This is a genomic window from Paucisalibacillus algeriensis (assembly GCF_000577245.1).
Taxonomy (GTDB): Bacteria; Bacillota; Bacilli; order Bacillales; family Amphibacillaceae; genus Ornithinibacillus.
On sequence record NZ_CBYO010000007.1, the window covers coordinates 115,344 to 173,014 of the forward strand.

50 protein-coding genes (2 of these 50 cut by a window edge) are annotated in these 57,671 nt (G+C 34.8%); 11 read left to right on the forward strand and 39 right to left on the reverse strand.

The annotated features are described in order from the left end of the window. The 16 genes from TY11_RS05200 to TY11_RS05270 all read right to left on the reverse strand — a co-directional run. Positions 1-616, reverse strand: the start of a protein-coding gene (locus TY11_RS05200) for a glycerol-3-phosphate dehydrogenase/oxidase (protein ID WP_042143634.1). Its footprint begins 1,073 nt before the window's first position; only the first 616 of its 1,689 coding nucleotides appear in the window; the start codon lies at positions 614-616; the stop codon falls past the left edge of the window. Between the two features lie 512 nt (positions 617-1,128). Next, positions 1,129-1,575 carry a hypothetical protein gene (locus tag TY11_RS05205; RefSeq protein ID WP_042143636.1) on the reverse strand — a complete coding sequence of 149 codons (447 nt, stop codon included), beginning with the start codon at positions 1,573-1,575 and terminating at the stop codon, positions 1,129-1,131. Positions 1,576-1,634: 59 nt separating this feature from the next. After that, positions 1,635-3,161 carry an ABC transporter substrate-binding protein gene (locus TY11_RS05210; protein WP_042143638.1) on the reverse strand — a complete coding sequence of 509 codons (1,527 nt, stop codon included), beginning with the start codon at positions 3,159-3,161 and terminating at the stop codon, positions 1,635-1,637. Positions 3,162-3,299: 138 nt separating this feature from the next. Continuing rightward, positions 3,300-4,133 (reverse strand): ABC transporter ATP-binding protein, encoded by an 834-nt coding sequence (locus TY11_RS19795; RefSeq protein WP_052345744.1) that lies wholly within the window; start codon positions 4,131-4,133, stop codon positions 3,300-3,302. After that, a complete protein-coding gene (locus TY11_RS05220; protein WP_052345745.1) occupies positions 4,123-4,959 on the reverse strand; it encodes an ABC transporter ATP-binding protein in 837 nt (278 codons plus the stop codon). The genes TY11_RS19795 and TY11_RS05220 overlap by 11 nt, the downstream gene beginning before the upstream one ends. Continuing rightward, positions 4,952-5,854, reverse strand: a complete 903-nt coding sequence (locus TY11_RS05225; RefSeq protein ID WP_231495782.1) for an ABC transporter permease — start codon at positions 5,852-5,854, stop codon at positions 4,952-4,954. The genes TY11_RS05220 and TY11_RS05225 overlap by 8 nt, the downstream gene beginning before the upstream one ends. Positions 5,855-5,883: 29 nt before the next feature. Beyond that, the gene (locus tag TY11_RS05230) at positions 5,884-6,798 is read right to left on the reverse strand and encodes an ABC transporter permease (RefSeq protein ID WP_042143640.1); all 915 of its coding nucleotides are present in this window, start codon (positions 6,796-6,798) and stop codon (positions 5,884-5,886) included. Positions 6,799-7,320: 522 nt separating this feature from the next. Beyond that, positions 7,321-7,449, reverse strand: coding sequence for a hypothetical protein (locus tag TY11_RS20960; protein ID WP_255342652.1), 129 nt, complete (start codon positions 7,447-7,449; stop codon positions 7,321-7,323). 234 nt (positions 7,450-7,683) lie between these two features. Further along, the gene (locus TY11_RS05235; protein WP_042143642.1) at positions 7,684-8,496 is read right to left on the reverse strand and encodes an endonuclease/exonuclease/phosphatase family protein; all 813 of its coding nucleotides are present in this window, start codon (positions 8,494-8,496) and stop codon (positions 7,684-7,686) included. 211 nt (positions 8,497-8,707) lie between these two features. Further along, positions 8,708-9,541 (reverse strand): hypothetical protein, encoded by an 834-nt coding sequence (locus TY11_RS05240; RefSeq protein ID WP_042143643.1) that lies wholly within the window; start codon positions 9,539-9,541, stop codon positions 8,708-8,710. 12 nt (positions 9,542-9,553) lie between these two features. After that, the gene (locus TY11_RS05245; protein WP_042143646.1) at positions 9,554-10,186 is read right to left on the reverse strand and encodes an NUDIX hydrolase; all 633 of its coding nucleotides are present in this window, start codon (positions 10,184-10,186) and stop codon (positions 9,554-9,556) included. An 11-nt stretch (positions 10,187-10,197) separates the two neighbouring features. Further along, positions 10,198-11,361 (reverse strand): extracellular solute-binding protein, encoded by a 1,164-nt coding sequence (locus TY11_RS05250; protein WP_042143649.1) that lies wholly within the window; start codon positions 11,359-11,361, stop codon positions 10,198-10,200. 25 nt (positions 11,362-11,386) lie between these two features. Beyond that, positions 11,387-12,820: a phosphoglucomutase/phosphomannomutase family protein gene (locus tag TY11_RS05255; protein ID WP_042143651.1), complete on the reverse strand. Its 1,434-nt coding sequence runs from the start codon at positions 12,818-12,820 to the stop codon at positions 11,387-11,389. A 247-nt stretch (positions 12,821-13,067) separates the two neighbouring features. Further along, positions 13,068-14,738, reverse strand: a complete 1,671-nt coding sequence (locus TY11_RS05260) for an ABC transporter permease (protein WP_042143652.1) — start codon at positions 14,736-14,738, stop codon at positions 13,068-13,070. Continuing rightward, positions 14,701-15,825, reverse strand: a complete 1,125-nt coding sequence (locus tag TY11_RS05265; RefSeq protein ID WP_042143654.1) for an ABC transporter ATP-binding protein — start codon at positions 15,823-15,825, stop codon at positions 14,701-14,703. Before TY11_RS05265 ends, TY11_RS05260 begins: the two co-directional genes overlap by 38 nt. Before the next feature lie 61 nt (positions 15,826-15,886). Beyond that, a complete protein-coding gene (locus TY11_RS05270) occupies positions 15,887-16,903 on the reverse strand; it encodes an ABC transporter substrate-binding protein (protein ID WP_042143656.1) in 1,017 nt (338 codons plus the stop codon). A gap of 123 nt (positions 16,904-17,026) precedes the next feature. On the opposite strand from TY11_RS05270, the gene TY11_RS05275 reads away from it, so the two are divergent. Together TY11_RS05275 and TY11_RS05280 are read left to right on the forward strand one after the other, a co-directional pair. After that, positions 17,027-18,799, forward strand: a complete 1,773-nt coding sequence (locus TY11_RS05275; RefSeq protein WP_042143659.1) for a cache domain-containing sensor histidine kinase — start codon at positions 17,027-17,029, stop codon at positions 18,797-18,799. 4 nt (positions 18,800-18,803) lie between these two features. Then, on the forward strand, positions 18,804-19,940 hold the full coding sequence (locus TY11_RS05280; protein ID WP_042143660.1) for a response regulator transcription factor: 1,137 nt from the start codon (positions 18,804-18,806) through the stop codon (positions 19,938-19,940). A gap of 398 nt (positions 19,941-20,338) precedes the next feature. Here TY11_RS05280 and TY11_RS05285 read toward each other — a convergent pair whose 3' ends face one another. The 4 genes from TY11_RS05285 to TY11_RS05300 are packed head-to-tail and all read right to left on the reverse strand — an operon-like array spanning position 20,339 to position 24,234. Then, entirely contained in the window at positions 20,339-21,499 is a 1,161-nt protein-coding gene (locus tag TY11_RS05285; RefSeq protein ID WP_197025059.1) for a CDP-glycerol glycerophosphotransferase family protein, read from the reverse strand. After that, positions 21,499-22,791, reverse strand: a complete 1,293-nt coding sequence (locus TY11_RS05290) for a CDP-glycerol glycerophosphotransferase family protein (protein WP_042143662.1) — start codon at positions 22,789-22,791, stop codon at positions 21,499-21,501. Before TY11_RS05290 ends, TY11_RS05285 begins: the two co-directional genes overlap by 1 nt. Positions 22,792-22,807: 16 nt before the next feature. Beyond that, complete coding sequence (locus TY11_RS05295) at positions 22,808-23,545, reverse strand: SDR family oxidoreductase (RefSeq protein WP_042143664.1); 738 nt, start codon at positions 23,543-23,545, stop codon at positions 22,808-22,810. Further along, on the reverse strand, positions 23,545-24,234 hold the full coding sequence (locus TY11_RS05300) for an IspD/TarI family cytidylyltransferase (RefSeq protein ID WP_042143665.1): 690 nt from the start codon (positions 24,232-24,234) through the stop codon (positions 23,545-23,547). The genes TY11_RS05295 and TY11_RS05300 overlap by 1 nt, the downstream gene beginning before the upstream one ends. Before the next feature lie 195 nt (positions 24,235-24,429). On the opposite strand from TY11_RS05300, the gene TY11_RS05305 reads away from it, so the two are divergent. Beyond that, complete coding sequence (locus TY11_RS05305; protein WP_052345747.1) at positions 24,430-25,497, forward strand: LCP family protein; 1,068 nt, start codon at positions 24,430-24,432, stop codon at positions 25,495-25,497. 9 nt (positions 25,498-25,506) lie between these two features. On the opposite strand, the gene TY11_RS05310 is transcribed toward TY11_RS05305, so the two are convergent. The 3 genes from TY11_RS05310 to TY11_RS05320 all read right to left on the reverse strand — a co-directional run bounded on the left by TY11_RS05310 (position 25,507) and on the right by TY11_RS05320 (position 28,056). Continuing rightward, positions 25,507-26,274 (reverse strand): WecB/TagA/CpsF family glycosyltransferase, encoded by a 768-nt coding sequence (locus TY11_RS05310; protein ID WP_042143668.1) that lies wholly within the window; start codon positions 26,272-26,274, stop codon positions 25,507-25,509. 161 nt (positions 26,275-26,435) lie between these two features. Next, positions 26,436-27,230: a teichoic acids export ABC transporter ATP-binding subunit TagH gene (gene tagH / locus TY11_RS05315; RefSeq protein WP_042143670.1), complete on the reverse strand. Its 795-nt coding sequence runs from the start codon at positions 27,228-27,230 to the stop codon at positions 26,436-26,438. 19 nt (positions 27,231-27,249) lie between these two features. Continuing rightward, a complete protein-coding gene (locus TY11_RS05320; protein WP_042143673.1) occupies positions 27,250-28,056 on the reverse strand; it encodes an ABC transporter permease in 807 nt (268 codons plus the stop codon). Positions 28,057-28,224: 168 nt separating this feature from the next. Between TY11_RS05320 and tagD the strand changes: the two genes are divergently transcribed. Together tagD and TY11_RS05330 are read left to right on the forward strand one after the other, a co-directional pair. Continuing rightward, the gene (gene tagD / locus TY11_RS05325; protein WP_042143675.1) at positions 28,225-28,623 is read left to right on the forward strand and encodes a glycerol-3-phosphate cytidylyltransferase; all 399 of its coding nucleotides are present in this window, start codon (positions 28,225-28,227) and stop codon (positions 28,621-28,623) included. Next, a complete protein-coding gene (locus TY11_RS05330) occupies positions 28,616-29,794 on the forward strand; it encodes a CDP-glycerol glycerophosphotransferase family protein (protein ID WP_042143677.1) in 1,179 nt (392 codons plus the stop codon). The genes tagD and TY11_RS05330 overlap by 8 nt, the downstream gene beginning before the upstream one ends. Positions 29,795-29,961: 167 nt before the next feature. Here the strand turns inward: TY11_RS05330 and TY11_RS20050 are convergent, their stop codons facing one another. From TY11_RS20050 to TY11_RS19800, 4 genes are all read right to left on the reverse strand, one after another. Continuing rightward, positions 29,962-30,096 (reverse strand): YvrJ family protein, encoded by a 135-nt coding sequence (locus TY11_RS20050; RefSeq protein ID WP_081755836.1) that lies wholly within the window; start codon positions 30,094-30,096, stop codon positions 29,962-29,964. Positions 30,097-30,173: 77 nt separating this feature from the next. Continuing rightward, positions 30,174-30,389 (reverse strand): DUF2922 domain-containing protein, encoded by a 216-nt coding sequence (locus TY11_RS05335; protein ID WP_042143678.1) that lies wholly within the window; start codon positions 30,387-30,389, stop codon positions 30,174-30,176. A 36-nt stretch (positions 30,390-30,425) separates the two neighbouring features. Next, positions 30,426-30,653 (reverse strand): DUF1659 domain-containing protein, encoded by a 228-nt coding sequence (locus TY11_RS05340; RefSeq protein WP_042143681.1) that lies wholly within the window; start codon positions 30,651-30,653, stop codon positions 30,426-30,428. A 230-nt stretch (positions 30,654-30,883) separates the two neighbouring features. Next, the gene (locus TY11_RS19800; RefSeq protein ID WP_052345748.1) at positions 30,884-31,579 is read right to left on the reverse strand and encodes a hypothetical protein; all 696 of its coding nucleotides are present in this window, start codon (positions 31,577-31,579) and stop codon (positions 30,884-30,886) included. 487 nt (positions 31,580-32,066) lie between these two features. On the opposite strand from TY11_RS19800, the gene TY11_RS19805 reads away from it, so the two are divergent. From TY11_RS19805 to panD, 4 genes are all read left to right on the forward strand, one after another. Continuing rightward, positions 32,067-34,946: a peptidoglycan-binding protein gene (locus TY11_RS19805; protein ID WP_052345749.1), complete on the forward strand. Its 2,880-nt coding sequence runs from the start codon at positions 32,067-32,069 to the stop codon at positions 34,944-34,946. A gap of 177 nt (positions 34,947-35,123) precedes the next feature. Beyond that, the gene (locus TY11_RS05355; protein WP_231495783.1) at positions 35,124-36,533 is read left to right on the forward strand and encodes a sodium/glutamate symporter; all 1,410 of its coding nucleotides are present in this window, start codon (positions 35,124-35,126) and stop codon (positions 36,531-36,533) included. Between the two features lie 29 nt (positions 36,534-36,562). Beyond that, positions 36,563-38,194: an amidohydrolase gene (locus TY11_RS05360; protein WP_042143682.1), complete on the forward strand. Its 1,632-nt coding sequence runs from the start codon at positions 36,563-36,565 to the stop codon at positions 38,192-38,194. A 262-nt stretch (positions 38,195-38,456) separates the two neighbouring features. Continuing rightward, positions 38,457-38,849, forward strand: coding sequence for an aspartate 1-decarboxylase (gene panD / locus TY11_RS05365; protein WP_042143684.1), 393 nt, complete (start codon positions 38,457-38,459; stop codon positions 38,847-38,849). Positions 38,850-38,939: 90 nt separating this feature from the next. Here panD and TY11_RS05370 read toward each other — a convergent pair whose 3' ends face one another. Together TY11_RS05370 and TY11_RS20965 are read right to left on the reverse strand one after the other, a co-directional pair. Continuing rightward, a complete protein-coding gene (locus TY11_RS05370) occupies positions 38,940-40,295 on the reverse strand; it encodes a sodium/glutamate symporter (protein ID WP_042143686.1) in 1,356 nt (451 codons plus the stop codon). Positions 40,296-40,795: 500 nt separating this feature from the next. After that, positions 40,796-40,918 carry a hypothetical protein gene (locus tag TY11_RS20965; protein WP_255342653.1) on the reverse strand — a complete coding sequence of 41 codons (123 nt, stop codon included), beginning with the start codon at positions 40,916-40,918 and terminating at the stop codon, positions 40,796-40,798. A 131-nt stretch (positions 40,919-41,049) separates the two neighbouring features. Between TY11_RS20965 and TY11_RS05375 the strand changes: the two genes are divergently transcribed. Further along, positions 41,050-41,808, forward strand: coding sequence for an alpha/beta fold hydrolase (locus TY11_RS05375; protein WP_042143688.1), 759 nt, complete (start codon positions 41,050-41,052; stop codon positions 41,806-41,808). Between the two features lies 1 nt (position 41,809). Continuing rightward, the gene (locus TY11_RS05380; protein ID WP_042143690.1) at positions 41,810-42,406 is read left to right on the forward strand and encodes a TetR/AcrR family transcriptional regulator; all 597 of its coding nucleotides are present in this window, start codon (positions 41,810-41,812) and stop codon (positions 42,404-42,406) included. A gap of 111 nt (positions 42,407-42,517) precedes the next feature. On the opposite strand, the gene TY11_RS05385 is transcribed toward TY11_RS05380, so the two are convergent. The 10 genes from TY11_RS05385 to TY11_RS05430 form a co-directional block, all read right to left on the reverse strand. Beyond that, complete coding sequence (locus TY11_RS05385; RefSeq protein WP_042143692.1) at positions 42,518-42,793, reverse strand: amphi-Trp domain-containing protein; 276 nt, start codon at positions 42,791-42,793, stop codon at positions 42,518-42,520. 433 nt (positions 42,794-43,226) lie between these two features. Beyond that, a complete protein-coding gene (locus tag TY11_RS05390; protein ID WP_042143694.1) occupies positions 43,227-44,687 on the reverse strand; it encodes an APC family permease in 1,461 nt (486 codons plus the stop codon). A 144-nt stretch (positions 44,688-44,831) separates the two neighbouring features. Next, positions 44,832-45,689, reverse strand: coding sequence for a protein phosphatase 2C domain-containing protein (locus tag TY11_RS05395; RefSeq protein WP_042143696.1), 858 nt, complete (start codon positions 45,687-45,689; stop codon positions 44,832-44,834). 238 nt (positions 45,690-45,927) lie between these two features. Further along, positions 45,928-47,094, reverse strand: a complete 1,167-nt coding sequence (locus TY11_RS05400; RefSeq protein ID WP_042143699.1) for a nucleotide sugar dehydrogenase — start codon at positions 47,092-47,094, stop codon at positions 45,928-45,930. A gap of 609 nt (positions 47,095-47,703) precedes the next feature. Next, positions 47,704-48,819 (reverse strand): non-hydrolyzing UDP-N-acetylglucosamine 2-epimerase, encoded by a 1,116-nt coding sequence (gene wecB, locus TY11_RS05405; RefSeq protein WP_042143700.1) that lies wholly within the window; start codon positions 48,817-48,819, stop codon positions 47,704-47,706. A gap of 21 nt (positions 48,820-48,840) precedes the next feature. Next, positions 48,841-50,463: an ATP-binding cassette domain-containing protein gene (locus tag TY11_RS05410; RefSeq protein ID WP_052345750.1), complete on the reverse strand. Its 1,623-nt coding sequence runs from the start codon at positions 50,461-50,463 to the stop codon at positions 48,841-48,843. 14 nt (positions 50,464-50,477) lie between these two features. Then, a complete protein-coding gene (locus TY11_RS05415) occupies positions 50,478-51,281 on the reverse strand; it encodes an ABC transporter permease (protein WP_042143703.1) in 804 nt (267 codons plus the stop codon). Then, the gene (locus TY11_RS05420; RefSeq protein WP_042143705.1) at positions 51,278-52,555 is read right to left on the reverse strand and encodes a nucleotide sugar dehydrogenase; all 1,278 of its coding nucleotides are present in this window, start codon (positions 52,553-52,555) and stop codon (positions 51,278-51,280) included. Before TY11_RS05420 ends, TY11_RS05415 begins: the two co-directional genes overlap by 4 nt. A gap of 21 nt (positions 52,556-52,576) precedes the next feature. After that, on the reverse strand, positions 52,577-56,278 hold the full coding sequence (locus TY11_RS19810) for a heparinase II/III domain-containing protein (protein ID WP_052345751.1): 3,702 nt from the start codon (positions 56,276-56,278) through the stop codon (positions 52,577-52,579). 37 nt (positions 56,279-56,315) lie between these two features. Continuing rightward, a protein-coding gene (locus TY11_RS05430; RefSeq protein ID WP_052345752.1) for a glycosyltransferase crosses the window boundary here: on the reverse strand, positions 56,316-57,671 show its 3' portion. 789 nt of this gene lie beyond the right edge of the window; only the last 1,356 of its 2,145 coding nucleotides appear in the window; its start codon lies beyond the right edge, outside the window; the stop codon is at positions 56,316-56,318.

Genomic DNA, 57,671 nt, shown 5'->3' on the forward strand with positions numbered 1-57,671 from the left:
CAATCACTTTTCCATCGTTATAAAGCAGGCCATCTACTTTTGAATAATTAAGGGCATACGCTCCTTTATCCACAGCCGCCTTTACAACCTCCATGGTTAGCCTTGAGTCATCCGTACGGTACTCAACGTACATACCGCCACCTTTTAAGCCCTCCTTTTTAACAAGCGGTGCTTTTTCGAGGGTTTGTTCTGATGATAGCATATACCGTCTTTCACTTTTCTTTACCCCAGCTAAAAAATCATACATCCGTAATCCAATGGATGTCATAAATTTTCCAAACGTCCCACCTGTATGAAAAGGAAGAAGCATCCATTCTGGAGTAGTGACATGTGGTCCATTCTCATAAACTATCGCTCTTTCTTTCCCCACCTCAGCAACTTGTTTAACGTGAAATTGCTTTAAATAACGAAGCCCACCATGTACGAGTTTCGTAGAACGACTGGAAGTTCCAGCAGCAAAGTCCTGCATTTCTACCAAAGCAATTTTCATTCCTCGGGTTGCAGCATCTAACGCAATACCGGCACCGGTTATTCCCCCACCAATTACAAGAACATCAAAATGGTTGTTTTTTAATGACTGGGTCAACTGTTGACGATTTTTATTTGAAAAGTTCATCACGTACTCTCCCTTTCTACATTTAAGAATGTTAAATCAAGGTATTTATACGCAAAAAAAGAGACCACAACAACATAGTCGAATTCATATTCGACATGTATTGCGGTCTCCAAGTCTCTACCGTGATATTAACTTGAGATAATTATAACATAGAGCTTTGAAATTGTATAGAGTCAGGCAGGTCTGTTTGCGTCATTCTATAACCATTCAGAGGTAATGTTCGATTATATAGAAAAGGAAACATTTTAATAGTTGTTGCTTCAGCTTTGAGTAAATCCTTCCTTTTCATATATAAAATAAGCCTTCTAGATTTTTAACATTTCTAGAAGACTTTACCTGATAAACCCTTATAAATATTTTGCACTAAAGATACAATTAGGGTACTTTATTAACAAATTTTACGTTCGCTTTTTGAGAGTTGACTAAAGCCACAAGGACACACCTAAGTCACCAACGTTATTTATCGACAAAATATGCCAAATTTCGGATAGACTGGCATCACAATCTAACTCTTATTTAGATATTTCTGTCTTATGAACGATATCAACTTGTATTAGATCCTGGTTGATAGTTTTTCTATTCACTAATCTCCATTGATGTATAAGCATAGTTTCTAATGTTTTCACTTGTCCACTAGGTAATGATACACCATAGAATTTGGTATCTTCCATTTGATAATCTTGCCCTTCATGAAGTCCAAACTTCAATCCAAGTAAATTTTTAATTCCATACACAGACACATATTTAATCGTATAGTCTGATGTAATCGCTTGTTCCAAATTGGAAAAATCCTTTTTACTAGCGCTAATTAATTCGGTGTAATCATAGGAATCATCAAGCTCATTTAATCCCTTACTATCTTCATTTTTCAAATGCTCTAGAAGATTCGCAGAAGACATCCCCTTAGAACGAAGGGTTTCGATTAGGTAAGTTTCCCATAATGAAATAGAAGCTGTCATGTTTTTTCACCTCCATTATTTGGGGGATCCCACTCCGTAGGGCAGGAATCCCCTATTAATTATTCACTTAATGTAATTTCATCTACATAGTACAGTTCATCTAATCTTGGAGCGTAGTTAATTCGGTCATTTACGCCATAACGGCCTTCTAGTTGGAATAGATAAACAACAGCACGGTCTTCTGCTAGAATTTGTTGAACTTGCTTATATTGATCAGCTCGTTCTTCTTCATCCATATTATAAGCCGCTTCTTCAAGTAGTGCATCTACTTCCGGATTGGAGTAGCTTGTGACATTATCCGATTTGAATAGTTCTAATACACTACCATCAAACATGTCATTCCCCCATCCAACGAAGACTCCTTCATCGAGATCTTCACCAAAGAGACGATTCGCAAATTGACTTTGCTCGATAAGTTCGATATCTGCTGTTATTCCGACTTCAGCAAGCATTCCAACAACTACTTCCGCCATTTCCGTATAATAGTTGTTTACGGAAATTTCTACTGTAACACCATCTTCATAGCCGGCTTCAGCTAAAAGTTCTTTAGCACGTTCCGGATCATAAAGATAGGTATCATAAAGAGATTCATCTGCTCCAAAGTTACCTGGTGCAACATGGGTTCTAGTTGGTGTTGCGGAACCTAATAATATTTCATCGATAATTACTTGATTGTCAATGGCAAGCTCAATCGCTTCTCTTACTTTAGGATCAGCTGTTGGTTCTCCTTCTTCCGTGGAAAGCCATAATTGAATCACACGTTGTATTGGTGCAAGCGCAACATGTGTACCATCATTTTCATCAATACGTTCCATGTCTGCAGTTGGAATATTAAAGGCAATATCAATTCCACCAGTTAAAAGTTCAGATACGCGTGTAGAATCTTCTGGTACTACAGAGAAGTGAACCGTTTCCCACTTTGGTTCCCCTGCAAAGTAATCAGCAAACTTCACTAATTCCACTTGGTCATCACGTTCCCATGCACTATATTTATAAGGGCCTGTACCAACTGGATTTGCAAAAAACTCTTCTGCACCCACTTCTTCAAAATGTGCAGCAGGGAAAATACTTGCTGCTGGAGTTGCTAGGCGACTTAACAGCTGTGGATCTGGTTCTCCAGTAATAATTTGAACAGTTGTATCATCTAGTACATTAACACTTTCAATTTGTCTAAACGTCGAATTTTGTTGTAAGGTTGTATCCTTTGCCACACGTTCTAAGGAGAACTTTACATCCTCAGCAGTGAATGCGTCCCCGTTATGGAAGGTTACATCTGGATTAAGTTTAAATTCCCATGTTGTATCATCTACTTTTTCCCATTCCGTTGCTAATTCTGGAATGAATTCACCATTTTCATCACGTGCTACTAATCGATTATAAATATTAACAAGTACAGCAGATGTCGTAATAACATTATTATTATGTGGATCCAACGTAGTTATATCTGCCGGGTTAGCAATGGTTAAAAGCTCATAGCCATTTGTTTCGCCTTCCTTATCGGAAGTAGAATCAGGGTCTGAAAACCCACAGGCTGATATAATAATGGCAAAAATCATCAGGATACTAATAACTTTAATTTTCTTCATGAATATTTTCCTCCTTAGGATTGGATGATGATGCTTGTACTGGAGAATAACAAGCAGTTATGGATTATTCGTATATTGCATTCTAGTGCCGATTGTAAAAAGCATGGTTGCTTTCTCATTCTTCATTTCAACCACACTCTAGTCTTCCCTTACCATCCTATCTTTTCGATATTTAGGATGGCTTGGAGGAATGGCATCAATTAACTTCTTAGTATAAGTATGCTTTGGTGCATCGAATATTTCATCACTGCTTGCCATCTCCACAATCTTTCCTTTATACATAATTGCGATACGATCACTAATCTGCTTCACAGCTGGCAACCCATGAGCAATAAAAATAAACGCAATACCATAAGTCTTTTGGAGCTGTTTTAATAAATCTAATATCTGCGCCTGAATCGAAACGTCTAATGCGGACACTGCCTCATCACAGACAATAAGGTCGGGCTTTAAGCTAAGAGCACGTGCGATACTTAAGCGTTGTCTCTGTCCACCACTAAATTGGTGTGGATAGCGATTGAGATGCTGTTTGCCAAGTCCGACTTCTTCAAGTAGCTCTAATGCCTTATTATCCACTTCTTTTTTGGCTATCTTTTTGTGGATAATCAGGGCTTCCGTTACAATTTCTTTCGCAGTCATCCGCGGATTAAGGGATGAATAGGGATCCTGGAAAACCATCTGGACCTGCTTTTTGGTCTCTATCCGTTCTTTTCTCGATTCTTTGAATATATCATTTCCATGAAATAATATTTGTCCTTCATCCGGTTCGAGTAATTGCATGACTAGTTTTGCAACCGTTGATTTTCCAGAACCTGATTCGCCAACAATCCCCAGTATTTCGCCTTTATGAACATTAAAGCTTACACTGTCCACTGCTTTTACAACAGCTTTCTCCTGTTGATTTCGATGTTTTGCTACTGGAAAATGCTTTACCAAATCCTTGACTTCAAGTAGGACATCGTTAGTTGGCATGAGAATCACCTGCCTTTTTTTCAATCGTAGGCATTGCACGCATTAATTTCTTCGTATAGGCATGTTGTGGATGATCAAATAATTGAAAGACATCTGCTTCCTCCACAATTTTCCCCTGATACATCACAACAACCCGGTCAGCTATATCGGCTACTACGCTTAAGTCATGGGTAATAAAAATAACTCCCGTACCTCTTCGTTTATTTAAGTCTTTAATTAATGCTAATATCTGTGCTTGTGTTGTTACATCTAATGCGGTTGTCGGTTCATCTGCAATAAGTAATTTCGGTTCGCAGGCAAGTGCAATGGCAATCATGACGCGCTGTCGCATTCCGCCAGATAATTGATGGGGAAACCGATTGGCAACCCGCTCTGCATCAGGTATTTCTACTTGTTTCAGTAAATCGATCACTTTTTCTTGTACTTGCTTCTTACTTTTCGCCGGCTGGTGAATGTTGATGGCCTCCGCAATTTGACTCTTAATCCGTAACATTGGATTAAGAGAGGACATTGGTTCCTGGAAAATCATCGACATTTCTTTTCCACGCACCTGACGTCTTTCTTTTTTTGAAAGCTTTAACAAGTCAGTTCCTTGATAAAGAATCGCACCGCCGGTAACATGTCCACCATTTTTCAACAATCCCATGATAGATAGAGAGGTGATACTTTTCCCACTGCCTGATTCACCAACAATAGCTACAATCTCACCTTCATTCACGTGAAAAGAGATGTCATCAACAACGGTTATATTGTTCTTACCCCTCGTTTCAAATTCCGTTACCAAATGATTTACTGATAATAGAGGGCCTGTATGATTTTTACTCATCAGCGTCTCCTCCTTTTTTCAATTTAGGGTCTAGAATGTCTCGTAGCCAATCCCCTAAAAATGTTATCGCGAGTACCGTGATAGTGATAGCTAGGCCAGGGAATGTTGCAATCCACCAGCTTGTTGCGATATAGTTTCTACCATCATTCAACATTCCACCCCATGTGATATCAGGAGGCTGAATCCCTAGTCCTAAGAAACTTAAGGAGGATTCTGTCATGATTGCCGTTGCTATCCCAATTGTTGATACAACAATAAAGGAAGATAGAACGTTTGGTAGGATATGTTTTCTAATAATATAGCCTTTCGATGCTCCCAATGTTGTAGCCGATTGGACAAATTCTCTTTCCTTCACACTCAAAACTTCTCCTCTAACCAGTCTTGTATACTGGGCCCAACTGGTTAGTCCGATTACTAAAATTAGGGTGACTATTCCTGGTTCAAATACAACGATTGCCACTAGTACAAGGAGTAGTGTTGGGATTGCAAGCATAGCATCTACAAAACGCATGATGAATTGGTCAATCCAAGTTCCACCAAAATAACCAGAAATAAGTCCTAAGAAAAGACCAATAACACCTGCAATTAACACAGAAAGGAATCCAACCAATAGGGATACTCGTCCACCGTAAATTAATCGACTTAAAATATCTCTACCAAGATGGTCAGTTCCAAGGATATGATTCATCGAGCCATCCACCACCCAAAATGGCGGAATGAGACGATTGGTCGCATCAATTTTAAAGGGATCATGCGGTACAATCCATGGTGCCAGTATAGCAAGTATGATAATCACACTAACCGTTATCAAACCAATAAGGCCAAGTGGTGAAGAGTTTTGAATGATACCGGAGCGAACCGTTCGGAATGATTGTAAGATTTTATTTTGGACCAACGTTATACGCCCCTCTTCGTAATGTTTTCTTAGTTATACTTAATACGTGGATCTAGTACTCGATAAACTAAGTCAGTTAGTAAGTTGACAACTATCGTGAATATAGCAATCACAAATACAATCGTTTGAATAATTGCCATATCACTAGTTTCGATTGCCGTTAGAAGCAATCTCCCAATTCCTGGCCAAGCAAATACAGTCTCGACAACAATTGCTCCACCAATTAATTGCGGAAATTGTAATCCCACAATCGTCACAACTGGAATTAATGAATTAAGAAACACATGTTTTGAGATAACAATGGACTCCTTTTGCCCTTTGCTTCTTGCGGTTTGGACATATTCTTCTTCGATTACCTCTAGTACACTTGCTCGAACAAGCCTTGTCATTTCTGCAGCTAGAGCCACCCCTAGCGTGAATGCCGGTAAAACAAAATGTGCCGGCGTATCCGCACCAGAAACAGGGAAAATCTGAATTTGTACGGCAAGGAATAAAATAAGCATAATTCCAATCCAAAAGTTTGGCATCGCCTTACCTACTATCGAAATTCCTGATACTAGGAAATCCACAAATGTATTACGTTTTAATGCAGCAAGGATACCAAGTGGAATCGATATTATAATAGCAATCAGCATAGCCATTAAGGATAGTGTAAGCGTTGCTGGTAATCGCTCGAGTACCAGTTCTAATGCAGGCCGCTGATATTGATAAGAAGTCCCAAAGTCTCCAGTAACCATACTCCTGAGATACTGAAAATATTGAACGTAAAAGGGCTCATTTAATCCTAATGATTCCGCTAGTATTTCACGATCTTCAGATGTCGCATTTTCCGGTAGCATGGAAGAAACCGGGTCCCCAGCTACATATACAAGCGCAAAAATGATGACTGTTAATAGTAGTAAGCTAGGTATAACCTGTAGTAGTGAACGCTTTAAATAGCTCAATCGGGCACCTCTTTCCTTAAAAAAACTCACAATTGCTCTAGATTAAGCGAATATGTTAGTTTATGTTGGCTGAAAATTTTTATACTTTCACGTCTACTAAAATAAACCTATAAAAAAAATGGTTGCTAACTATTGAGAAAATAGATTGGTATTTTCATAGAAAATCATATTAAATTCTTAAACCAATAATCCCAATATATTTACTAGGGATTAGAATGTCAAGTTGATTGTTTTAGCATTAATAATGAGAATATTGCCACAACAGGGGGGGCGGTTTTGCCGGGAATCAAGTTGGAACCAGATGACCACAACATCCTGTGGTGGTATCCAGTACTTGTAATACAAAAGATGTATAAGCTGGGCAGAAGAAATATATGAAACATATAATCTTTCTGTACTTATTATTATTTCAGAAGCAGAGGGAAGTTATGTCTTGGACTTAAGGGTAAAAAGTTAGAATTCTTACGAAGGCAAGGTTGCAAAAAACAGGGTCAATAACAGATTTCATACAAACGTACCCAATCAAAAATTAGCAACTGTCATCACAGATTTTAAATGTTCTGACGGACTAAAAATTAATTTAAATCCAATTAATGAATAAGCAACGATTTTTCCGTCGGCATTCTCAAACTTTAATTCTAAAGTTTTCATTTATGGACCTCCTTTCCCCAAAATTTCTATAAATCCTTACTGTACTAAACGGATATCAGAACTGTCCTTACGCTCAATATTAAATCATGAATCATACCAATCCAATTCATTGGTAGGTGATATTCCACCAAGTGTATCTACTAAATCGGACAAGCCTTCCAGTTTTAACTTATACATTTCTATACTTACTTAAACCTAAAGAAAAGCGGAACAGTTTCCTGTCCCGCTTCCCTACTACCGTTTAAATACTAGTTTACTAACTACAGGTAAATGGTCTGATGCCTCTGTCGATATTACTTCCTGATTAGTAGCCTTTACAGATGGTGAAGTTAGTATAAAATCAATTCGCTTAATTGGGTTTTCCACAGGGAAAGTATTCGCATGATCTAATCCTTCAAAGACATCAACGAAATTCCCTTCGTTTAATAGGAGTTGGAATTCTTCACTATGTGGTTCAGCATTCAAGTCACCAACAAGTACATTTGGCCCTTCAAAGGAAGACGAAATATCAATAACTTCTTGTACCTGTGAAATTCTCTCCTCTACACTTAATCCTAAATGCGTATTATAAAAATTCACATGTATTCCACGAACATTAATCTTTGCATGTAGTAATCCTCGTTGTTCATTTCCAAAGCTATCTAAATGTATATTTTCGGAATCAATGATTGGATATTTACTAAGAATCGCAGTTCCATATTGTCTATTTTCCTCTTGCCCTTCAGCTGGTGAGCGGTCTAAATTAGCTCCATAAACGTAATGGTAGCCTAGAATTTCAGCTAGTTCCTTTGCCTGATCTTGAAAATCGCTTCTTGAGCTCCAAAAACGATCTACTTCTTGGATTCCAATAATTTCTGCACCTGCATCTGTAATTACTTTAGCGGTTCTTTTCAAATCAAGCACACCATCAAGACCTACACCATGATAAATATTAAAGGACATAACGTTTACATCTACTTCTTTTCCATACCCTTGTGCAGAAACATTACCTGTAACAGAAAATACCATGACTATACTTAAAAACAATCCAAGTAACTTTTTCTTCAATTAGCTTCCTCTCCTTTTTGTTTGAATAAATACAAAATCTACTAAAACGATTCCTCAATTTCACCCCCTTTTCAACCAAGGTGATATGTGAGCGCTTTCTTGATGTAGTATGTTCGGGTCCCAACCTTTAGGAAAGGAACCTTACTTTATGTAAACCTTTGTTAAACGACTAAAAATAGTCTGCAAAACATAGCGAATATCGAGGCACTACCTATATAATTTGAACCTTAATATAAGTTCTGTCATCAAATGATAGATTCTCTTTAGCTATACCTTTGGTTGATCTATTTTCATGAATACAAAGTGGATCATTTTTTAAAATACGAGTCAGTTCTTCCTCGGATGCTTCAAGACTATCCAGAATTGTAGGATAACCATCTGAAGCTAATGATAGAAATTCTAGACCCTCTGGTAAATCTATTGTCTTAATTAATTCTGATGGTATCGGAAACCCATTCACTACAGCATAACTTAAATCACATTTCGGAGTTGTATTTTGAAAGTTGTACTGCTTTTTAATAAGAGGCCTAATTAGTTGGAACCCAGTATCCTCACCGTCTAACAATTCCTCTACTGTTTTCCCGTTTAGTAACTCTCCCTGCAAAATAATACTACGAACCTCACTAAAAACTTCATCAATATGTTTTATATTTTGATAGAGTTTATTTCCATAATAAAGTTGGCAATCTCCAACCATCCAAACTTTATGATGATATTTACTATAGATAATCATCGAAGCACTTGGACGAAGGTAAGGATATTCAAGTACTTCCTCTTCCAATTTCAATGCCTCATACAATGCTTTATATTCTTTGTTAATAACTGTAACGATTTCATTAATTGTCTCTTTCCCATCTAATGTTGACATCGCTTCTCGAATCAATTCCGCTGCTAATCTCCCCTGTGTCTTTCCGTTGTATAAACGATCAGATACACTAGTTGCCCCGTCTATTACAGCAGCAAAGTGTTCATTACAGAAATACGCATCCTCACACAAGTCCATATTGCCACTTTTCGATTGAGTAAATTCCTCAACAAGCTTCATCCTATTCACCCCCTAATCAAAATAAGCACTATTCGTATCGCTAAAAGCCACACTCATCGCCATATCTAACTGTTCCGCAGACATTCTTTCCAGTGACAATGGAGGTAATGAAGAATAGGAAAAAAATTGAACATCCTCTGTTTCCTTACTGCCACGAAGTTCCCCAGAATCTCCCTCCACCATTTCGCATAAAAAGTAAGCATTATAGATATGTTGCATGGTGATAGACGGCCTTTTCTTAGTCTGATCATACAATGCTAGTAGTCGAACTGCTTTAGTTTTTAAGCCCGTTTCTTCATAGATTTCTTTTTCTATGTTTTCACTAGCAGTTAAACCTATATCACACCATCCACCTGGTAGACACCATAACCCATCAGCAGCTTCCTTAACCATCAGAAGCTTGTCATTATGTATAACTAATCCCCTTACAGCAACCTTTGGAGTGTGATAACCTTGTTCAATAGGTAATAATTGATTAATCGTTACCTTTTCTTGTCCAGAAATATAGGACAACATTTCTACAGCTAAATCATTCAACTTTAGATATCTTTCTTGATCAAATTGATCTTTACCATACGCTAGCCCTGTTTGGGACAAGCTTTTAATTTCTCTTGCCCAGTATTTTATTCTTTCGGCAGTATCCATGAAATTCTCCTTTATTCAGCGCTCTCCTCAATTTCTTGAGCCTTTTCTTTTATTCTATTCCAAATGTCTCTTCTTCCGTTAGAAACACCTTGTCCACGAAAATTATTATTTTCCCGAACAAGATTGCTCAAATATTTAGCCATTGGTAATTGATTTATAAAGGAAACATTGTTCATTGATGTTTTCATTGCTGGGATCCAACCCGTATTTTGTAAAATTTCTAGTTGAACATCATCATGAGCTAGAAATTCATAAAATCGTTTAATCTTTTCCTCATTCCCAAAAGCAACCAAGCCATTTCCGGATACAAGCAATGGTTGCCCATTTTCAAACAAAGGCAACACTTCAAACTCAAATGTATTACCAATAAGTTCTTGAATCGTTTGTAATTTACTTGTGGTAGTGATAAGTACGCCAATCTCCATATTTGAAAATCGTGTAATGGCCATATGCTCATCAAGCGGTGGAACTAACCCATACTTTTTTACCAAGTCAGTCCAATATACTTCAAAGGAAGTTACGGAATCCATTCTTGTTTGTTGATAGGCATCCCAATAGTACGGAATTTCTTTATCAAAATGGAATAACCAAAATGGCCTTACCTTATTGTTATTGTTTATTCTCTCTTGTATGGATTGGTATGTTTCTAAGGAATCATTAGAGTCAAAAGGTGAAAGAAATTGTTTCTCTGAAAAATGATGATTTAAAACAGTTCGATTAATAATTATGATTGGGAGATTAACTCCTAAAGGATACCCATACAGTTCATCCTTATATTGAAAGTTTTCTAATGTGGCTCCATGAAAAGAAGTAAATAGTTCTTGGCCAATGTCCTCATTTGATTTAGGTTTTTCAATATTCACCACTTCATCTAACCCATAACTTGAATGAACTTCAATAATATCAGGAAGATTACCCTCTACATTGGAGAGTAGTAATTCATCTATTAATGTTTCCCAATTGTTAAATTGTTTGATATGTACCTTAATCCTAGATGCTTCTTCAAACCCATCAATAGATGATATTAATCCGGGAGTAGTAATCCATATCGTCATAGTATCCTCATATTCATCCTCTTTGTTCAATACAAAGTCTTGGTTGATTAAATTCACAATATATATTACAGATAAAATGACAATACCAATAGATAAAAAGAAAAGAACTTTAAGTTTCATGGTTCACAACTCCCGGGGTAAGATATTAATGATGACTCAAAATACTAGATTCAATAATCTTTAGTACGTTTTGAATGATCTCTTCTATCTTATCATCTGCCGGGGATTCAACCATAATTCTCAGTACTGGCTCTGTTCCCGAAAAGCGAACAAGACACCACGTATCATCAGCCCACTCCCATTTCACACCATCATAGGTTTTATATTCCAAGAGATCACCTTGACGGATTTCTTCAGCAGGAGTATGGGAAATAACTGATTTAAGATACTCCTTATACTCCGCTTCATAACTATAATTGTATTCCTTGAAATATCGCTTACCAAACTTTCCATTTATTTCCTGACGAATTTCACTTAATGGCTTCTTGGTGTGGGCAAGCATCTCCAGAAGAATTCCTGCTGAAAGTATCGCATCCTTTTCCAAAAGATGTCCTTTAATCGTTATACCTCCGGAACTCTCCCCTCCTATAATCGCATTAGACTGAAGCATTCCTTCTGCAATATGCTTAAATCCAACCGGTTTTTCAATACATTCAAATCCATAATGCTCTGCAATATCATCTAGTAGATGTGTAGTTGAAATGTTTCGTACCACATTTCCCTTTATTCCTTTATACTCTATAAGATAATAATACAAGAGAGTTAATATCTCATTAGCATCAACATAGCAACCTTTCTCATCAATAATAGCAATCCGGTCTCCATCACCATCCGTTGCAATACCAATATCATATTGGCCTTCTTTCATCATCCCAGTTAACCTCCATAATGATGACTCGGTTGGAGCTGGTACTCGTCCCCCAAATAAAGGATCTGCTTTGTCATGAATGATTTTGACCTTTGTTCTAGAATCTACCAATAACGTTAGCAAGGAATTAACTCCGGTACCGAACATTGGATCATATAATACACTGATGTTAGCTTGTTTAATTAACTCCATGTTGATTTGTGATTCTATAAAAGTAATGAATTCATTCGTGTAATTTTTTCTAAGGACTAGATTATTCTCCAAGGCACGGTTATAATTCACTCGTTTTACTTCATCAATTTGAATCACATTGATTGCTCTTTCCAACTCAGATGTAATATCTTCCGTTGCCGGTAAGCCACCTTCACGAACATACTTTATGCCATTATAAATATATGGATTATGACTTGCTGTAAAGGTTAAACCTGCTGCAGCGTTTTCTTCAATAGTGACAAAGTTTACTAATGGTGTTGGGACGGATGGTGTAAGTAAAATAACTCGGATGTTGTTAGCTGCGAACACTTCCGCTGATGCTTTAGCAAACTCCTCTGCCATAAAGCGATTGTCATAACCAATTACAATACTCCTCTGTGACTGCTTACGATTTTGCAAAACCTGATTAGCAATTCCTTGAGAAAACTTTCTTACATTATCAAAAGTAAAATTCTCACCGATAACATCACGCCATCCACCTGTTCCAAACCGTATCATGTAACTCCTCCTATTTTAATTTAATAATTGCTTAATTCCATTTCTTTCAAGAATCACTTTCAAAATGATGTTTAGAGCAGCTCTATTAATTATTTCTACCTCGATTTACGTTCCAAATGATGGTTATAACTACCCTATTAATCATTTCCTACCCTTTTAATCTTTTTCCCTCTACATTTAACCTCAAATTACCATTATAAAAATTATGGCCCGAATTCAATTCGGGCCTTACTGGCTAAGGACCGGATTAAACTGAAATCTCCTTCTTACCAGAAATAATTGTAATAATAATCAATGAAATAATCGTGGCTAACGACAGCATGGATGCTAACGCCGCTGCTGTTCCGAAGTTTGATGTAAAAACTTCACTATAGATTGAAACAGTAATCGTTGCAGTAGCCCCATAATACAACACGATGGTTGAACTTAATTCGTTAATGGTTGTTACCCAACTTAAAATTGCACCAGATAACACTCCCGGTATCATCAAAATAGCTGTTGTCTTAAAGAACGTTTTCATAGGGGGAACACCTAAACTAATAGATGCTTCCTCAACACTCTTATCAATCTGATGCAATATGGCAGTACTGGAGCGCATCGTGTATGGTAGTTTCCGCACGACGTATGCAATAACTAAAATTACCCATGTACCGGTTAGCACAATTGGTGGTTTGTTAAAGGCAATGATTAAACTTATACCTAGAACAGTACCTGGAATAACGTAAGGAATCATAATTAAGGCATCTAGGAAAGAGGTAATCTTAGATTTTTTTCTAACTACCACGTAAGAAAGTAGTAATCCAGCAATAACCATAATCACAATCGCTACACTCGCATACATAAATGTGTTTTGAATTGCTTTAGGAACTTTGTAAAGCACTTCTCGATAACTATCTAGACTAAATCCACCGACAAAAACAGGTCCATTCGTTTTCAAGAATGAAGTCGTGATTACTGTCGCCTGTGGAATAATCGATAATGTAACGACACCCATTACCATTAACGTTGCTAGAATTCGTTTAAGTGGACTTAGTTTAATAACTTTAGGTGGTCGTAATGAACTCATTGTATACGTTTTTCTATTTACGATATGGCGTTGGAATAGTAATACGGATGTAGTTACACCAAGTAAAATCATACTTAACGTACTAGCCATTGCTGGATTAGATCCCATTTCACTAATGAACTGGTCATATGCTAGAATTGGTAGCACTTTTTCCCCTTGACCAATTAGCATTGGTGTACCGAAGTCAGCAAAAGATGCCATAAATACCATCAATGCCCCCGTTGAAATCGTTGGGAAGATTAATGGCAATGTTACTTTGCGAATACGCTCAAAGCCAGATACCCCAAGACTAGCAGATGCTTCTTCAAGAGATACATCGATAGTTTTCAGTGCACCGGATACGTATAAGTAAATATGCGGATAGAACTGTAATGTAAATACCCAGATCATTCCGTGTAATCCATAAATAGATGGAATTTTAATTCCAAAGTCAGCCAAAAAGTTTGTAATAAAACCGTTATTTCCAAGCATTAAAATCCAGGAATAAGCCCCAATAAAAGGTGGTGACAATAGTGTTAAGATAATTAAAATATGGAATACACCTTTGAACGGGATATTAAATCGTGACATTGCATAAGCAACTGGAATACCTAATAAACAGGCAAAGAAGGTTGCAGATATCGATACAATAAAACTATTAAATAATGCAGAATAATAGTATTTATAGCTAAAAAATTCCTTGTAGTTCTCTAATGATACTTTTCCGTCTTGCCAAAAACTATTAATAAATATATTAAATAGGGGGTAAATTAAGAAAAAACCAATTAGAATAAATGCCGCTATAGTAACGTAATTCCAGAAATCTAGACGAAGACTAAACGGTTTCCTTAAGGCTTGTGTTCTTGTGCTCATTTAGTACTTCCTCCCCACTCTCATTAAAAATAACCGCTTCTTCCGGATTAAGATCAACCTTGACTTTATCCCCCGCCTTCCTAAGCATGTTGTAACGAATAGAATGCTCATGTGCACTAATAAGAGTTCCAGAAGTAAACCTAATCTTGTACACAACAGACTCTCCAAGGAAGGTAGCATCAAGAATTTCCCCATCAACTAGAGTAGAACTCTCATCACTAGTTTCTTTGATATTAATTTGTTCTGGTCGAACCGAATACACTGCTTTTCCTTTTGCATTCTGCAACAGTCTTGTTTTTAGCGTTACACCCTCAACCGAAACAGTTGCATTTTTCTCAGAATCTACTACCTTTAAATCTGCATCTAGGAAGTTAGTTGTACCGATAAAATTCGCAACAAACTTATTAGAAGGGCTTAAATAAATCTCATGAGGTCTACCAATTTGTTGTACTTTCCCATCGCTCATTACAGCAATTCTGTCTGATACGGCTAGAGCTTCTTCCTGGTCATGAGTAACATAAATAGTTGTGATATTTAAGCTTTTTTGTAGACTTCTAATATCCTCACGCATCTTAATTCTTAATTTTGCATCAAGATTGGAAAGTGGTTCATCCATCAATAATACGCCTGGATGAATAACGATTGCCCGTGCTAGAGCAACACGTTGTTGCTGACCACCACTCAATTGAGAAGGTTGACGGTCTTTAAGATGGGAAAGCTCAACCATGTCTAATGCTTCTGTTACCCTTACTTTTATCTCTGTTTTATTAATCTTTCTTGCTTTCAAGCCATAAGCAACATTCTCGAACACGGTTAAATGAGGAAAGATAGCATAGTTTTGAAAAACCATTCCAATATTACGTTTATGTGCTGGAACATTGTTCATGTGTTTGTCACCGAAGTACAAATCACCTTCTTCTTGTTGATAGAATCCCGCAAGTGTACGAAGTAAAGTAGTTTTACCACATCCACTTGGCCCAAGTAAGGTGAAAAATTCTCCTTTTTGGATGTCAATATTTATATCGTCTATAGCTTTGTTTTCGCCAAAGTATTTGCTAATTTGTTGTATTTTAATATGATTTTCCAATTTAAGTGCCCCCTTCAAAGAAAGGGATCAAGTGAGTACATGATCCCTTAAAAGCTATCTACTATTCTTGCTCAACTAAAATTTGTTGGAACTGTTTCATAACATCATCTTTATTCTCCGCAGACCAACCAAAGTCATAATCAACTAATGGGATATCATCAGAACCTATTAATCCTTCCGGTGGATTTACATCATTACGTATAGCACGTCGACTGAAATCCTCTACAATCATTTCTTGGACATCTTTACTTACCAAGAAATCAATAAACTTTTTCGCGTTATCTGCATTTTTCGCATCTTTAATTAATGCAACACCATCCGGAACAGCGGAAGTTCCTTCTTCTGGATAATTGACATTTACGGAAGCCCCACCAGCGATATAACGGTAAGCAGCTTCTTCTAATGTGATACCAACTGGGAATTCACCGTCAGCAACACCTTTTGGCACAGCACTTGAGCTAGATAGAATGGTTCCATCTAAATTTGCAACAAAGTCTTCTACAAATCCCCAACCATCATTATCATCTTGATATGCAGTTAACATGGTTACTAATTGAGTATAAGCAGAACCTGATTTACTTGGATCAACATAAGCAATTTTTCCAGTCCACTGCTCATCTAATAAATCTTTCCAACTTTTTGGTGCATCAGCATCAGCAACCATTTCTTGGTTATACATGATAACCATTGGTAGCGCTGAGAAACCAGTCCAGATATTAGTAGGACTCTTAAATTCAGCTGGGATTACTTCATCTTCAGCAGTTTTATACGCTTCAAAGCTGTCACCAAAAGCTTCTAGTGATTCGGCACCCCCACCCCAGAATACGTCTCCTCCTGGGTTACCTTCCTCAGCTGTTACACGGTTTAATAATTCACCTGTACCACCTGTAACAACATCCACTTTAATTCCTGTTCTATCTTGGAACTCTTTTACAATTGGATTAATAATTTCATTTTGGTGAGGTGAATACACGGTTAATGAATTTGAATCTTCGCTAGTTTCTTTATCATCAGAACCACATGCAGTAATGACGATGAGAAGCATAGCAGCGACTAGAAAAGTCAGTAATTTCTTCATCTTGTAAATCCCCCTAATATTTGATTTATGGTACAATATTGATAATAGCAAACCTTTGAAAGCGGATACAATCATATTTTTTTCATAAAATGTATAACTTTTTTCTTGATTGCGGGTGGGGTAATGATAGGGAAGCTTCATAGTCTAAATTTACGCAGCAAACTAATTATCATTATTATCATTACTTCTCTCATCCCATTATTACTACTGGGCTTTTTTACGTTTAATTATCTCTCAGAACTACTTCAGGAAGAAGTTAGTGAAAATGAATTAGAACGATTAACATCGATTAACAATCAAGTTTCCTACTTTTTAAAGGACATTGAGCAAATGACGCTTTTCTTTTACAAAAATGATACAATCCAAGAAATCCTAATGAAAGATAGTAATCGTAGTTTAAAAGAACAATACGAGGACTATGAATATGTGAATGATGTCTTTGATACTGTCATGGGGGTTAAGGATTGGGATGTTAATATTTATGTTATTGGTTTGAACGGAGATCGGTATTTTTCAAATGACTATCTCCCTAACCGATATAATTCCATCCGGGAGTCATGGGGGGTCTTCAGAAAAGCACAAAATGCTCGAGGTTCATTAGTTTGGGATACGAACTATTCTGTTAATCGAGTAGATAATCAAGAAATCGTACTTACAGCAGGTAGAATTCTAGTAGATTCTACAACAAACGAAAAAATCGGTTACTTAATGGTCGATGTCTATGAATCTGCTTTTTCGGATATCTATGAAAAAAATAACTTTTCTAATGGAGAAAACTTTCTTCTTCTTGATCATCAAGGTTACATCATTTCGAGTCAACCTGATAAAACTGACGTTGGAACAAGACTTGAGACAGATTATTATAATCGTATCGTGAACGGTGAAAAAGGATTCTTTAAATTCAATTGGCATGAAACCGATTCAATTTTAACCTATCAGACAGATGAAAGTACGAACTTCAAAACGATTAGTATTATTCCAATGGATATCATCCAACAAAAAAACTACCTTGTTCGTAACCTAACCTTAAACTTTGCATTAATTGGAATTATTTTTTCGATATGGCTAGCTTATTATTTGTCAAAAACAATAACAAAACCACTTTATAAGTTGATTTACTTAATGAAGGAAGTTGAAAAAGGTAATTTCGATGTTCGATTTTATACTAAATACAATGATGATATTGGAATCTTTGGCAAGCGCTTTAACCGAATGCTAGAAAGGCTAAAAATATCAATACAAGAAAACTATGAAAAACAGGTTCGTATGAAGGATTCTGAACTGAAAGCATTACGTGCCCAAATAAATCCACATTTCCTGTATAACACACTGGAAACCGTCAATTGGCTTGCGAGACTTGAAGGTGTTCATGATATTAGTAAAATTGTCGTCTCCCTTAGTGAAATTATGAAGTACTCTGTACGGAAAGGCGAGGATTTGGTAACGATTGAGCAGGACGTTAACCAGTTGAAAAACTATTTAACAATCCAAGAATTCCGCTATCGGGATAAATTCGATGTCCATCTTACGGTTGAAGAATCTGTATTACATCAAAAAATTCCAGCCTTGTTGCTACAGCCAATCGTCGAAAATGCGATCGTGCATGGATTGGAAAATAAAGTATCAAAGGGACAAATTGATATTACGATTAGTAAAGTTCAAGAATATATTCAAATTATCGTTCAAGATGATGGGATTGGAATGGATGAAAAAACATTCGCTCAGGTTAACCGAGAAATAAAGGAAGGACTAGAATTTGAGGATTTAGGCATCGGTATTGAAAATGTACGTAAACGATTGTATTTGAGCTACGGAGATCAATTTCAGTGGACACTCACTTCTGAAGAAAAAGTAGGTACAAGAGTGGAAATATTAATACCGTATAAGGAAGGGTAAAAACATGTTTTCCATATTAATTGTTGATGATGAATGGACCATTCGAGAAGGCTTACAAAGAACAGTACCTTGGGGGGATTGGGGTATTGATGTTATTGGGGCAGCGACGAATGGTTACGAGGCCTTGGAAATACTGGTCAATTCCCATGTTGATATATTGCTAACCGACATACGAATGCCCGCAATGAATGGATTAGAATTAATAGATAGATGTCGCACACTATTTCCTGGACTTAAAATGGTCCTTTTAACGGGACATGATGAATTTGAGTATGCACAAAAGGCAATCAAACTTGGGGCTGATGACTTTTTACTAAAACCAACCAATATAAATGAGTTAAAAGCGACTATGCTTTCTATTACAAGTGAATTACGGTCCGAACAGCAGGAAAAAGATGCACTTATAACCTTACTAATTAAAGATATTATCGAGCATAATTCGGTGGAAACTATTACAAAATTAAAAGCTCAAGAAGGTATCCATTCGAGATTCGGATTCATCATGATTCGCTATAAAAATGAAAAGCCTTATCAGTTAATGATAGACCATGTACACTTAATTGAAGATAAGGTTGGTCAGCAGGTCTATTTTTGTCACTCCATTCCTAGTGAGGAACATTGGGATGAAATGATTAAAATGGTGAAGGATAATTTTGAAGGTAAGGATTGCAAGCTTACCCTTCATGTAAGCTTACTTACCGATGAATTAGAACAGCTTGTTAATAGTTTTAAACAAGCTAGATCCGCTTCCGACACCTATTATGATGGAAAGAACATTACCATTTATAAGTATCATGACGAAAAGTATACCATGCGTTTTGAAGAAGTTATCCGCTATATTCATCGCCATTATCAAGAAGCAATCAGTCAATCTGTACTGGCGGAAAAGCTAAATATGAGCAATAGTTATTTCAGTAAATTATTCAAGCAGCACACAAACATGAATTTTGTTGATTATATTACATCAAAACGAATCGAAGAAGCAAAACAACTACTTCATTCCACAACACTAAAAACATATGAAATCGCACATGAAGTTGGATATACAGAATCAAGGTACTTTAGTCAACTATTCAAGAAATTTACGGGCCAGACTCCTGTTCAGTATCGTGAACAGTCTCAAACTAATGAAGATAATTAGAGCTCCTTTAAAGAAAAGGAGCTCCTATTATGGACAAATCGTTCTCAAACTAATGTAGTAATTATAGAGGCATTTGAGATGGTTGCTTGGCGTGCGACTGGTACAGAAAGTCGCTCATATTAGCTAATTGTCACCCGTAAGTTACAGGTATTCACCCGGTGTGGTTGGATCCTCATGGGGGACTAATAATGTCGAGCTGCATTTTAAGGTTACCGCATGGCAATAGACACATTCCAGCATATTCATATGACCATCGCTCTACTCTAATTTCTCATGTGAAATCTTCAGAGTTCAGCGCAACTTCCCCTAGCCTCGTGCAAGTTAGCACACCACACATTTAACGCCAGATGGACTATCCCTTTAATTCTACAAAACTTAGTCAGTATATGCCTCATTAATCATCCCTCAAAAATATCCGCAACAATTCGCTCCGTTGCTTTTCCATCCTGATAATCAAAGAAACGGTTAGCAAATTGCTTTTTGTCATACTGATCATAGGATTCATCCCCCAATATTGTTTTGATTAAGGATTCTGTATCGACTACCATTGGGCCTGGTATCATTTCTTCATAATCATAATAAAAATCACGATCCTGTTTATAATCTTTTAGGTCATAGGGATAAAATATGATTGGACGATCCAGCAAGCTAAAGTCAAAAAATACAGTCGAATAATCTGTAATTAAAATATCTGTTAGAACTAATAACTCCTGTATCGTAAACGCATTATCAAGATGATAAACGAAACCATCCGCTTCAATCTTCCTATCTGTCCTCATGTATGGATGCAAGTGAACAAGTAAGGCATGATTATCCTGCAGTCTACTTCTCATATCCCATGTATCAAATGGTATTTGAAATGCTTCTTGATAATGACTCTTCCCTCTAAAAGTTGGAGCATAAAGAATTATCTTTTTTTCTTTTAGCAATGGATATTTCTTATAAAATTTTCTGGTTGTTTTATCTTTCCATTCTTGTTTATAAAAAAAATCAGTCCTAGGGACACCTAATGGCTTTATCTGATCATGTGCCATACCAAATGCCTCTGCAAAATACGGGATTACCTCCTTAGAACTAACATAGGTCTTTGAATAGTTTCCATGAATGTTAACCTGTTTGAGATAAGTAGTACTCGGCCCAAACGATTTCCCGACAGTACTTAAACCAAACTTTTTAAACGCACCAGAGCTATGCCATAATTGAATGATGTCCATATCTTTCCTTGGTTTTATCACATATATTGGAAAATAATAATCGTCTATAATAAAATACCGTGATGTTGCTAAATGGAAGCATGCCTTTACCATATGAATCAAATAGTTGATTTTTCCGAAGCCTGAGGAATCAAATTTTTTTAATAAATATACAATCTTATAAGAGGAATAGTTCTTTTTTATTTCTTCACTTACGTAGAACAAGTTATCTCTTAAATGATTAGAACGATAGGAAGCAAACGTTATTTTCTTCCTATTCACTTTGAACAAAAAGGAAAAAAAACCATGCAAGCCTCGTAAGAAGTATTTTACTAGAATAGTAGGCATAAGTCGTAATTGCTTCATCATTTACTTCCCTTAATCGTTGTTGTTTGAAGAAATTTATTATAGATAAAATCTATTTGTTTTTGTAAAACCTCCTGTTGATTTTCCTTAGAGTAGAAAATATCAAGCACTCGTTTTCTATCTTCTTTAAACTTTTCCGGGTCTTCTATTGCACTTTCCAATTCATACAGAAAAGTGGTAAAGTCATTAGCCTTTGGTCCAGGAGTTACATCAAAGTAATTAAAATACATTTCATTGGACTGTTTTAAATACTTATCTAAATCATAGCTATAAAACAGTACTGGACGATTCAACAATAAATAATCTGTGTAGCAGCTTGAATAGTCCGTTACAAGAATATCGGTGTACTTCAATAAAAGCTGAGGATCGTAGGAAGAATTACTTATATCTATAATATTTTCATAGATGGTTGGCACTTGCCCGCTACTAAACATATGACGCTTAACCAAAAATTTATATCCCAACCTTGTACATAGCTCATTTAATCTCTGGAAATCTATTACTAGATTAATATCTGTTTCAAGCTTACCAAACTTACGGTGGGTCGGCATATATAAAATTACCTTTTCATTTTGCATCCATTCTGGAATGCCAGCATCCTCTTCTGTTGTTTTGAAGAAAACATCATTCCGCACTTGGCCAAGTTCGATCACGTTTTCTTTCGGAACAAGAAAGGTTTCAGGATAATAGGATGACACACGTGGACTCGTTGAAATAACGTAATTCTCTTTCGTTAAATTTAGATTTACTACAAATTTACCAAAGAATCGTTTGATCTTACTTTTTTCATGTAAAATCTTATAGGAGAAAGTACTTTTATTAGCCCCCCATACCTTTTTCAACCCTACTCCATGCCATGTATTATAAGAAATTGCACCGCCTAGTAATGCCTTCTCAAAATCGTCGTTAATAGAATGGGAATGAATGATTAATTTAGCACGTAACTGATAATAAATGCCTTTTAAACTATGATGTTTGTACACTTCATATCCAAGACTAGTCATTTGATTCACAACTTCATTTGACTTAGTAATCCAGACACATCTAATATGGGGGTTCTGATTCATCTCCATAAATAGATATTTCGTATTCCCACGGAAGCCGCGCCCACTTTCACCACCAAATACGACTAGATTTGTCTTCCGAGGTATTAACTTTGAAAGGAAACGTATGAAAACTACAATTGTTCTCTTTCCTATTAATCTGCATTTCTTTAAAAACTTTATATTTATAGATAGGAAGATTAATACAAGTAATAATACTTGAAGGTATTCCATTTGAATCGCACTCATAAAACTATCGCCTCAATTAAGTTGTTTGTTTAATCTGTAGTTCTTTCTTATTACTAACTTGCTTCCGAACAACAATGTTTTGACCATCTAAACAAATCCCGTTGTCTGATAATAATTGATTGACAACCTCTCCTACATGCTCGGGTTGCATAATCGTGGATGGATCCTCATCCGGTGCTAAAACTTTACGAAGTTCCGTTGCACAACGTCCAGGAGAAATGCAATATACAAGGATGCCATATTCGGATAGCTCCTCCGATAAGGTCTGAGAAATATTAATAAGTGCTGCTTTAGAAGAAGCGTATGCAAGCCAACCAGGTCTTGCAGAGCTACCAGCAGTAGAAGCAACATTTAATATCTTTCCACCGGTCTTTTTCATAAATTTAACGGATTCCTTTGTTATATTGAATAACGAATGTACATTAATCTTGTACGTTTTTTCCCAATCATCAATAGATGTTTCGAGTATTGACTTTGGATTGGCATAGCCTGCAACATTTATAAGCATATCAATGGTATTGTACCTGATTCCTACATCTTGAATTAATTGTTTAACTTCATGATAGTCCGTCAGATCTAGTGGGTAGTATTCAATATTCTTATTGGGGTTCATCATGTTGGAGGTTTCTTCTAATCCTTCTGCAGTCCTTGAAAGTAATACAAAGTTAGCTATGTCTTCCCTTTCGCTAAGAGCAATTGCAATAGCCCTTCCTATTCCTCGACTTGCACCAGTAACAATAACCGTCTTTGACATTAATATCCCTCCATTAAAATAGAATCTTTATAAATTGCCTCTGCAATTTTTCGATCAATTGGCTTGGTTATCTTGATGTTATATTCACTTCCCTTTAAAATCCTTATCTCCGAACTAAAGTAATGAAAATAAAGGCTAGCATCTTCAGTAAAATCTAGGATATCCTCCCTAGCACATTCATGGGCATACAATAATTTTTTTGTATTAAATTTATGGGGTAGCTGTACGTTCACTAATTTATTGCGTTCTAAATTTTCTTCAACAATTGTATTTCCTTTTAGAACGGTAAAAGGAATGTCTAGCCCATAGATTACACTTTCATTTTCCGCTTCAATTAATGCTTTAAATTCTTCCCGAGTAACAAATGGCCTTACAGCTTCATGAATAATGACCTGTTCAAAGGAGGTCTCTTTCAATCCCTTATAAACCGATTCCTGTCTCGAATCCCCCCCAACTATACAGCGAATAGGTGTTGAAAACCCATATTCATTAACGGTATCCATTGTTTTTTCTAGAAAATCATCAGGGCATGGGATAATGATTTCCTTTATTTCTTCAATGGTATCGATTTTTTCCAGTACATGTATAAATATTGGCTTTCCAGCAAGTAACAGAAATTGCTTTGGAATATTTAATTGCATTCGTTTTCCAATACCACCTGAAAGTAAAATAAAGCTGAACTGTGACATCTATGTAACCTCCAAAGTTAGGAATAGTGTGAATATTTAATTTCCATTATACAGATTTAACAAAAAATTTACAAAAATTTTACAAAATAATTTTTCGACAAATTTCTCCCTATCTATTTTTATAAAATTTATAATTTACTAATAACAGATGAAATAGTAAACTAGATTTAATATATAATAATGAGGGATTATTCCATGTTTCAAAAAAAACCAGAAAACGTAAAAACTAAGGACCCAATAAGTAAGAAAAAGAAAATATGGCTTACAATCCTGCTCTCACTTTCGTCTATCGTCTTTGCAATTACTATCTATGGGGTTTATTTGTATAGTAAGGCTGAGGCAGTTGTACAAGATTCTTATGAAGAAATTGAAAGAGGGACTTCGGAAAATAACGCCGCTTCAAATTTACGGGAAGAAGCCGTAAACCCGATAGAGGATAATGTGTCTATTTTAATTATTGGTGTCGATGATAGTGCAAAACGTGGCTTTGAGGAAAAAAGCCGCTCAGATGTCCTCATTCTTGCCACATTTAACAAGGAGCAAGGAAATGTTAAATTAGTTAGTATCCCCCGTGATACACATACATTTGTACCAGAGATAAACGCCTATACAAAAATAAACCATGCACACTTTCATGGTGGACCGAAAGCATCAATTGAAACAGTTGAAAATTTTTTAAATGTGCCAGTCGATTACTATATTCGTCTAAATTTCGAAGCATTTATTCAAGTAGTAGAAACATTAGATGGAGTTTACTATGATGTGCCATTTGAATTGTATGAGATGGATTCAAAGGACCGAGCAAATGCTATTCATCTCAATGCTGGCTATCAAAAGCTAACTGGGGAAGAGGCACTTGCTTTAGCCAGAACGAGAAAATATGACAGTGATATTGAACGTGGACAACGCCAACAGGAATTAATTAAATCCATTGTTAAACGAACTGCCTCCATTTCATCCTTATTCAAATTGGGTGATCTTATAGAGGCGGTTGGGAATAATATGATAACCAACTTACAATTTGATGAAATGAGATCATTCCTATCCTATGGATTAAAACAGAACCTCGCTATTCAGTCGATCACTCTAGAAGGAAATGGAGGCTATATGGATGATGGGTTATGGTATTATCAAGTTCATGAAGATAGTAGATTAGCAGTCGAAAAAGAACTTAGGGAACATATGGATTTACCCATAGACACAGACCGTTATCCGAACGCTAGTATGGAACTGAATTCAAGTGGAAATTACTTGAAGGAGTGAATCCAATACTCACTCCTTCTTCACCATAACCAATATTAAGAATGCAAACGAACGTACTATTCTCTTCAAGCGAAATGGTTGTTTCAGCAGTCTATAAAGCCACTCAAGGTTTAATTTAATCCATTTATCTGGTGCCCGCTTCACCTCACCAGCAATCACATCAAAGCTTCCTCCAACCCCCATAAATAATCCCTTCGAAAATTGTCCATATGTAGAAGTAATCCATTCATCTTGTTTCGGTGATCCCATTGCTACAAATACAATATCGGGTGTCGACTCGGAGATCTGCTTCACAATCATCTTATCATCTTTAAAATAACCATGATGAAAACCAGCAATTTGAATATTAGGATAGGATTTATTAATTTCTCTTATAAACTTTGAACTTGTTTTTTCTGTTGCACCAAGAAAATAACAGGAAAGGTTTTGTTCATTAGCAAATTCAAGTAAATCTAGCATTAATTCAAACCCTGGAATTCGTTCTTGAATAGGTAGCTTCAAGTATTTTGCAGCCATAACAATTCCTGCTCCATCTGGTACGACAATGTCAGCTGATTGAACAATCTGTTTATATCCCGGTATATCCCTAGTATTCATTACAATTTCGGGATTTGCAGTTACAATAAAGCATTTGGACCTACTCATTAATACAGGAAACAAACATTCTGTTAACAACTCCTGCTTTGATAAACTAGTAAAGTTAATATTCATAATGGTAACTGGCTTACTATTACCAATAATTGGATCTACTCTAGCCTGTTTCAAATTTACTGACATAACAAACAACCTTTCATTGGTAAGTTTATTTAATCGCTCTGTCAGATTCTTAGAATGCTATTATTAAAATATATACAACTAAAAAGAGTTAATATTCAGATATAAAATCTCATACATGGACAAAGTCACTTTACAATTGTTGGCAGTAATGGTCCCATTATTTACTTAGCAAAAATTCCATAACTTAAAGCTTCTTCCTTATATTTCTCTTTTTCTACCTTTGTCATCGTTTTATAGGTCGTGATAAATGCTTCGTATTGGGGTAATATTTCACTGGTTGGTCCATATGCTTTTACCCTACCAAATTCTAACCATAGAATTTTGTCAGCAAATTTTTTCATATCCTTGATAGAATGACTAACAAAAATAATAGTCTTCCCTTTTTCTTTAAACATGTTCATCTTCTGAAAAGCCTTTGCAGAAAATGCCTTATCTCCAACTGACAATGCTTCATCAATGATGATAATGTCTGGATCGATGGTAACAGAGATTGCAAAACCCAATCGTGATTTCATTCCACTGGAGTACGATTTGACTGGCTGATCAATAAACTTCCCAATTTCAGCAAATTCAATAATTTCGGGTTCTAAGTCCTGTATTTCTTTCTTAGAAAATCCAAGCATGAGACACTTCAGTTCAATATTCTCTCGACCTGTTAAGTTACCTTTTAATCCGGATGAAATAGCGATTAACGATACTTCCCCTTTCACTTCAACAGTGCCTGAAGTCTCAGGAAGAATTCCAGCAATAACATTGGATAATGTTGACTTCCCTGCTCCATTAATTCCTACAAAACCAACAACTTCTCCTTCATATGCCTCAAAATTAACATCCTGTAATGCATAAAAATCCTCTCCGTAGCTCTTAGGGAGGAAAATATCCTTTAACTTTTCCGAAGTTCCTTCATATAGTTTGTGCTTCTTGGTTACATGTTTAACCGAAATAGTTTTCTCCATATACAACCCTTCTATCCTCTTAAATAAAATCTATAAATCTTCGTCTAAACGTCGTATGCAGCTTAGCCCCTACTACTAAAAGTAGTAGTGTAATTCCCCAAAAGTATAGGGAGTATCCTAAGTTTTCTAAGATATACCATTCCTTACCTAACAATGCTGCTCGATACCCTTCCACAAGATAATACAGTGGATTCAATTTCATCACACGTTGAATCCAGTCAGGCAATGAAAATGTAACCCATAAAATTGGGGTCATATATAAAAGCATGCGTAATAATGCCTGAAGTAGCATCTGCAAATCACGAATAAACGTGTTTAATGTGGAAGTGATTAAGGATAAAGAAAAAATAAAAAGATAGGTTGCAAAGATAAATACAGGTAATTGCAGGTAATAGATTGTTACTGGATAACCGGTGAAGTTCAATATTATTATCGTGATTATGATTAAGCCGATATGGGAATAAAACTTAGAAAAAATAACAATATTAGGAATTAAGCTCATTGGAAAGTTCATTTTCGATAACATCTGCACACGTTGATAAATCGACTTTGAGCTTTCGATAATCGATGGGTTAAAGAAGAACCAGATAATAATCCCCGATAACATCCATTGAAAGAAAGGATCTCCATCTACTTCCTCACCCTCTCTAATACCATAGCCAAAGATAAACCAATAGATAGCTATTTGAATAGCCGGATTTATGACCTCCCATGCCAATCCTAAGTATGTCATTTTATTGTTACTTTTAATTTCATACCAAGAAAGTCTTCTCAATAAATAAAAATATTGTATTTGTTCTGCTAGCACCTTAAATACTGCCTTCATATGCGAATCCCTTCCAAAATGTATATAAGATCTTTTATTACCTATCTTAACTCAATATTATAACAATTGTAAATTTATTGTTAATATTTTGTAAAGTTATGATATGATTAAGACAAAATATTTACCTTCACCCGGAGTAGCGAAATGGAGAATTGGGGGAAATGACTAATGAAAAAAGTTATTACGTACGGTACGTTTGACTTAATTCATAATGGCCATATCAACTTATTAAAACGTGCCAAGGAACTAGGCGATTATCTAATCGTGGGCGTTTCCACTGACGAGTTCAATGAAATTAAAAATAAATTATCCTATCATAGCTACGAAAATAGAAAAGTCATCTTGGAAGCCATTCGTTATGTAGATGAGGTAATACCAGAAAGCAATTGGGAACAAAAGGTTGATGATGTGATGAATCATAACATTGATTTATTTGTAATGGGGGATGATTGGAAGGGTAAGTTTGACTTTTTAAAAGAATACTGTGAGGTTATCTATTTGCCTAGAACAGTTGATATCTCAACGACCAAAATTAAGATAGACTTACAACAGGTGAAAAATGGTTAGAGAAATTTTAATAACGTTCTACCTTTTCGTATTCCATATGCTCTTTACGATGGCAAAATTTTTTCCAATCCAAAAGAAAACCGTTTGCGTTGCTTCTTTTGGAGATAATATTTTTTATACTACGAGAGCCTTAAGGAAACTTTCTGAAGAAAAAATTGTCATTTTAAAAGGAAGATCCTGTAAGTACCCATTCAATAATTCAACTGGTATTGTTATTTCATTTACCCTTCATCACCCGATTTCCTATTTACGTTCCATTTATCATCTCGCAACAGCAACAACTGTATTGGTAGATAATTATTATGGTTTTTTGGCCGTTACAAACTTTAAAGAGGAAACTACATGCATTCAGCTTTGGCATGCAAATGGGGCTATAAAGTATTTTGGATTACAGGATCCTTCAACTGAAAAGCGAGGAATTAAAGCAAAAAAACGTTTTATGAGGGTTTACAGTCGTTTTAATTATATAATTGTTGGCTCCGAAAGAATGGCTTCTATATTTCGTAAAAGCTTCGAAATACCCGATGAGACAATTCTTCGTATTGGTATTCCGAGAACGGACATTTTTTATGACCCTTATGAAAAACTAGTAATACAACAACAATTACGTAAAATCCAATCAGTTAATGGAAAAAAAGTTATTCTCTATGCACCAACTTTTCGAGATCATGAGTTAGAGAACTATAATATTCAGTTGGACTTATCATTATTGGAGGAGCATTTATCTTCCGAGTATGTACTTTGGCTAAAAGTCCATCCAGCAGTATCTTATAATCTAGCAGAGTTCCATTCTGACTTTGTTATTGATGTATCTGATTACCACGACGTGAACCATTTACTCTTTAATACCGATATTCTAATAACCGATTATTCATCGATACCATTTGAATATGCCCTTTTAGGGAAACCCATCTTATTTTTTGCTTATGATTTAGTTGAATACCGATCAATTCGCGGTCTAATGAATGATTATGAAATATCTATGCCAGGACCTATTATCCAAACAAACGAAGAAATTATTGCTGCCATAAAAGAAAACAAATTTAGTAGAAGCATAATAAAATCCTTCGCAAACGATTGGAATGAATATTCAAAGGGTAATTCAAGTATGAACTTGGCAAAGTTTATAACCCAAACTGATAAGCAGACGGATGCTATAAAAATTAGTTAATAGAATAGCGGATAAAAAATGTACTAACATATTTGCTACCTTTTAATAATATTAGAAACCACTGATAAAAATTTCAGTGGTTTTATGAATTACCAAAAAGTATTTCATTGTAATAAATTTTTTCCCCTTTTGAATGATAGTCTCTCATCAATCTATAGGAACTACTCTTACTTCATCCTCTCGGGCAACGCATGAATCGACTCAATCAACGTATTGAGTTTTCCTTCGATCCGGTGTAATAAATAAAATGTCACCGCAATAGGAAAGCCCACCTCTGTAATGATTGATATCCAATTTTCCAAGTTTATTCACCTCCTCCTTTAAGAAAAAAGGAAGCTACTTAGGGGAAACTCCCCGAAGCAACTTCCTCCCTCCAGCATTAAACTAATTCAATATCTTCAACATTACGTTCCACAACGCGAGCGCTTTTCTTAGCGACTAAATTACCGCCATTAGATGTAAAAGCATTTTCTGCAATAATCGTATCCATCGCTGCAGTTACAGTGACAGGGTCAACCGGTTCAATTGGTTGCTCCAATGAATAAGTAACGATTTTGCCATCAGCATTTTCAAACTTTAATTCTAAGGTTTTCATGAATGGACCTCCTTTCCCCTAAATTTTTATGAAACCTTACTCTCCTGAACGAATGTCAGAACTGTCTTTACGCTCAATATTGAATAATGGGCGATCTTGCAATCCCGCAAAAGCGTTTGCGATTGCATACAGTTGATCTGCAGTTGCATCTGTCTTCACGTTATTAAAGCTTTTCGCTTTATATACTGGATCACCAGAAACCGGATCGTTGCCATCGTGAAGCACAAGACGCAGCTGAGAATTTTTCATATCTGCTACTGCCATGGTTAGCACCTCCTTTCACACTTATAATCGGTGGAAGGCTGAAGAAGGTGGCAAAAGAAATTTATATAACTAGTTACACTTTGGTGAGGAATAATCGATTATATAGATAGAAGGTGAAAAGTTCCGTGAATATTTCTTACCTTATTGAAGACGGCATAAAAAAGCCTTCTAGAAATTTAAACATTTCTAAAAGGCAATATTATTATTACTTATAAATTCTATAGTGGGTATTACCCTAAAGCATCACTAGGATCATAATTTCCAGGGCCACCTTCTGGGGAGTCACCTGGATTCGGTGTTGGGTCTGGTGTCGGTTCTGGTTCCGGTTCTGGTTCTGGTTCTGGTTCTGGTTTCGGATCTGGCTTTGGCTTCGAATCTGGCTTTGGCTTCGAATCTGGATCTGGCTTCGGATCTGGCTTCGGATCTGGCTTTGGTTTCGAATCTGGCTTTGGTTTCGAATCATCCTTTGTGTTTCCTGAAGATGACGATGTTTTACCATCTTCCTTTCCAGTCTCTTGTTTAGGAGATGATGAATTAATTGGTGTTTCCTTTTGCTCCGTATCAACAATAACTGGGGAGCTTGAATTAGTTGATTCCTGACTATTTGATATTTGCGGGTCTATTTTAGGCTCTTCTTCTTCTTCGTTTTCTACCAAATTCATTTGTTCATCATTATTTTGTTCGGCATCTATACTGTCTTGTTTCTCTATACTTTTTTCTAGCATTTCTTCATTATCTACTATATCGCCCTTTTGGTCATTATTATTCTCAGGATCTTCATCAATAGTTTCAGATGGCATATTTCCTACAACAGTTTTAACGGGTTGATCCGCTAAACTTTTGATAATCCAAAACCCTCCACCAAGTAACGGAATTGCTAATAAAATCGATGCAAGAATCCCCACTGCTTCTTTATTAATCTTCAAGTTATCCCCCCTAGTTTCTAAGTTTTATGTATGAATATAAGTAATTCTATTTAACTATAGTATAAAATTACTATTATTTGAACCATATTACTATCAGACTTAATTTCTGTATAAAGAAAGCTAAGATATACTGGAAATAAGTTCTTCATACCCAATAATGCCTCAAAAGTATTCTAACTTTCACTAGTTTTGCAACATATACCCGATAGATAAAATTGCCTTCTAAATAGGAATTGCAAACTCCTGACAAGTAAAAATCTAGCTTCCCCTACTAATTTACCATATAAATAACATACTGTCCTTGAAGATTTTATAATATGACAGCTTAATGGATAACTGGAAACAGGACTAATGTATATTCTCATGCAATTGAATTGTCCCCAGTATTATCAATACTTTGTAACATTACAGCACTAAGACATGTTTAGAATGAACCCCCAATAAATTGCTAATCCTATAGGAAAGATATTTTTTAGGGAGTGGCATGATGAATCTTTTTATTAACCATTCGATCGAACAGAAAAATAATGCAGTTGTTGTTACATTATATATAGATAACCGCTTTGGTTTCGAAGAGTTTAGTGATGAGTTTCAATTTAAAGAGAAAAAACGTTCACTTGAAAATGAAGCCAAGAAATATATAGAAACTCATTTACCAAATTTGAAAAAGGGAATTGTTAAGATTGCCTTTGGAACGATGAGTTTAACGGTATTACCTGTACAAACATTTGCAGAGGAAAATCCTACTTCTCCATCAACATCATCAGCATCAGCATATACATTTCAAGTAGAGGATAACACAAATAAAGCTATGGATGAAGCAACCATATCTAAAAATAAAGAAGATTCATCAGAATTTGATCCAGATACTAATGAACAAAATACCGATGCTGGTATTACCGCGTTTGAAGCTAATGTAGAACCTTCTACGACAAATAGTCAATATAATGTAACTAATAGTGCTGCTGATAGTTCGTTCACTACATCTCAACCCGCTGTACAAGATACTACATACATCGTAGTACCAGGTGATACCTTAACACGTATTTCTAGACTATATGATGTATCCATTAATCAGATTAAAACGGCCAATAACCTTACCAGCGATACTATCTATGTCGGACAAGTGATAGTAGTTCCAATTAAAGCTAGTTCTGAAAATGGGATTCCTGACACTCAGGATGATACACAAGATTTAGAAGATCAACCAACTCCAGAGTCAACAACAGAACCACTTCAAAAAGGCATGTACCGAGATGATGCTATCACAATAAAGAATAACCTTGAGCGATTGGGATTTGCCCAATGGAAGAATCCACCTAATAATTATTTTGGGAGTTCTTCAGAGCTAGCACTAATGGATTTTCAGGCTCATTATGGTCTTCAGGTTACTGGGATTGCTGATAAGATAACCATAGACCAAATGGAATCAATAGTATCAAGCCCGCTTCAGGAGGGTGGACGTCATGATGATGCCATTCAACTGAAGAAGAATTTAGAAATTCTCGGATATGTCAATTGGAAAAGCGAACCTACAAATTACTTTGGTTCAGGGACAAAAATAGCCCTTCAAAATTTCCAGAGAGATAATGATTTTCCTACATCAGGGATTGCCGATAAGATTACAATATCCAAGCTAAACGAATTAGCCTCGGCACCGCTACAACCGGGAATGAACCGCGCAGATGCCATTAATGTTAAGAAAAACCTCGACATACTTGGTTATATTAAATGGAGTAATCCACCAAATAGCTATTATGGTGCACAGACGGAAGCCGCCGTAAAATCTTTCCAGAGCGATTATAACTTACCAGCCACTGGTATTGTAGATGCTGCTACGAAATCAAAACTAGAAGCGTTGGCAAATGTTCCACTCCAAGAGGGGATGCATCGAACTGATGCGATTGAACTAAAATTGAATCTCGAAACACTTGGTTTTATCAATTGGAAAAACCATCCTAATGACTTTTTTGGTAGAACATCTGTTGAAGCTCTTAGGAATTTTCAGACTTATTATGGTTTAGAAGCAAATGGCACTGCAGATCAGGAAACAATAAATAAAATGAAAGAAATACTATCTAGCCCCCTTCAGGATGGAAAAAGCCATGTTGATGCAATTCAATTAAAGAAAGACTTAGCAAAAATCGGAATTGTCAACTGGAAGAATCCTCCGACGAATTTTTTTGGAACTAGTACGAAAAAAGCCGTACAAGATTTTCAAAAGACACACAATCTCCCCATAAGTGGTATTGCTGATTCAAGAACACTGCAAAAAGTTGCAGAAATCGCAGAATCAGTTGCAGAGGTTAATAGCTTTTATATAACAGGGAAAGGATATGGTCATGCTGTTGGGATGACCCAATGGGGTGCTTATGGAATGGCTCAATCTGGGTACTCTTACGATGCAATATTAAAGTACTATTATACAGGAACTGAAATTGGTACACGAGACACTGAAAATCAGATTGTACGAGTTCTGCTGACACAAAATGCAAGTACCTTAAAAATTTCTAGTAATCAGCCTTATCAAGTTGGAGATAAGGAGTTTTTAGCGAATTCAGAAACAACTATTCAATACCAAGACGGTGAATACATTATAAAAAATAGTGATAATACCTATACACGGACAACTCAATTTCAAATTTCTTCGTCTAAGGACGGATTATTATATTTTGACAATATGCAGTATGAAGGCATATTTTACGTTTCATCAAACAGTGGAACAATGGATCTTGTAAACCACTTAAGTGTGGAGAATTATCTAAAAGGTGTAGTCCCTTATGAAATTATTCCAAGCTGGAATAATCTCGACTTATTCAAAACCCAGACACTAGCAGCTCGTACCTATGTCTTAAAAGAGATCCAACGGAATTATAATGGTAAATTTGATGTTTATGATACGGTACGCTCTCAGGTCTATAATGGTATTCCAAAAGATATTCCCGAGGTATATGTAACCAAAATTAATCAAGCTATTTCTGATACAAAGGGAAAGGTGATTCTTTATAATGGTGGATTAATTGATGCTGTTTATTCCGCTTCTTCGGGAGGACACACAGTTGATGCAGTAGAGGTTTGGGGGAATAGTGTACCATATCTAGTTGGAAAAGAGGACCCATACGACACATTCAAATACTCGCAAAATTGGTGGAGTTATACCATATCAAAGCAAGACTTAGAAAAATTATATCCAAACGCCGGAAAAATTATCGATGTAAAAGTTGAAGAAACCAAATTCAATCGACCAACTGTAATTTCTATCGTAGGAGAAAATGGAACCATCACCATATCAGGAAAAGAGTTTAGAAGTAAAATTGGAATGGCTAATATGCTTTCCAATACATTTACAATTGAAGGAATTCAATGAATACCAAAAAGACATAACTAGAGATTCCCTACTCCTAGTTATGTCTTTTCCTATTTATCTAACAGTGGTACGGACATTCTAACAACCTTTCAGATGACTATTTTATCGTTGTATAATTTGTTAAGTTATACATTTTTAAATTTTTATAAAATTGGGGTACTAACAGGAGGATAACACATGGAGTTTATGATAGCCTTTGGTATAGCTAGCATCATGCTTGGTATAGCTATGATCATTCGGACGAAGGTTCGATTTATTAGGAATATGCTCGTACCTGCAAGTGTAATTGCAGGTGTTATTGGCTTAATTGTTATGAATACTGGTCTTATTACATCGACAAGCTTGGATATTTTTGTGCAAATCGTGAACCATTTGTTTGTTATTGTCTTTATTTCAATTGGGTTAACAAGTAGCTCTAAACATAAAAGTTCTTCAAATTCTACTGGAAAGAATATTGCAAAAGGTTCATTAGGTATGGGATTTCTCTGGAATCTTTTGTACGCATTAACACCTGCTGTTGGTGCAATTATAATTCTTCTAGTTGGTGGATTCTTTGGAATGGATCCCCTTTATGGATTATTAATTCCGTTTGCATTTACACAAGGGCCCGGTCAGGCATCAACATTTGGAACCATTTTTGAACAACAATATGGAATTGCAGATGCAGCAACAGTCGGAATAACCTTTGCTGCTATTGGATTCCTTATTTGCTTCTTGGTTGGTGTTCCATTAGCCAAACTCGGTGTAAAACGAGGATTGGCAAAGGAACTAGGAAAAAATAAAGTGGAAGGCTTTATTGAAAGAGGCTTCTACGCAAAGAATGAAGAAAAACCTGAATTAGGAAAGGAAACCATGTTTAGTGGAAATATGGATACCATGACATTCCATTTTGCCATTATTGGAATTTGCTATGTGCTAGCCATCGGAATGTCACAGATTTTCGCACTAATACCTGGTATAGGTGCGACCATAAGTAGCATGTTATTTATTTACGGTATGCTGGCAGCTTATCTTGTTAAATTTATTATGAAGAAACTAAAAATCGACTATATGTTAGATAACACATTTCAATCCAAGATCACTGGATGGGCTACCGATTTCCTAGTTGTTGGCTCCTTTATGGCTGTTAAGTTTAGTATTATCCAACAATGGTTAGTTCCTATCATTACTGTTTCGCTTGTTATCACCCTCATTACCGTCATCGTTTCACTTTACTTTGGTAAACGTTTGGGCGGGGAAAATGATTTTGAAAGAACACTCGGATTCTTTGGAACTGCAACTGGCACTGTTCCAAGTGGAATGGCATTAGTGAGAATTGTTGATCCTTCATTGCGAACAACTACAGCGATTGAACTCGGAATGATGAACGTACCAATGATGGCTTCTTATGTAACATTAATGACCATATTTGCAATGGCAGCAGGGACACTATCCTTCGTATCAGGAATACTTCTTCTCCTTGCTCCTATTCCAGTATATTTAATCATTTTAAAGGTATTTCGTGTGTGGGGTAAGAAAACATATGATTTTAAAGATAATACTGGTTTAGAAGAACAAACGAAGAAAAAGGAATTTGTTGCTGTCTAAAAAATATTAAATGAATTGGGGAGTTTACTATGCAAAGATTATATTATGGTGGAGACATTATCACTATGGAGAACGAAAATGACCATGTCCAAGCTGTACTTGTAGAAGATGGTAAGATTAAAAAAGTAGGCACGTTAGATGATGTAGAATATTTATTAAGCAAAGAAAAAATAGAAAAAATAAATTTAGAAGGTAAAACCTTAATGCCTGCCTTCATCGATGCACATGGGCATATTTCTATGGTTGGACCAATTTCCGTTCTTGCCGATTTAAGTGGATGTGAAAGTTTTGATCATATCATTTATACCATGAAGGCATATATGGAGGAAAAAGGGATTTCTAAAGGAGAAATGGTTGTAGGTTTTGGGTATGATCATAATAATTTATTAGAAGAGAAACACCCAACAAAGGAAGTATTAAATCAAGTTTCAACGGAAAATCCTATCTTTATCTCCCATGCTTCAGCACACATGGGGATTGCAAATGATGCAGCATTGAGATTAATAGGGATTGATGAAAATACCCCTGACCCAGAAGGGGGTCACATTGGAAGAATAGAAGGTAGTAATGAACCAAACGGCTACTTAGAAGAAGGCGCTATGATGCCACTTCAAGAAAAAGTTTTCAAACAGTCAGGAATGGATACTGCTGAATTAGCATTAGTAGCACAAGACATTTATATTAAAAATGGTATTACTACCATCCAGGATGGGGCTACATCTCTAGATACTATTAATCTATTTAAGACCTTATCCAAACAGAAAAAGTTAAAAGTGGATGTAGTGGCATATCCACTTGTATCAGACGATGCAAGAGAAATCTGGAAAAACAATCAAGACTACACAACCAACTATAGCAATCATTTTAGAATTGGTGGCTACAAAATGTTTCTAGATGGTTCTCCACAAGGTAAAACTGCATGGTTGACAGAGCCCTATGAAGGGGAAGAAAGCTACCTAGGTTACCCCTGGTTTAAGGATGAACAAGTAAAAGAAATGGCATCAATGGCTATCCATGATAATGTTCAACTTCTGACACACTGTAATGGAGATGCTGCATCTGATCAACTATTACGAAACTATGAAGCAGCATTAAAAGAATCTAATAACCCTAATAAAAATAAGTTACGTCCAGTAATGATTCACTGTCAAACTGTTCGATATGATCAGTTAGACAAAATGGTTGAACTAGAGATGATTCCTTCCATCTTCGTCTCCCACACATATTATTGGGGCGATGTTCATTTGAAAAATCTTGGAGATGAACGGGGAAATAGAATTAGCCCTGCAAAATCAGCATTCGATAGAGGGCTTTGTGTAAACTTTCACCAAGACGCACCTGTAATAAAACCTGATATGCTTCATACATTATGGTGTGCAGTGAATCGTCAAACTAGAAAAGGTGTAACGATAGGTCCTGAAGAACGTGTAAGTGTTTACGATGCATTAAAAGCATTAACCATTAATGCAGCATATCAATATTCCGAAGAAAATATTAAGGGAAGTATTAAAGAAGGAAAGCTTGCTGACTTAGTTATCTTAGATGAAAATCCTTTGAAAGTTGCGAAGATGGAATTGAAGGATATTCAAGTAGTGGAGACTATAAAAGAAGGCAATACCATTTATAGAGCCTCTTTTGATTCGTTTCAGACTGCTTGGTAGGGTTAGAGTAATTTGAAGGCGTGTTGGCAGTAGCGCCTGCGGTGGAGGGGCATTGAGTTATCTCCAGGAAAAATGAGTCCATTGAATTCAGTCATCCACCCATTTTATTTCTGAAATTATTATTATTACATGCAACTAAAGCTATTCAGAAATAGAGCATAGTTTCATTAACTGGTACGAATGTTATGACCTCATTGTACTCTCCCATTCTACCCTTTATAATTTACAGAAATGTCAGTTAACATCAAGGGAGGAATTTCGAATGCTACGCCTAATGTGTAAAGGAAAGATACACAGAGCAACAGTTACGGAAGCAGAACTTGACTATGTTGGAAGTATAACAATTGATTATAAGTTAATGAAGGAAGCAAATATTAAACCATATGAAATGGTCCAGGTTACAAGCTTGAAAAATGCAACTAGATGGAAAACATATGCAATACCGGCTCCGGAGGGTTCTAAACGTATTTGCTTAAATGGTCCACCTGCACATTTATTTTCAACTGGGGATATTGTAATCATATTAAGTCTAGGCTTGATGACGGATGAGGAAATAGAAAAACTAAAACCTAGAGTAGTATTTGTTGATGAAAATAATCTGATTACTAGTGTCGAAGAGCATGACCTACACTGGCCAGAAGGAGTAAAAATCTAATCACATTTAAATAAATAATAAATCCAACTGAATTGCCAGTCAGTTGGATTTATTTAAATTGAATAATAACACAGTAGCAAATATACCAGCTTATCTCTTAACAACACTCTCTTTTTCCTTAAAACTAAACCATCCATTTAATTTTGCAATAATGAATATAATAAGTGTACAACCTAAAGTAATTGCAATGAATATCCAAGATTGGGAGTTAACTACCAAGATTGGTGCAAATGTAATAAGTAAAATCTCAACTGGAGCAATTGGTATATATGCTAACCCATAGTCATCTAGTGTATTACTCTTCATGTCTGGATCTACAATTCTAAGAAGAGCAATTCCCATAGCTACTGTTCCAGTAGTCCATCCCCAAGTAAATATACCTCTTTCAAACCAATGTTGTTTAAAGAATCCTTTTGAAAGTATAAAGAAGTAAGTCCAGGCAACAACTAAACCAAAAATAAATAACAATACTAAAGGAACGATATATTGAGCAACTACTGACACGCTAATGGACGCAATACCAAATGCAACTAATAAATCCGTTGCCCCACCACTGATGCGATTCACAACTTCTTTTGAAACGTATTTATCTGACTTTGTTACAGTCATTACTTTCTTAGCAAGCAAACCAACTAAGAAAGCTAATGAGAAGGCAGGAATTGCTACGTTAGGTAGTAGGCTAGCACCTAATTGACTTAAATAGTATCCAATTAAAGCAATACCAGTAATCAAAGAAATATGAAAAATAAGAGGGTCAATAGAAATTGAGGAAACTGTATCAACTTCTATTTCTTTTCTGTTTTTTACTGGAATTAATCCTGTTCTAAGTTCTGTAGGTAATTGATTAAATGATGGTAAGAAATTTGTATCTCCCTTTGTTGCACCACGTTTAATAAATACCATACCAATTAAAATAGAACTAATAATCCCCACAGTAGCTGAGGTCATTGCAATTGAAGTTGCTTCCTCCCAGCCATTTTGAGCAAAAGCGTCCCCAATTGCTGCAGCTGTACCATGTCCACCAACAAAACCAGCAGCGAGCAACAAGCCAAAACCAGAATGAAGTCCATCCCAGAAAGGATTTAGTATTAGTAATGCAAAAAGAAGACCTGCACCCCACATAAATAGCATTGCAATTTGTGAATATGACCACATACTTCCGACTCTTCTTGAAATTTCTTTCCAGTTAACTTTTGGGGATGTAAGAGGTAGTGCTCCAAAAACTACTGCAATAAGTATTCCAGGATATGTGCCTAATTGATTAGAAAAAGGGAGTATACCAATGCCATTTGGCCCAAATGCAAGCGCTATGACACCTGCGATTATTCCAGCGGGTAAAAATAATCGTTGGACAATTTTTACCTTAGCTCTTATATAAACACTTAGTAACAACAATAAGGAAATAAGACCTAAATCAGTAAGTAAAGTCCATGGTGTAAATTCCATCTATTTTCCTCCATTCAAATTCATTAAGTATATGTAAAAACACGTATAGTCAAAATATAATTCTCCAACAATTTTAATTGAGTACTACATTACTAATTATTAAATTACATTTTAGTCCTGAGAAATCTTGTCCTTTTATAAGATGTTTCAACGAATGGGATATATACAGATTCTTAGCTCTGTGGGAAATCAAAATAATGAATGAGGACAATTCTAGAGAGTTTTTATACCCAAGGATATTGGATGTCTTAACTTAATACACAGTAGAGTTACTTTTTAAGAATAATCTATTTCCAACAACGGTTCAAGTAATACATTTTTGTTAAAATCATTAAATTATTCTGTAATTCATTATGTTGGATAGTAATCATTTCAGGTAAATATATTGTGGCTGTATAGAATTAAAGGGACATATAGCAGTGCCCTAGACCACCCACCAAAAGAACAGGTCTCTGGATTCATCATATATCCAAAGACCTGCCACTTCTATATAAATTCCATTATTCTGACTGCCAATGACCGATTAACTCTTCCACACTTTCATTTAACCAATTCTTTGCCTCGGGAGAAATTATCTTAAATCCATTTAATTTTAATTGATATTCAATAAGATCACCTTCCACAATCGAGCCATATTGTTGAACATCACATTTATTTCAGCGATATAGAGATCATATCTTTGAACATTCAAAATTGGTGTCTGTTTTTCTATTGACTAAACGTTCATTCATTGGAAATAATAGGAGGGATTGTATTGGATTTAAATTTCGAAATTACTGGTGCTGGTCATCCTGTTGTTCTTATTCATAGTGGTGGGTCTGATATAAGGCTGTGGAAATTATTGACACCCCTTTTATCTAAGAATTATAAAGTAATTGCTTTTGATGGCCGCGGTGCAGGGAAATCACCAACCCCTTTAAAACATACCAACTACGTTGAAGACCTACTGTCGGTAATGGATTATCTTGAACTTAAACAGGCAACACTTATTGGCCATTCCATGGGTGGACAGATAGCAACCGATTTAGCCCTTAATTACCCTGAGAGAGTTTCAAAACTCGTATTAATTGCCCCCTCATTAACTGGTTTTATCTATTCAAGGGAGTTTGAACAATATCATTATAAAGTATTAGAAGCTGCCCCTAATATAGATAGCATGTTAGAACTTGCCCTTCATTCACCGACATATCAAGTGGTAATCGATACTCCACAAAAAGATCTAATTGTTCAAATGCTTAGGCATCATTTCGAGCGAATGTTTAAGTGGCCTGCAGATTTCTGTATGCAATGGCCACAACCTCCAGCTATGGAACGATTAGGAGAATTGAATACCGAAACTTTATTTCTGATAGGCAAAAAGGATTTACCAGATAATTTACGAGTTGCCGACCAATTCCATAAAGTTCCAAACATTCGTTTCATCGAAATAGAGGACGGCGATCATATGATACCCCTCACCCATTATGAATTTTTAAATCAAGAAGTAACTACTTTTATAGAGGATGAAAGTTAATATGCCACGTTCACCTGAGGAAAATGATCGTATTCGCCAATCAACCAAAAAGAAAATAAGCGCTGCAGCTATGGAGTTATTTATGAAACAAGGATACTACACTACTTCAATAGGTGCTATCGCTAAACATGCGGGCATTTCGAAAGGGTTACTCTATAACTATTACAAAGCAAAAGAAGAACTGCTTTCTGAAATGGTCGAGGATAGGATCCAGGAAGTGGTTGGAGTAATGACAGAAGCAATCTCCAAAGAGACACCTAGTGAACAACTTAAATTCATAGTCAACGGTGCTATTGATAATATACACAAGAAACCTGAAGTCCATCGGTTTTATCTTCATCTGCAAACACAACCAGAGGATGATGTAGAGTTAATTAAATTCAGTCAACGCATTATCGAACAAAACTCTCGACAGTTTGAGTTGCAATGTAAAATATTTGAGAGAATGGGAGAAACAGAGCCAAGGAAACGATCGTTATATTTTTCCTCCGTGCTACAAGGTATTATGTTGATGATATCAACTTATCCACAGAAGTTTCCCAGGGAAGAAATAAAGAAACAAATTATAAGAGAGTTTTGCAAGGAGTCTGCCCTGTAAAAGAGGCTAGTCCTTTATATACTCTTAAGTAAGCCATTGGAGACCGGTTGGGACTGCTTAAAATAGCACCATTTTCAGCAGTCCCTATACTCACCCATAGGCTTTTTTCAATTATTCAATATCCATCGTCTTAACAGTATGCTCTCCTGCTATCCACTCAAACTCCATCTCAAACTCGTGTTTGTCACCTTTTACCTCATACTCGTACTCCACCTTTAGTTGATTGGTAGGAGAAACCTCAATATGTTCCGTCCCCCGCACAAAAGTGAATTTACCGTCTTCCTTTAATTTTTTTGCCATTTTCTCCAGTATTGTTGCAAACTCGATGACACTTTGCTTCTCTTTGTGTTTAATTACCTTTTGTGATGTAGGTTGTTTCTCTTCCATAACAATTCCTCCTTTATATATCGGTGAAAGGAGTATCCGTGCAGTAAACAAAATGTAAGACACCATTTCCTTTTCTTGATAGTCTTATACCCAGTTCACCATTAACTTCTTGATACCACATCTTAACAACTATAGCAAATATATCTGGCTTCAAACGCGAATCTATAATTTTATTTGTAATCTCAGTAGTCATCAGGGTTTCATGTAAATCCAATTGAATTTAACAACTGTTCCCTTTCAAAAGAATAAACCCTATTTGTACTTAATGATTATTTTCCCCCTCGAAAATTTACAATATAATCATTGTCAGAATCATCACTTAGTGGGTGTTTTTTACAGGCACAAAAAATAACAACTTTAAATAAAAAACTGTTAGAATGATGTCTGCACCAATTGGTGCATTCATTCTAACAGTATCATTAAACTTATTTACTTAATCCCTATTCTTCACAACCACTTTTTCATTCCCTAGAATCAAGTAATTCAATTCTTTCTCAGGAATACTATTAAATTCTTTCCTCTTCATAATATAGAAGATAACCCCTAGCACTATCCAAACAACCAATGCAATTCGTGACTCCACTCCTAAGTAAGCTGGTGAACCAGGGATTAATAATAATCCTAAGAAGATTAAGCTTACAACTGCTCCTATACCAGATATTGTTTTCTTTACTGGAGCAACTACGTTTATGTCCGCATTATATTTTTCATCCTTATTCCACTTAAATAGTTTAAAAGCCGAAAAACAAGTATAAAAATACGCAATTGTTACTCCAACTGAGGACATATCAACTACCCATAATAATGCTTCTCTTCCAAACCACGGTGCTAATAGGGCAACCACAACAACAAAAACAATACTAAAATATGGTGTTTTGTATGTGGTATGAACTTTCGAAAACGCTCCAGGTAAGACTTTCGCTCTAGACATAGCAAATAAGAGACGACTTGTGGTCATGATAAAACCAATCAAACCAGTAAAGATCCCCATTGATAGTGCAACAACTAATATCACTAATCCGAGCGTACCTAGTAATTCCTCAATAGCAAACCCAGTCCCCCAGAGATGTCCTGCTGCTACTAATCCTTCCCAAGGGGTAGCCATTGCAGTAGCAAGAATCATCAAAGCATACAATACAAATGCAAAAAATACTGCGTAGATAATTAGGCTAAATGCTTTTTTAGAAGAAAAATTGAATTCTTCTGCGGTTTGAGGTATGGTATCAAAACCAACATATGCCCAAGGTGCAATAGCAACAATGGATAAAATAGCTGCAATTGCAGTTGTTTCAGGATTGAATAGAGGTTGTACATTTGCTAAACCTGCATCTGGTTGTATGCCAACCATTAGCGTTAATGCCACCACGCTAATTACCATCACACAACAAAAAATAAACTGGATTCTCCCTGACATACTAGAACCCTTAATATTAAAGTAACCAAAAATTAATAAAGCTGCAGTTGCAACAATTACTTCTGTTAAATAAACATCCCAACCAGCAATTTGATATAACTGGAAATTCTCAATGACTTCCGGAAAAACAAACTTAATCATCAAAGCAAATGCCGATGCATTAAGGGCTACGATACATAAATATCCAAATGTTAAAAACCATCCGCATATAAATGCATGTGTCCTCCCTAAACTAACAAATGTATATGCGAATGATCCGCCTGAGACAGGAAAACTTTTTATTAGAAAACCGTAGCTGACTGCTATGACCATCATTAATAAAGCACCGATACCAAAACCTATCATGACACCCAAAGGTCCTGCTGTGGACATCCAGGTAGTAGGTTGAACAAAAGCACCCCACCCAATGGCAGTGCCCAGGGCAATTGCCCATACCCATTGTGGTTTTAGGGATTTTTTTAATGTATTTCTTTCTTCCATGCTGAGTCTCCTTTAAGGTTCTTTGATGTATAGTTTTGACAAATAACTACAATATCCTACCATAACTTTCTTCCAAATGTAATGAGGTCCGTACCAGTTGCTTTGTTTAGTTCCTACATATAACTAATCACTATTGCTTGCATGTCAAACCTCAATTAATACTCCAGTCTTATCATCCCGCGGCTTCAACCGAGGATACACCACACACTCCGGATCACTCTCTTCCCTTTTCGAAACTTCCTCTAGCAACGCATCCAATCCATGCTGAAACGCAAATTCCACAGATAATTTCCACCCATCCTGATTAGGATCTTGAGTTGGCATTGTTAACCCATCACTTAACAGTAGAATTTTCTTCACTCGCCGCATTGATACTCTACCATATTCCAAATTTTCCATTGCTTCCTTACTACCATCAATGATGCCATATCCTTCAAAGGTATTTAATTTATTGCGGTTTGTAAGTAGTATCGGTTTTACCTTTTCTAGTAATTCTTTTATTCCTAGGTCATGGTTTCCGCTACTATTGCGTAATTTAATAATTTCACGTACTGCCATTTGATCAAGTTGTTGAACGTGGTCAAACGTAATTGTTCGAATATCACCATTTTCATATTGTAAAAACAACATACAATCTCCAGCTTGAATATAATCAAAGTAATGCCTTGCTTCATCTAATTGAATGGCAGCTAGGCCAGTAGAGCTTCTTTCTTCTTTATGTATTTCTTCAAACTCATTAACTGTTCTAATGTGTTCATTAAAGTATTCCATAATCTTTAATGCTAATTGTTCATTAGCTAGTTCTACACGATCATGTAATGTTTTATTTGTACTTTTTTCCTCTAACTCATGTTTAACTACTTGTGAAGCGATTTGGCCAGGAACACCAGCTAATCCCGTTGCACCATCTATGGCTGCATAAATTCGATTCGAGCCATTAATAACAAAGTTATCTTCGTTTATAGTTTTGTCTCCTGTTTTATATACCTTTGTAACTTTCATTTATCTATATCTCTCCTATCCACAAGGTAGCCTAGTAATGTAAATTCAATGATAAAAATTACGGTTATTGAGATCAATATTTCAATCTAACCGACAATACTTAAATTATAAAAGTTTACTCACAGTTGAAACTCGAGAATGTATTCTCTTTTACTATCGAATAATTCCGTAAAAATACCCACTAAGTTCTATAGCTTAGTGGGTTTAGTTTTCATTAGTTTACTGAGTATTCATTCAATTAGTCTCGACTAAATACATCCCTAGTATAAACCTTATCTTTTACCTCTTTCAACTCATCAGACAGTCTGTTAGCAACAATTACATCACTAATATCCTTAAACTCCTCAAAGTCATTAACTACTTTAGAATCAAAGAATGTATCATCTGTAAGAGTTGGTTCGTGAATTATAACCTCAACCCCCTTGTCCTTAAGCTGACTCATAACATCCTGAATAGCAGATTGTCTAAAGTTATCAGATCCAGTTTTCATTGTTAATCTGTATATACCAACTACTTTAGGGCTTCGCTTAAGAATCATATTGGCAACATGTTGTTTTCTTGTGTCATTTGAATCAACAATTGCCTTAATAATATTATTAGGCACATCTGCATAGTTTGCTAACAACTGCTTTGTATCCTTAGGTAGGCAGTAACCACCATAACCAAATGATGGGTTATTGTAATGATCACCAATGCGAGGATCTAAACCAATACCGTCAATAATTTGCTTAGTATCTAGACCTTTTAGTTCAGCATAGGAGTCTAATTCATTAAAGAAGGATACTCTCATTGCAAGGTAAGTATTGGCGAATAGTTTGATTGCTTCTGCTTCAGTTGAATTAGTAAATAATACTGGAACATCCTTTTTAATTGCCCCTTCAACTAACAGATTAGCGAATACTTTTGCTCTATCAGACTCCTCTCCAACGATAATACGAGATGGATAAAGGTTATCATAAAGAGCTCTACCTTCTCTTAGAAACTCTGGTGAGAAAATAATATTTTCTGTATTAAACTGTTTTCTGATTTTTTCAGTGTATCCAACTGGGATTGTTGATTTGATAACAATTACAGCATCTGGATTAATAGGTAAAACATTTCCTATTACTGTTTCTACACTACTGGTATCAAAATAATCTTTTTCTGGATCATAGTTCGTTGGAGTAGAAACTATAACATATTCTGCGTCTTGATAAGCTACTTTATAGTCTGAGGTAGCCGTTAAATTTAGTTTTTTGGTTTCAAGGTATTCTTGAATTTCTTTGTCCTCTATTGGTGACTTTTTATTGTTAATCATGTCTACTTTTTCTTGGATGATGTCTAGTGCTATGACTTCGTTGTGCTGTGCAAGCAAAACAGCATTAGATAGACCGACGTATCCCGTTCCTGCGATAGTTATCTTCATACTTAATCCTTCTTTCCTTCTTGTAATAATATCCTCATTAAAGATCATTTATACTTAAAGTCATAATCATCAACAATCTGCTAATCTCACTAGGTTCAGCTAGCAAAGCATTCACTCAAATTCCACTTCATTATTAACATTATCTTTGGCATGTTCTAATGTAGTAATTATTTCAAAGGATTATTGTTTCCAATATATATTTAAAAATTTACATACACTCAGTTGCTGGAAGAATATTAAATAGCCTTACATCCTCAACAATACCATATATAGAAAAAAATATTAAAGATACATAGGATTGTCCTTATATAGTTTGACAGAAACTTTTCATATATTCAATATCTCACATTAAAGCCAGAAACTCCATATGCTTATCTCTTCCTAGGGACACATATTATAAATCTGAATACTGAATATACATAACAACACATAAAACCCCATCTAATTTAGATGGGGTAGTTAAAAAATATAGAAGTATTACTAGACATTATTAACTTCTCGATTTGACTCAGAAATCTAAATATAACTTGCTAGATAGCTATAATGCTGTCTTCAGAATATCAAGGAATATCTGCGTTTTCGAGCTATATACAAAAAACGTCAATATAGTTATTTATTAAAATATTTAACAATCGCATCTGCAATTCTTCTTGATGCTTCTCCGTCTCCGTATGGATTTGAAGCTTTAGCCATTTTTTCGTGTGCTTCATTATTTAATAGTAATTCGTCAGCTACATTAAAAATTGTATCTTCATCAGTACCAACAAGTTTTAAGGTTCCAGCATCAATTCCTTCAGGTCGCTCTGTAGTATCGCGTAAGACTAGAACAGGTACCCCTAATGAAGGTGCTTCCTCCTGTACTCCACCAGAATCAGTTAGTATCAAATGTGCTCTTGCTGCGAAATTATGGAAATCTATAACATCTAAGGGATTAATTAAGTGAATTCGATCATTATCGCCCAAGATATCATTTGCCGTTTGTTGTACAACAGGGTTTAAGTGTACTGGATAAACTATTTGAATGTCATCATGTTTATCTACTAAACGTCTAATAGCCCTGAACATTTGCTTCATATTTTCTCCTAGGTTTTCACGACGGTGTGCAGTCATCAATACTAAACGCTTGTTACCAAGACTAGCCAAGATTTCATTAGAATAAGATTGGTCTACCGTGGTTTTTAAAGCATCAATGGCAGTATTACCTGTTACAACAATCCGATCTGCTGGTTTATTTTCATTCAATAAATTCTCTTTCGACTTCTCAGTAGGCGAAAAATGTAAATCAGCCATGACACCAGTCAGCTGACGATTCATTTCTTCCGGATACGGTGAATATTTGTTCCAAGTACGTAGTCCAGCTTCCACGTGTCCAACTGCAATTTGATTATAAAAAGCAGCTAACGATCCAGCAAAAGTAGTAGATGTATCACCATGTACTAAAACTATATCAGGCTTTGTTTTCTTCATAACCTCGTCAAGACCTTCTAAAGCTCTAGTCGTAATTTGCGTAAGAGTTTGTTGCTTCTTCATTATGTCTAAATCATAATCAGGAGTAATGTTAAAGGTTTCCAATACTTGGTCCAGCATTTCACGATGTTGTGCCGTTACTGTTACGATTGATTCAAATTCATCCGAACGCTTATTCAACTCCAGCACTAGCGGTGCCATTTTAATTGCTTCTGGTCTTGTTCCGAAAATAGTCATAACTTTAATTTTTCTTCCCATGTCCTTTTCCGCCCCTTTCCGTTAATAAGTTTCAAAACGTATTGATTCATTAGTTATGTCAAGATATATTTGGTAAGTATCTGTTAGATAATAGTAAAGACCTTCTTCCTGGGATTCTAAAGAACCGGTGATATTGACCTCATCTAGCTGTTCTAAATCTAGATTATCTATTTCAACCACGTATGACTGGCCTTCATCGTTTAGAGTATAGGTAACATTTTCATAACTATATTCTAGAATAATATTCCCGTTTCCATCCTCATATTCATCCGTTAAACCTTGAAGACTATCTTTAATAGTATCACCTTCAGCATTTAAAAAGCTAAAAAAGAATCCGTATGTCTGCTGAAGAGATTCAGGAAACAATGGAATAAATTCATCAACAGATACATCTACTTGTACAACGCCTTCATCATCTATTATTTGAACCTTATTCTTTTCAACATACCCTAATCCATAAGTAGATTCGATTTTAAACATAGAATCATTTATTTCTTCAACTATGTAAATTTGTGTAGCAAATGGAAGTTCAGCTAATTTATCGCTGAACTCCATATCATTATATATAGCTGCACTTTTTACTTGTATCAAGCCATTTTGATTAATTCCTACCGTTTCTAAAGTATTCTCTTCTTCCTCTGGAACATTCAAAGTTGGCTCTTCTGCTTCAATCACTACGTTATCCGAATGATTTAGACCTGTAATCGCACTTATTGGATTATCTACAAACATTAGCACTGTAGCAATAATAAAGTAAATTAGAATTAGAGAAAATTGAATAGTGGTATTAATTCCTGCCCAATTCTTCTTTCTTTCTTTACGAGAAACTCTATTTCTCGAACTGGAAAAATCTTTCTCAATTTGAGTGTATAACATTTTCTCCCGATATTCTCTTTTCTCTTTTTTATCTAAATCATTAAACCATTTAATAAATGTGCTATATTCATTAGCAACAACATCTTTATCATCAAACATATGAACCTGACCAAAATTTAACCATAGTATACGATCAGAAATTGATTGGACTTGAGATAATGAATGACTAATAAAAAAGATTGTTTTTCCTTGTTCCTTAAACTCATCGAATTTTTCTAAGCATTTTTGATAGAAAGTTGAGTCACCAACAGACAATGCTTCATCTACAACTAAAATATCTGGTTGAATATGCACAGATATAGCAAATCCTAACCTAGATTTCATACCGCTTGAATAGCTTTTAATTGGTTGATTTATAAAATCACCAATATCTGCAAATTCAATAATTTCAGGAGTAATCTTTTCAATTTCCCTCTTATTTAGCCCGTGCATAAGACATTTTAATTCTATATTTTCAAGTCCTGTTAAGAAGTTGTTTAAACCCGCCGAGATAGCAACCAAAGATGTTTCACCTTGAATATCTATTTCTCCTGATGTAGGAGGTGTGACCTGAGCAAGAATACTAGAAAGTGTTGATTTTCCGGAACCATTCACCCCTATAATTCCAATTGTTTCTCCTTTATAGACTTCGAAAGATATTTTTGATAAAGCTGAGAACATTCTTTTATTTCTATTAAATGAAAATAGTTCTAACAGCTGATCTGATTTCTTTTTAAATAAACTATACGTTTTTGAAACATTTTTAATGGATACAATTGGCTTTTGCATAATAAGCCTCCAACTTACAAGTAATCAACAAATTTATTTTTAAAATTATTATGAAGAATAGATCCAATAAATAATAATACTAATGTAAATGACCAAAAATAAAACATATAGACCAAATCTTTATAAAACCATCCAGTTCCCAAAAATGTGTCTCTAAAACCATTAATCAAATAGGTAAAGGGATTTAGTTCTATGATTCTTTGGAATTCTTTTGGGAAAGAATCCAAACTCCAAAATATAGGAGTTAAGAAGAATAACATTTTCATTAAAGATTGGATTAATAACTGAAAATCGCGTATTAATACTGATACAGTAGAAGAAAGTAAAGTAAATGCAAATACAAACATAAGCAAACAAAACATGTAATAAGGAAGTTGCAATAAATAAACACCTGAATTAATATCATAAAGCACCAAAATAATTACCAATATTATTAGCATAACAACAAAGTTAAACGCATTAGAGATAATAGTAATCGATGGTAATATACTTACAGGGAACTTCATTTTAGATACTAGGTTAACCTTACTATAAATACTATTAGATCCTTGAACTATTGTCGGACTAACAAAAAACCACGGTACTAAACCTAATAGTAAGTACACAATATAAGGAGTATTCCCAATAGGTGCACCATTCCTTAAACCTATACCAAATACAAACCAGTATACACCTACTTGAACTAGTGGATTAAATAGTTGCCACAAAACACCTAAATAATGCATTTGATATTTACTTTTAATGTCATATAGCGCTAGGCGAAAAATCAAGCCTACATGTGTGAACTGTTCTTTTAATATAGAAAATATATAAATCATACCAATACTTTCTCTTTTTTAATAAACTGATTAAGATTTCCAAAGTTGATATATTGAATCTCTTCTGACGTACTTGAAACGACGTTTTTCGTATCAAGGATTCTAGCATTTCTCATAGTTTTAAACTTCATAAAATCAATATCTTTGAATTCATTATGGTCAGTAAGTACAACCACTAAATCAGAATCTTTTATTGCATCCTCCATATTCGCTTCTACAAAATCTTTGTTTACATGTGGGTCAAATGCCCTTATCTCATAATTACCCTGTAATTTCAGTAATTCATAGATTTCCATTGCTGGACTTTCACGAATATCATCTACATTTCCTTTATATGCTAGTCCGAATAAAGTTACTATTTTGCCATCTATTTGTCTCATTAGAGCGTTAACATTTTCAATAACATAATAAGGCATGGAAGTATTAATTGATCTTGATAGACTAATAAGTTGTGCTGATTTTGGTGCTTTTGCAATAATAAAATACGGGTCAACTGCTAAACAATGACCACCAACACCCGGTCCGGGTGTATGCAGGTTTACTCTTGGGTGTTTATTTGCCATTTCAATTACATCTAAAGCGTTAATATCTAACTCAATACATACTTTAGTTAGTTCATTTGCTAAAGCAATATTTACGTCTCTAAAAGTATTTTCCATTAACTTAGACATTTCTGCAGTTTTTGCGTCAGTTTTAATAATTTCCCCTTGTACAAAAGTACTGTAAACCATTGCCCCGGATTCTGTACATTCTGGTGTAACCCCGCCAACAATACGGTTGTTATGAATTAATTCATGCATAATTTGACCTGGTAAAACTCGTTCGGGACAATGAACTAAATATATGTCTTTTCCAATAACAAACCCAACTTCTTCTAAAATTGGTTTAACAATATCTTCTGTTGTTCTTGGAGCGATTGTTGATTCTACAATTACAACATTCCCTTTTTCTAAATAAGGAATGATAGAATTCAATGCACTAACTACATATGATGGATTCATTGATTTATGCTCATCATTATTATTTGGTGTTGGTACTGAGATAATAAATGCATCTGCTTTTTCAGGGGTTAGGGATGCTCTAAAAGTTCCTTTTTGAATTACTTCTTCTAAAGCTTCTTGTAAACCAGGTTCTTCAATGTGTATCTGTCCTGAATTCAATGACTCTACTACTGAAGATACAACATCCACCCCTACTACCTCAACATTATGCTTTGCGAACATAATTGAAGTTGGTAATCCTATATATCCTAATCCTATTGTAGTTACTTTCATTTTACATACCTCCAAATTTTTTTAGTCCTTGCTGATTTTAATAATAGTTTTATATATATAATTTTTTGCAGTAACATTGAATCTAACTAATTGATTATTTTCAACTTCATAACTTTTTCTGGAATAAATAGAATCTTCTACTACTAGGGCATTATTGTTAGCCTCTTGAGAGATAACAACTTCAATATTATCTTCACTATTTAACCATATAGTATTTTTATCTATCTTTTTGATTGTAAATTCCGGTGAAAGGTGGAATAACAGACTGTAGTCGTTACTATCCTCACTATTAATTTCATCCAAAAGTATTATTTCTCCATTATTATTAAAGTTTATTTTCCTAGTATGATTTACATTATTAAAACAGCAATTACTAATAGTAATATCTGCTCCATCTTCCCATTCATTAAAATAAAGGATTTTACTTTTACCAATGTTAGATTCATCCAATATCATATCTTTATTGTTAACTAATAAAGTGTTGTGAGCTAGATTTGATAACATATAACTTCTTTCTTCACTTCTACTATAAGAATATTTACCCGAATCGACAATTATATCCTTACCATAAGCATATAACTCAAAGCTTAAATTATCGGGATGTTTGTGTACTTTAGAATTAAAATTCACAATTCCAGCCATATAAATTTGCTTTTCTTTTTGCAATGTATTTCTAAAAACAAAGTATCCAGCTTCATTCGATACCATATTTAATTTAGGAGGATGACCTGATTCTTTATTAAAAATAAATAATAACTCGGGAGTTTCTTTATAATTTTCAATAGACTCCAGCTCGATTTTATTAGCTGTAGTATCTCCAAATAAGGGTAATGTTCGATTAGGTTTTAACATGTAAGCAAAGAATAGAGGCATTTTTTCAATTCTTTCGATAATATCATGTTCAATTTTAATACCATTGTCACTCAACCATCTCATCACCTTATATAAGAAGTTATATATTTGTAACTGGTATTCAGGTGAGTGTTCTTTATGAATACCATCACTACTTATAGTGTTTCTAATTTGTTTAAATAAACGGTTAATTCCTAAATTAAGGGAAGTCATTTTACTGTCATCAAGATTAGGGTATTTTAATATAATTGATATCAAAGCAACATCTTGGAACATTCCATGATTATTATTAAACTTATAGAATTTACTAGTTTCAAGTATCGACTTATGTTCAACGAAGAATTTATATAATATTCTATTTAAATTTTCATCAGTTTTACATACCTTTTCATATTCTGATAAAAATTCAAGTAAATATAATACCCTTAACGCTGTACCTTGATCATAATAACTCCAACTATTTTCAGGATAGTACAAAAATGAGTTATTATTAAACCAACTTTTAAATATTTCAATACCTTTATTTAGATATAAAGTCTGATTAGTTGCTCTAAAAGCTTTTGCTAAATGTTCTAATCCTTCAATTGTATGAATTCTAAATTTATAGCTATTTTCATTAATTGGGTAGTTATTCCAATTGTAATTTTGAAAATTAATTTGTATAGGTTTCCTTCCTCTGCTAGGAGTATACAAAGATTCTTTAATCATCTTATTAGAGTAATTAATACATATATCAAATTGTTTACTATTCGGTTCATTCTCATAATAAGGAATAAAACTTGTACTTCTTTTCAAAAATTCTTTAGTATATAACGTTATTTTTGTTTCCACTTCCAAACTATTAGTTGTGGAATTGATAATAATTGTTGGAACTTTCTTTTTATATCGGAATTGTTCAAAATGCCAACCTAAAATATTCTTTTGATCCTCAATACCTTTTACAATGCTTGTATTAAGCTCATTGGAACTTGTAAATTCCATTTTTCCAATTAAAAGATCATTTCTATAAAGAAAAATAATATTATCATATATTAACGGAACAATATCTTCTGCTAAGTGAAAGTGAAGATCATATTTATGACTCTTATCTGAAATTACACTATCTATAACTTTAATTACTTGGTTCTTATCATAACGAACTGTTCTCTGATGTACTACATCTGAATAACGCTTATTTATCCCTGTTACTTCAGAGTAGGACTCTGTTAAACAAAATCCCATAATTTTTGTTCTATCATATTTATTGTCAACTCTAGGTAAACTAGTATTATCTACAATCAAAGTATTGTGCGATTGTGAGGAATATCCATATTGAGTAAATCTATCTTTATACTCATATCCATATGGTCCAGAATCAATAAAGATATCACCCTCTGAGTACAATATGAAACTTAAATCATCACTATGCTTATGATAATCTGTATGGTAAGCAGCATTGAAAAGAAGATAAGTCGCCTTATCCTTTTCACTCCATTTATCCCTAAAAATAGCATATCCACTATCTTTAAAAACAACAGAGTCATTCATTGGGGGTATTCCTTTTTCCCCTTTTGTAATAGCATACTTATAATAGTCATCTTCATATAAGTTAATATAACCCATATCAGTTGGTGATTTATTTTCATTATCTCCTATTTGAGGAAAATATCCATTTGGTTTAATAATATGATAGGAAAAAGGTAAAGTAATTTTATACTTTTGATTTAAAAACAAACCAAATTCCTTGTCTATATTCATAAATATTTCACTATACTTTTTTAAATTTGCAGCAATAATATAATGATACACTGGAGTATGTTCCTTATGGACACCTTCACTTGATATGATATAGTTAAAATATTTTATTAATCTACCTTTAGCAATTTCAATAAGTTCAGAATCTTGGTTACCGAGTAAATAAGCATAAGTTAATAATGCAAAACTCTGGAACATACCATGATTATTATTACCCGCATAAAATTCCGTACTTTCTAATACTAATACATGCTCATTAATGATTGTACAAAGTTTCTCAAACTCTATCTTATTAATATGTTTTTCAATGACAAAAACGAAACTAACCAAATTTAATAATCTTACAGCCGTAGTCTCATCGTGCCACCCCATGTTTTTCCTGGGGCCTAGGTAAGGATTTTTACTGTACCAATCAAAAATTAAGCTTAAAGACTTATTAATTAAAGTAGTATCTTTATTGTTTTTTAGATACTCCGTGAAGTCACCCAACCAAACAAAGCCGTTTAATAATCTGAGAAATCCTCTACCCTTCCCCTGTTCATTCAACCATTCAACATTTTCCAAATAAGTAACCTCACCAAAGTTCCTCAGAGTAAAGGTATTACCACGACTAAGCTTATCTACACTTTCCTGGTAATTATTAGTATGATTTCTAGGCAATACGTTAATAAAATTATTATACAAATCTCGATTTAATGTAAGATTACTATTTTCTTTCTTTTTTCTAGATTTAGAAGTTAGTAATATATTATTAATTTCAAGTTTTCCATTTCCCTCTACTTTAAAAGCAAGTTTATATAATTTTGGTGAAGTTAGTTGTATAGACTTCTCTTCATTAAGTTCCAATTTTATCTTTTTGCTTAATAAGTTTTTATCGTACAGTAAAAGGTATAATTGAATATCAACTGTTTCATCTTTACTACCTCTAATTAATATACTGTATATGCCTTCTTCAATTTTAAGTGTATCCGCTGAAGACCTCGGTGGATTTTCAAACCCATTATTATCCCCATATATTAAATATCCATTACCATTATCTGACATAACTAAGAAGGTATCTTGATTAATAACTTTAATTTTATTTGACTTAGGGAAAAACCATTTATTTCCTTGACCCAAATGTTTCACTAATTCCACCGTAGCCACCTCATAATTCAGCGTCTAATAATTTATTTTATAAACTTGTTATTAGATGAAGTATTTTTTTAAAAATAATATGTTTATCAAAGGAATGTTTTGGTAATTCTTTTAATTTATTATTATCTTTATACATATTTGACTTACCATTTTTATAAATAAATTCCACTATATCTTCTTTCGAATTAAATAAAAATTCATCCGGATAAATAGTTTCAGAACCTGGCCATTTTAAAACAACTGGTATACTTCCAGAAGCCATACCTTCCATCGGCGCTAAATGAAAACTTTCAAAATCACTAGTGGATAAAACAAAACCAATCTTTTTTAGCCATTCTTCAACATCGTTACCATGTTTATCGAAAATAACATTCTTCTTCCATGATGCACTTTCAATTCTATCAAAAACTTTTTCAAAGAATTCTTTCTCTTCTTCTCGATTCATAAGCCAAGGTAAATCTTTTGGTAATTTACTCTTTATATATAATTTGTATCTATTATCTTTCTCCCAAAGCCTTTCAAATATATCTAAAACCTTATCAATTCGTTTACTTTTAGGAAGAATACCACATATACCCAAGTTAAACATTATATTTTCATCTTTATATTTAGGTTTGTCAAATTTTGTAGTATCTACCATATTAAAGATCATAGTCATTTTTTCGCGTGGTATTTTACATAATCTAAAAAATTCTTCAAATATAAACGGAGAAATTGCTATTATTTTATCAATATTAGCCAGATTAAATTTGCTTGGATAGTCTGTTAATCTCTCCTGCGCATGCATTCTTACTATTAGTTTCTGGCCTTTTCTTTTATTATTTGAGTACCAAACAGCATTTCCAAGACCCCACTCACAGAATATAATATCAGCCCATTCAAGGCACTTTTTCGAATATTCTTCATCATGCTTATTATGACCCTTCCATTTATCTATCTTGACTTCAAAATCTGAATTACCTTCAAAAAATTCTATTGCCGTATTAATAAATTTCAAATCATGTCCAACAAAGACTATATTCGTTTTCCTAGTATAAAAACTCCATAACACAGGCTTTAGTCTTTTATATGCTTCATAAAAAGTAAACTTTTTACAACTTTCATAAACTGATTTTGCAGATTTTCTATATAACTTACGATTATTTAAGACTTCTATCGACTTACTTATAAATTCTTCTTCTGTATCAACAAATAAAGGGTATTCTTTTCCAAGCAATTCTTCGTGCATTATTGTTCTTCTAAGAAGTATTGGTTTACCTAATCGTCCATATTCCAGTAGTTTAGTAGATAGTTCAACACTATTGTTATTATCAATAGCTTTACTCCGCCAAGAAACACCTATATCAGACGATTCAATGAATTCTAACGAAGCCTTCCGAGAAACCCCACCAAC

Coding starts and splice junctions, on each gene's coding strand:
- TY11_RS05260 (WP_042143652.1), bottom strand. CDS start 14,738: ATGAGCACAAGAACACAAGCCTTAAGGAAACCGTTTAGTCTTCGTCTA.
- TY11_RS05285 (WP_197025059.1), bottom strand. CDS start 21,499: ATGAAGCAATTACGACTTATGCCTACTATTCTAGTAAAATACTTCTTA.
- TY11_RS05220 (WP_052345745.1), bottom strand. CDS start 4,959: ATGAGTAAAAATCATACAGGCCCTCTATTATCAGTAAATCATTTGGTA.
- TY11_RS19795 (WP_052345744.1), bottom strand. CDS start 4,133: ATGCCAACTAACGATGTCCTACTTGAAGTCAAGGATTTGGTAAAGCAT.
- panD (WP_042143684.1), top strand. CDS start 38,457: ATGCTACGCCTAATGTGTAAAGGAAAGATACACAGAGCAACAGTTACG.
- TY11_RS05310 (WP_042143668.1), bottom strand. CDS start 26,274: ATGTCAGTAAATTTGAAACAGGCTAGAGTAGATCCAATTATTGGTAAT.
- TY11_RS05360 (WP_042143682.1), top strand. CDS start 36,563: ATGCAAAGATTATATTATGGTGGAGACATTATCACTATGGAGAACGAA.
- TY11_RS05340 (WP_042143681.1), bottom strand. CDS start 30,653: ATGGCAGTAGCAGATATGAAAAATTCTCAGCTGCGTCTTGTGCTTCAC.
- TY11_RS20960 (WP_255342652.1), bottom strand. CDS start 7,449: ATGAAAACTTTAGAATTAAAGTTTGAGAATGCCGACGGAAAAATCGTT.
- TY11_RS05395 (WP_042143696.1), bottom strand. CDS start 45,689: ATGAAAGTTACAAAGGTATATAAAACAGGAGACAAAACTATAAACGAA.
- TY11_RS19805 (WP_052345749.1), top strand. CDS start 32,067: ATGAATCTTTTTATTAACCATTCGATCGAACAGAAAAATAATGCAGTT.
- TY11_RS05370 (WP_042143686.1), bottom strand. CDS start 40,295: ATGGAATTTACACCATGGACTTTACTTACTGATTTAGGTCTTATTTCC.
- TY11_RS05410 (WP_052345750.1), bottom strand. CDS start 50,463: ATGCAAAAGCCAATTGTATCCATTAAAAATGTTTCAAAAACGTATAGT.
- TY11_RS05245 (WP_042143646.1), bottom strand. CDS start 10,186: ATGGATACTGCCGAAAGAATAAAATACTGGGCAAGAGAAATTAAAAGC.
- TY11_RS05320 (WP_042143673.1), bottom strand. CDS start 28,056: ATGAAGGCAGTATTTAAGGTGCTAGCAGAACAAATACAATATTTTTAT.
- TY11_RS05295 (WP_042143664.1), bottom strand. CDS start 23,545: ATGTCAAAGACGGTTATTGTTACTGGTGCAAGTCGAGGAATAGGAAGG.
- TY11_RS05290 (WP_042143662.1), bottom strand. CDS start 22,791: ATGAGTGCGATTCAAATGGAATACCTTCAAGTATTATTACTTGTATTA.
- TY11_RS05250 (WP_042143649.1), bottom strand. CDS start 11,361: ATGAAACTTAAAGTTCTTTTCTTTTTATCTATTGGTATTGTCATTTTA.
- TY11_RS05420 (WP_042143705.1), bottom strand. CDS start 52,555: ATGAAAGTAACTACAATAGGATTAGGATATATAGGATTACCAACTTCA.
- TY11_RS05280 (WP_042143660.1), top strand. CDS start 18,804: ATGTTTTCCATATTAATTGTTGATGATGAATGGACCATTCGAGAAGGC.
- TY11_RS05305 (WP_052345747.1), top strand. CDS start 24,430: ATGTTTCAAAAAAAACCAGAAAACGTAAAAACTAAGGACCCAATAAGT.
- TY11_RS05355 (WP_231495783.1), top strand. CDS start 35,124: ATGGAGTTTATGATAGCCTTTGGTATAGCTAGCATCATGCTTGGTATA.
- tagH (WP_042143670.1), bottom strand. CDS start 27,230: ATGGAGAAAACTATTTCGGTTAAACATGTAACCAAGAAGCACAAACTA.
- TY11_RS05415 (WP_042143703.1), bottom strand. CDS start 51,281: ATGATTTATATATTTTCTATATTAAAAGAACAGTTCACACATGTAGGC.
- TY11_RS05335 (WP_042143678.1), bottom strand. CDS start 30,389: ATGAAAACCTTAGAATTAAAGTTTGAAAATGCTGATGGCAAAATCGTT.
- TY11_RS05380 (WP_042143690.1), top strand. CDS start 41,810: ATGCCACGTTCACCTGAGGAAAATGATCGTATTCGCCAATCAACCAAA.
- TY11_RS05400 (WP_042143699.1), bottom strand. CDS start 47,094: ATGAAGATAACTATCGCAGGAACGGGATACGTCGGTCTATCTAATGCT.
- TY11_RS05330 (WP_042143677.1), top strand. CDS start 28,616: ATGGTTAGAGAAATTTTAATAACGTTCTACCTTTTCGTATTCCATATG.
- tagD (WP_042143675.1), top strand. CDS start 28,225: ATGAAAAAAGTTATTACGTACGGTACGTTTGACTTAATTCATAATGGC.
- TY11_RS05275 (WP_042143659.1), top strand. CDS start 17,027: ATGATAGGGAAGCTTCATAGTCTAAATTTACGCAGCAAACTAATTATC.
- TY11_RS05210 (WP_042143638.1), bottom strand. CDS start 3,161: ATGAAGAAAATTAAAGTTATTAGTATCCTGATGATTTTTGCCATTATT.
- TY11_RS05300 (WP_042143665.1), bottom strand. CDS start 24,234: ATGTCACAGTTCAGCTTTATTTTACTTTCAGGTGGTATTGGAAAACGA.
- wecB (WP_042143700.1), bottom strand. CDS start 48,819: ATGGGAAGAAAAATTAAAGTTATGACTATTTTCGGAACAAGACCAGAA.
- TY11_RS05270 (WP_042143656.1), bottom strand. CDS start 16,903: ATGAAGAAATTACTGACTTTTCTAGTCGCTGCTATGCTTCTCATCGTC.
- TY11_RS05240 (WP_042143643.1), bottom strand. CDS start 9,541: ATGAAGCTTGTTGAGGAATTTACTCAATCGAAAAGTGGCAATATGGAC.
- TY11_RS05385 (WP_042143692.1), bottom strand. CDS start 42,793: ATGGAAGAGAAACAACCTACATCACAAAAGGTAATTAAACACAAAGAG.
- TY11_RS05390 (WP_042143694.1), bottom strand. CDS start 44,687: ATGGAAGAAAGAAATACATTAAAAAAATCCCTAAAACCACAATGGGTA.
- TY11_RS05255 (WP_042143651.1), bottom strand. CDS start 12,820: ATGATACGGTTTGGAACAGGTGGATGGCGTGATGTTATCGGTGAGAAT.
- TY11_RS05205 (WP_042143636.1), bottom strand. CDS start 1,575: ATGACAGCTTCTATTTCATTATGGGAAACTTACCTAATCGAAACCCTT.